General features: G+C 66.2%; 51 protein-coding genes (1 of these 51 cut by a window edge). 34 read left to right on the top strand and 17 right to left on the bottom strand.

Translation table 11 applies throughout. The features are described 5' to 3' along the window. The 15 genes from dnaA (at position 1) to ACZK4H_RS00075 (ending at position 16,932) form a co-directional block, all read left to right on the top strand. On the top strand, positions 1–1,332 hold the full coding sequence (gene dnaA, locus ACZK4H_RS00005; protein ID WP_005411730.1) for a chromosomal replication initiator protein DnaA: 1,332 nt from the start codon (positions 1–3) through the stop codon (positions 1,330–1,332). Positions 1,333–1,607: 275 nt separating this feature from the next. Further along, positions 1,608–2,708: a DNA polymerase III subunit beta gene (gene dnaN / locus ACZK4H_RS00010; RefSeq protein WP_005411731.1), complete on the top strand. Its 1,101-nt coding sequence runs from the start codon at positions 1,608–1,610 to the stop codon at positions 2,706–2,708. A gap of 992 nt (positions 2,709–3,700) precedes the next feature. After that, a complete protein-coding gene (gene recF, locus ACZK4H_RS00015) occupies positions 3,701–4,795 on the top strand; it encodes a DNA replication/repair protein RecF (protein ID WP_099554148.1) in 1,095 nt (364 codons plus the stop codon). Between the two features lie 112 nt (positions 4,796–4,907). Further along, complete coding sequence (gene gyrB, locus ACZK4H_RS00020; protein ID WP_099554146.1) at positions 4,908–7,367, top strand: DNA topoisomerase (ATP-hydrolyzing) subunit B; 2,460 nt, start codon at positions 4,908–4,910, stop codon at positions 7,365–7,367. Between the two features lie 67 nt (positions 7,368–7,434). After that, positions 7,435–8,280: a CPBP family intramembrane glutamic endopeptidase gene (locus ACZK4H_RS00025; protein ID WP_099554144.1), complete on the top strand. Its 846-nt coding sequence runs from the start codon at positions 7,435–7,437 to the stop codon at positions 8,278–8,280. A gap of 71 nt (positions 8,281–8,351) precedes the next feature. Beyond that, complete coding sequence (locus ACZK4H_RS00030; RefSeq protein ID WP_010487422.1) at positions 8,352–9,158, top strand: M48 family metallopeptidase; 807 nt, start codon at positions 8,352–8,354, stop codon at positions 9,156–9,158. A gap of 132 nt (positions 9,159–9,290) precedes the next feature. Next, positions 9,291–10,478 carry a tetratricopeptide repeat protein gene (locus tag ACZK4H_RS00035; protein ID WP_099554142.1) on the top strand — a complete coding sequence of 396 codons (1,188 nt, stop codon included), beginning with the start codon at positions 9,291–9,293 and terminating at the stop codon, positions 10,476–10,478. Positions 10,479–10,621: 143 nt separating this feature from the next. Continuing rightward, positions 10,622–11,290 (top strand): energy transducer TonB, encoded by a 669-nt coding sequence (locus tag ACZK4H_RS00040; protein WP_049429181.1) that lies wholly within the window; start codon positions 10,622–10,624, stop codon positions 11,288–11,290. A gap of 94 nt (positions 11,291–11,384) precedes the next feature. Further along, positions 11,385–12,146 (top strand): TonB-system energizer ExbB, encoded by a 762-nt coding sequence (gene exbB, locus ACZK4H_RS00045; RefSeq protein ID WP_004132614.1) that lies wholly within the window; start codon positions 11,385–11,387, stop codon positions 12,144–12,146. Positions 12,147–12,203: 57 nt separating this feature from the next. After that, the gene (locus ACZK4H_RS00050; RefSeq protein ID WP_012509603.1) at positions 12,204–12,629 is read left to right on the top strand and encodes an ExbD/TolR family protein; all 426 of its coding nucleotides are present in this window, start codon (positions 12,204–12,206) and stop codon (positions 12,627–12,629) included. A gap of 3 nt (positions 12,630–12,632) precedes the next feature. Then, on the top strand, positions 12,633–13,046 hold the full coding sequence (locus tag ACZK4H_RS00055; protein ID WP_004132666.1) for an ExbD/TolR family protein: 414 nt from the start codon (positions 12,633–12,635) through the stop codon (positions 13,044–13,046). A gap of 158 nt (positions 13,047–13,204) precedes the next feature. Next, on the top strand, positions 13,205–14,665 hold the full coding sequence (gene cls, locus ACZK4H_RS00060) for a cardiolipin synthase (protein WP_099554202.1): 1,461 nt from the start codon (positions 13,205–13,207) through the stop codon (positions 14,663–14,665). Between the two features lie 40 nt (positions 14,666–14,705). Next, a complete protein-coding gene (locus ACZK4H_RS00065; RefSeq protein ID WP_099554138.1) occupies positions 14,706–14,975 on the top strand; it encodes a hypothetical protein in 270 nt (89 codons plus the stop codon). A 9-nt stretch (positions 14,976–14,984) separates the two neighbouring features. Then, on the top strand, positions 14,985–15,728 hold the full coding sequence (locus ACZK4H_RS00070; protein ID WP_142808014.1) for a pyridoxine 5'-phosphate synthase: 744 nt from the start codon (positions 14,985–14,987) through the stop codon (positions 15,726–15,728). A gap of 112 nt (positions 15,729–15,840) precedes the next feature. Continuing rightward, entirely contained in the window at positions 15,841–16,932 is a 1,092-nt protein-coding gene (locus ACZK4H_RS00075) for a PA0069 family radical SAM protein (RefSeq protein WP_099603970.1), read from the top strand. A 57-nt stretch (positions 16,933–16,989) separates the two neighbouring features. On the opposite strand, the gene ACZK4H_RS00080 is transcribed toward ACZK4H_RS00075, so the two are convergent. The 3 genes from ACZK4H_RS00080 to ACZK4H_RS00090 form a co-directional block, all read right to left on the bottom strand. Then, entirely contained in the window at positions 16,990–17,697 is a 708-nt protein-coding gene (locus tag ACZK4H_RS00080) for a 2OG-Fe(II) oxygenase (RefSeq protein WP_099554132.1), read from the bottom strand. A gap of 108 nt (positions 17,698–17,805) precedes the next feature. Beyond that, positions 17,806–18,822 (bottom strand): class 1 fructose-bisphosphatase, encoded by a 1,017-nt coding sequence (locus tag ACZK4H_RS00085; protein WP_014035428.1) that lies wholly within the window; start codon positions 18,820–18,822, stop codon positions 17,806–17,808. Between the two features lie 345 nt (positions 18,823–19,167). Further along, positions 19,168–20,370 (bottom strand): amino acid aminotransferase, encoded by a 1,203-nt coding sequence (locus tag ACZK4H_RS00090; RefSeq protein ID WP_099554130.1) that lies wholly within the window; start codon positions 20,368–20,370, stop codon positions 19,168–19,170. Positions 20,371–20,541: 171 nt separating this feature from the next. Here ACZK4H_RS00090 and ACZK4H_RS00095 point away from each other — a divergent pair, with 171 nt between their 5' ends. Next, positions 20,542–22,632, top strand: coding sequence for a TonB-dependent receptor family protein (locus tag ACZK4H_RS00095; protein ID WP_099554128.1), 2,091 nt, complete (start codon positions 20,542–20,544; stop codon positions 22,630–22,632). Positions 22,633–22,674: 42 nt separating this feature from the next. On the opposite strand, the gene ACZK4H_RS00100 is transcribed toward ACZK4H_RS00095, so the two are convergent. Continuing rightward, positions 22,675–23,019: a hypothetical protein gene (locus tag ACZK4H_RS00100; RefSeq protein WP_099554126.1), complete on the bottom strand. Its 345-nt coding sequence runs from the start codon at positions 23,017–23,019 to the stop codon at positions 22,675–22,677. Positions 23,020–23,164: 145 nt separating this feature from the next. Here ACZK4H_RS00100 and ACZK4H_RS00105 point away from each other — a divergent pair, with 145 nt between their 5' ends. From ACZK4H_RS00105 to ligD, 3 genes are all read left to right on the top strand, one after another. Further along, positions 23,165–23,563, top strand: coding sequence for a hypothetical protein (locus ACZK4H_RS00105; protein WP_004132921.1), 399 nt, complete (start codon positions 23,165–23,167; stop codon positions 23,561–23,563). Between the two features lie 164 nt (positions 23,564–23,727). Then, positions 23,728–24,648 carry a non-homologous end joining protein Ku gene (ku, locus tag ACZK4H_RS00110; RefSeq protein ID WP_099554124.1) on the top strand — a complete coding sequence of 307 codons (921 nt, stop codon included), beginning with the start codon at positions 23,728–23,730 and terminating at the stop codon, positions 24,646–24,648. A gap of 3 nt (positions 24,649–24,651) precedes the next feature. Next, a complete protein-coding gene (gene ligD / locus ACZK4H_RS00115; RefSeq protein WP_099554122.1) occupies positions 24,652–27,138 on the top strand; it encodes a DNA ligase D in 2,487 nt (828 codons plus the stop codon). Between the two features lie 71 nt (positions 27,139–27,209). Here the strand turns inward: ligD and ACZK4H_RS00120 are convergent, their stop codons facing one another. The 4 genes from ACZK4H_RS00120 to ACZK4H_RS00135 all read right to left on the bottom strand — a co-directional run bounded on the left by ACZK4H_RS00120 (position 27,210) and on the right by ACZK4H_RS00135 (position 30,197). Further along, positions 27,210–27,602 (bottom strand): hypothetical protein, encoded by a 393-nt coding sequence (locus tag ACZK4H_RS00120; RefSeq protein ID WP_099554120.1) that lies wholly within the window; start codon positions 27,600–27,602, stop codon positions 27,210–27,212. A 127-nt stretch (positions 27,603–27,729) separates the two neighbouring features. After that, a complete protein-coding gene (gene adhP, locus ACZK4H_RS00125) occupies positions 27,730–28,758 on the bottom strand; it encodes an alcohol dehydrogenase AdhP (protein ID WP_099554118.1) in 1,029 nt (342 codons plus the stop codon). Between the two features lie 96 nt (positions 28,759–28,854). Next, positions 28,855–29,493, bottom strand: a complete 639-nt coding sequence (gene eda, locus ACZK4H_RS00130; RefSeq protein ID WP_099554117.1) for a bifunctional 4-hydroxy-2-oxoglutarate aldolase/2-dehydro-3-deoxy-phosphogluconate aldolase — start codon at positions 29,491–29,493, stop codon at positions 28,855–28,857. A 113-nt stretch (positions 29,494–29,606) separates the two neighbouring features. After that, entirely contained in the window at positions 29,607–30,197 is a 591-nt protein-coding gene (locus ACZK4H_RS00135; protein WP_099554114.1) for a cysteine dioxygenase family protein, read from the bottom strand. Positions 30,198–30,435: 238 nt separating this feature from the next. Here ACZK4H_RS00135 and ACZK4H_RS00140 point away from each other — a divergent pair, with 238 nt between their 5' ends. Continuing rightward, positions 30,436–31,491 carry a LacI family DNA-binding transcriptional regulator gene (locus ACZK4H_RS00140; protein ID WP_099554112.1) on the top strand — a complete coding sequence of 352 codons (1,056 nt, stop codon included), beginning with the start codon at positions 30,436–30,438 and terminating at the stop codon, positions 31,489–31,491. Between the two features lie 103 nt (positions 31,492–31,594). On the opposite strand, the gene phhA is transcribed toward ACZK4H_RS00140, so the two are convergent. Next, positions 31,595–32,488: a phenylalanine 4-monooxygenase gene (phhA, locus tag ACZK4H_RS00145; protein WP_099554110.1), complete on the bottom strand. Its 894-nt coding sequence runs from the start codon at positions 32,486–32,488 to the stop codon at positions 31,595–31,597. Between the two features lie 125 nt (positions 32,489–32,613). Here phhA and ACZK4H_RS00150 point away from each other — a divergent pair, with 125 nt between their 5' ends. Both ACZK4H_RS00150 and ACZK4H_RS00155 read left to right on the top strand, forming a co-directional pair. Continuing rightward, entirely contained in the window at positions 32,614–33,099 is a 486-nt protein-coding gene (locus ACZK4H_RS00150; protein ID WP_046985032.1) for an Lrp/AsnC family transcriptional regulator, read from the top strand. A 147-nt stretch (positions 33,100–33,246) separates the two neighbouring features. Beyond that, the gene (locus tag ACZK4H_RS00155) at positions 33,247–33,990 is read left to right on the top strand and encodes a hypothetical protein (protein ID WP_099554107.1); all 744 of its coding nucleotides are present in this window, start codon (positions 33,247–33,249) and stop codon (positions 33,988–33,990) included. Positions 33,991–34,036: 46 nt separating this feature from the next. Here ACZK4H_RS00155 and ACZK4H_RS00160 read toward each other — a convergent pair whose 3' ends face one another. Both ACZK4H_RS00160 and ACZK4H_RS00165 read right to left on the bottom strand, forming a co-directional pair. Beyond that, on the bottom strand, positions 34,037–35,029 hold the full coding sequence (locus ACZK4H_RS00160; protein ID WP_099604037.1) for a patatin-like phospholipase family protein: 993 nt from the start codon (positions 35,027–35,029) through the stop codon (positions 34,037–34,039). Positions 35,030–35,208: 179 nt separating this feature from the next. Further along, complete coding sequence (locus ACZK4H_RS00165) at positions 35,209–36,222, bottom strand: TIGR00266 family protein (protein WP_099552629.1); 1,014 nt, start codon at positions 36,220–36,222, stop codon at positions 35,209–35,211. Positions 36,223–36,380: 158 nt separating this feature from the next. On the opposite strand from ACZK4H_RS00165, the gene ACZK4H_RS00170 reads away from it, so the two are divergent. Next, positions 36,381–38,651 carry a TonB-dependent receptor gene (locus tag ACZK4H_RS00170; protein WP_099552628.1) on the top strand — a complete coding sequence of 757 codons (2,271 nt, stop codon included), beginning with the start codon at positions 36,381–36,383 and terminating at the stop codon, positions 38,649–38,651. A gap of 128 nt (positions 38,652–38,779) precedes the next feature. On the opposite strand, the gene ACZK4H_RS00175 is transcribed toward ACZK4H_RS00170, so the two are convergent. Beyond that, positions 38,780–39,619, bottom strand: a complete 840-nt coding sequence (locus ACZK4H_RS00175; RefSeq protein WP_099552627.1) for an acid phosphatase — start codon at positions 39,617–39,619, stop codon at positions 38,780–38,782. Between the two features lie 261 nt (positions 39,620–39,880). Between ACZK4H_RS00175 and ACZK4H_RS00180 the strand changes: the two genes are divergently transcribed. Together ACZK4H_RS00180 and ACZK4H_RS00185 are read left to right on the top strand one after the other, a co-directional pair. After that, positions 39,881–40,759 carry a lipase family protein gene (locus ACZK4H_RS00180; RefSeq protein WP_099552626.1) on the top strand — a complete coding sequence of 293 codons (879 nt, stop codon included), beginning with the start codon at positions 39,881–39,883 and terminating at the stop codon, positions 40,757–40,759. 11 nt (positions 40,760–40,770) lie between these two features. Beyond that, the gene (locus ACZK4H_RS00185) at positions 40,771–41,973 is read left to right on the top strand and encodes a DUF4785 domain-containing protein (RefSeq protein WP_099552625.1); all 1,203 of its coding nucleotides are present in this window, start codon (positions 40,771–40,773) and stop codon (positions 41,971–41,973) included. Between the two features lie 128 nt (positions 41,974–42,101). Here ACZK4H_RS00185 and ACZK4H_RS00190 read toward each other — a convergent pair whose 3' ends face one another. Beyond that, entirely contained in the window at positions 42,102–42,923 is an 822-nt protein-coding gene (locus tag ACZK4H_RS00190) for an ABC transporter ATP-binding protein (RefSeq protein WP_099552624.1), read from the bottom strand. Positions 42,924–43,074: 151 nt separating this feature from the next. On the opposite strand from ACZK4H_RS00190, the gene ACZK4H_RS00195 reads away from it, so the two are divergent. From ACZK4H_RS00195 to ACZK4H_RS00210, 4 genes are all read left to right on the top strand, one after another. After that, positions 43,075–44,277 carry a DesA family fatty acid desaturase gene (locus ACZK4H_RS00195; protein WP_099552623.1) on the top strand — a complete coding sequence of 401 codons (1,203 nt, stop codon included), beginning with the start codon at positions 43,075–43,077 and terminating at the stop codon, positions 44,275–44,277. Next, entirely contained in the window at positions 44,274–44,606 is a 333-nt protein-coding gene (locus ACZK4H_RS00200; protein WP_099552622.1) for an EF-hand domain-containing protein, read from the top strand. Before ACZK4H_RS00195 ends, ACZK4H_RS00200 begins: the two co-directional genes overlap by 4 nt. A 42-nt stretch (positions 44,607–44,648) precedes the next feature. Continuing rightward, positions 44,649–45,461: a bifunctional DNA-formamidopyrimidine glycosylase/DNA-(apurinic or apyrimidinic site) lyase gene (gene mutM, locus ACZK4H_RS00205; protein ID WP_099552621.1), complete on the top strand. Its 813-nt coding sequence runs from the start codon at positions 44,649–44,651 to the stop codon at positions 45,459–45,461. A 105-nt stretch (positions 45,462–45,566) separates the two neighbouring features. Beyond that, positions 45,567–47,171 (top strand): OpgD/OpgG family glucan biosynthesis protein, encoded by a 1,605-nt coding sequence (locus tag ACZK4H_RS00210; protein WP_099552620.1) that lies wholly within the window; start codon positions 45,567–45,569, stop codon positions 47,169–47,171. A 546-nt stretch (positions 47,172–47,717) separates the two neighbouring features. On the opposite strand, the gene ACZK4H_RS00215 is transcribed toward ACZK4H_RS00210, so the two are convergent. Genes ACZK4H_RS00215 through ACZK4H_RS00225 form a run of 3 tightly spaced genes read right to left on the bottom strand, consistent with a single transcriptional unit; the run spans position 47,718 to position 49,844 of the window. Beyond that, positions 47,718–48,338 carry a thymidine kinase gene (locus ACZK4H_RS00215; protein WP_099552801.1) on the bottom strand — a complete coding sequence of 207 codons (621 nt, stop codon included), beginning with the start codon at positions 48,336–48,338 and terminating at the stop codon, positions 47,718–47,720. A 9-nt stretch (positions 48,339–48,347) separates the two neighbouring features. After that, positions 48,348–49,076 (bottom strand): SEL1-like repeat protein, encoded by a 729-nt coding sequence (locus tag ACZK4H_RS00220; RefSeq protein ID WP_099552800.1) that lies wholly within the window; start codon positions 49,074–49,076, stop codon positions 48,348–48,350. A gap of 39 nt (positions 49,077–49,115) precedes the next feature. Then, positions 49,116–49,844, bottom strand: coding sequence for an SEL1-like repeat protein (locus ACZK4H_RS00225; RefSeq protein ID WP_099552799.1), 729 nt, complete (start codon positions 49,842–49,844; stop codon positions 49,116–49,118). Between the two features lie 99 nt (positions 49,845–49,943). On the opposite strand from ACZK4H_RS00225, the gene ACZK4H_RS00230 reads away from it, so the two are divergent. After that, on the top strand, positions 49,944–51,920 hold the full coding sequence (locus tag ACZK4H_RS00230) for a UvrD-helicase domain-containing protein (protein WP_099552798.1): 1,977 nt from the start codon (positions 49,944–49,946) through the stop codon (positions 51,918–51,920). 268 nt (positions 51,921–52,188) lie between these two features. Continuing rightward, a complete protein-coding gene (locus tag ACZK4H_RS00235) occupies positions 52,189–52,713 on the top strand; it encodes a GNAT family N-acetyltransferase (RefSeq protein WP_099552797.1) in 525 nt (174 codons plus the stop codon). 88 nt (positions 52,714–52,801) lie between these two features. Here the strand turns inward: ACZK4H_RS00235 and ACZK4H_RS00240 are convergent, their stop codons facing one another. Beyond that, positions 52,802–53,455: a YceH family protein gene (locus ACZK4H_RS00240; RefSeq protein WP_099552796.1), complete on the bottom strand. Its 654-nt coding sequence runs from the start codon at positions 53,453–53,455 to the stop codon at positions 52,802–52,804. 101 nt (positions 53,456–53,556) lie between these two features. On the opposite strand from ACZK4H_RS00240, the gene ACZK4H_RS00245 reads away from it, so the two are divergent. The 3 genes from ACZK4H_RS00245 to ACZK4H_RS00255 form a co-directional block, all read left to right on the top strand. Further along, complete coding sequence (locus tag ACZK4H_RS00245) at positions 53,557–54,480, top strand: 5'-nucleotidase, lipoprotein e(P4) family (protein ID WP_071228640.1); 924 nt, start codon at positions 53,557–53,559, stop codon at positions 54,478–54,480. Then, on the top strand, positions 54,477–55,202 hold the full coding sequence (pyrF, locus tag ACZK4H_RS00250) for an orotidine-5'-phosphate decarboxylase (RefSeq protein WP_099552795.1): 726 nt from the start codon (positions 54,477–54,479) through the stop codon (positions 55,200–55,202). Before ACZK4H_RS00245 ends, pyrF begins: the two co-directional genes overlap by 4 nt. 425 nt (positions 55,203–55,627) lie before the next feature. After that, positions 55,628–56,449, top strand: partial view of a hypothetical protein gene (locus ACZK4H_RS00255; protein WP_099552794.1) — the 5' portion only. 132 nt of this gene lie beyond the right edge of the window; 822 of the gene's 954 nt are visible here — the first part of the coding sequence; its start codon is at positions 55,628–55,630; the stop codon falls past the right edge of the window.

The raw sequence follows: 56,449 nt of genomic DNA on the forward strand, positions 1-56,449 counted from the left end.
ATGGATGCTTGGTCCCGTAGTCTCGAGCGCCTCGAAGCGGAGTTCCCGCCGGAAGACGTTCATACCTGGTTGAAGCCGCTGCAGGCCGATCTGCGCGTGGACAGCCTGGTGCTGTATGCACCGAATGCCTTCATCGTCGACCAGGTCCGCGAGCTGTATCTGGCCCGGATCCGCGAACTGCTGGCGCATTTCGCCGGTTTCAGCGACGTTTTCCTTGAAATCGGCTCGCGCCCGCGCCCTGTGGAGGCGCAGAACGCGCCGGTTTCCACGCCATCGGCGCATGTGTCCAGCGAACCGCAGGTGCCGTTTGCCGGCAACCTGGACAATCACTACACGTTCGCCAACTTCGTTGAAGGCCGCAGCAATCAGCTGGGCCTGGCCGCCGCGTTCCAGGCGGCGCAGAAGCCGGGCGACCGCGCGCACAACCCGCTGCTGCTGTACGGAGGCACCGGCCTGGGCAAGACCCACCTGATGTTCGCCGCCGGCAACGCCATGCGCCAGGCCAATCCGGGCGCGAAGGTGCTGTACCTGCGTTCGGAACAGTTCTTCAGCGCGATGATCCGGGCCCTGCAGGAAAAGACCATGGATCAGTTCAAGCGCCAGTTCCAGCAGGTGGACGCGCTGTTGATCGATGACATCCAGTTCTTCGCCGGCAAGGACCGCACCCAGGAAGAGTTCTTCCACACCTTCAACGCGTTGTTCGATGGCAAGCAGCAGATCATCCTGACCTGTGACCGCTATCCGCGCGAAGTCGAGGGCCTGGAAGCGCGCCTGAAGTCGCGGCTTGCCTGGGGCCTGTCGGTCGCGATCGAACCGCCGGACTTCGAGACCCGCGCCGCGATCGTGCTGGCCAAGGCGCGCGAGCGCGGTGCCGAGATTCCCGATGATGTTGCGTTCCTGATCGCCAAGAAGATGCGCTCCAACGTGCGCGACCTCGAGGGCGCGCTCAATACGCTGACCGCCCGCGCCAATTTCACCGGCCGCGCGATCACCACCGAATTCGCCCAGGAAACCCTGCGCGATCTGCTGCGCGCCCAGCAGCAGGCGATCAGCATTCCCAACATCCAGAAAACCGTTGCCGACTACTACGGCCTGCAGATAAAGGATCTGCTGTCGAAGCGTCGGACCCGCTCGCTGGCCCGCCCCCGCCAGGTCGCCATGGCCCTGACCAAGGAACTGACCGAGCACAGCCTGCCCGAGATCGGCGACGCCTTTGCCGGTCGCGATCACACCACGGTGCTGCATGCCTGCCGCCAGATCCGCACCCTGATGGAAACCGACGGCAAGCTCCGCGAGGACTGGGACAAGCTGATCCGGAAGCTGAGCGAATGATGCACGGATGCCGATGAGGCGTCATCGCACAAAACGGTGCAGAATCCGGTAGCAAGCGCGGGACACGCTGTGGATAAAAATGGCGTTTGAAATCGCGCTGAATTTATCCACAGCTTTCCCCACCCCCTGGGGGTCGGTAATACAGAGGGTTTCGAGGTCTGAAATTCTTTTATTTACAAAGACTTAGCGTTGTTTTCCAGCGATTCTGTCTCTACCAGCACCACCAAGCTTTTGATTTATTCCACATTTTTTAAAGCATAGGGGCACGGAACCACATGCGTTTCACACTGCAGCGCGAAGCCTTTCTCAAGCCGTTGGCACAGGTCGTCAACGTGGTCGAACGCCGCCAGACCCTTCCGGTTCTGGCCAATTTCCTGGTCCAGGTGCAGAACGGCCAGCTGTCGCTGACCGGTACCGACCTGGAAGTGGAGATGGTGTCGCGGATCGCGGTTGAAGACGCCCAGGACGGCGAAACCACCATTCCCGCCCGCAAGCTGTTCGAGATCATCCGCGCCCTGCCCGACGGCAGCCGGATCACCGTCTCGCAGACCGGTGACAAGATCACCGTGCAGGCCGGCCGCAGCCGCTTCACCCTGGCCACCCTGCCTTCCAACGACTTCCCGTCGGTGGACGAAGTGGAAGCCACCGAGCGCGTGGCCATCGGCGAAGCGACCCTGAAGGAACTGATCGAACGCACCGCGTTCGCGATGGCCCAGCAGGACGTGCGCTACTACCTCAACGGCCTGCTGTTCGATCTGCGCGGCGATGCCCTGCGCACTGTTGCCACCGACGGCCATCGCCTGGCCCTGTGCGAAACCGACCTGGCCAAGCCCAGCGGTTCCAAGCGCCAGATCATCGTGCCGCGCAAGGGCGTGACCGAGCTGCAGCGCCTGCTGGAAAGCGGCGATCGCGAGATCGAGCTGGAAGTCGGCCGCAGCCATGTCCGCGTGAAGCGCGACGATGTCACCTTCACCTCGAAGCTGATCGACGGTCGCTTCCCGGATTACGAAGCAGTGATTCCGATCGGTGCCGACCGTGAAGTGAAGGTGGATCGCGAAGCCCTGCGTGCCTCGCTGCAGCGTGCCGCGATCCTGTCCAACGAGAAGTACCGCGGCATCCGCGTGGAAGTCTCGCCGGGCAACCTGAAGATCAGTGCGCATAACCCGGAGCAGGAAGAAGCCCAGGAAGAGATCGAGGCCGACACCACGGTCAGCGATCTGGCCATTGGCTTCAATGTGAACTACCTGCTGGATGCGCTGTCTGCGCTGCGCGACGAGGAAGTCATCATCCAGCTGCGCGACTCCAACTCCTCCGCGCTGGTGCGTGAATCCAGCAGCGAGAAGTCGCGTCACGTGGTCATGCCGCTGCGCCTCTGACAGCAGCGCTGTTCCACGTGGAACCGAACGACGCCCGGGATCTTCCCGGGCGTTTTTTTTGTTCCACGTGGAGCATTGGGTCGGGGTGTTGAGCAGCATCCGTTTGCAGGGACGTCACCCTCATCGCTGGTCCCCTTCTATCGCTCTGCCTTCAGTACGATTCACGGCGGGTGTTGGGACCAGCGCGATTGCGGCCAATGCTCGCTGACGCATCACGTTCGATCGGAAGCGCCAGCACCTGGATTCTCAACGTGAGTGTATTCGGCCAGATCTGACTGGATTGGCGAAGCGAGGCACCACTGATGCCGCGATCTCCGCTGATGCTGCAAACGCCTCTGTCCACAGGGCTGATTCGGGGCAGAACGGGCCGAGCCTAGCTTCTAAATCTGGGTATAAATCTAAAGCATGGTGGTGATGGTAGGGCCAGATCTCGTGGGAAAACCAGCTATCTGTATGATTTAAAACAAATTTATACGGCTGAAACCCCCTGTATAGAGGCCCCTCAGGCTGGGGGGGAACCTGTGGATAGTTTTAAGCGGCAGGGAAAAGGCCTTTTTTACCCACAGATTGCCCATACCTTGTGTATAAGTCATACAGACCCGCTGTGGACAGCGTGAAACGAAGGGGCTGAATTCTTTGAAATCTGTGGAACCCTCCAGGACACTGGATCGCAGATTTGAAGGAATCCGCCGGGTCATCCGAACGCCCCCCGCCGAAGCGCGCACTCATGGCTGTACAAAGGCCCTTAAATCGTTGAAATCTGAGGGTCGATGCCCTGCCGCCCTCAGCAGAATTGAAGGGATTCTGGCCAGGTCCAGGCCTGTAAGCGGTCAAGCGGATGCCGTGGTGCCACGTGGAACGTGCGATTGCCTGGCGCGCAGAGCTCTCTGCTCCGCGTTGCAGCTGGCGCAGCGCGTCCTGCTTGACCGATGCAGTAAGCTGATGGATTCCCTGCCCCGGTACCGCCTCGTGCGGATGGTCTTTCGCGCCCCATGCTTATCCGCCGCCTCGCCCTGCACCAACTGCGTCGCTTCAGTGCGGTGGACCTGTCGCCCCAGCCGGGATTGAACCTGCTGACCGGCGACAACGGTGCCGGCAAGACCAGCGTGCTGGAAGCCCTGCATCTGATGGCCTATGGACGCAGCTTCCGTGGCCGGGTGCGCGATGGATTGGTGCGCCAGGGCCAGGAAGCGTTGGAAATCTTCGTGGAATGGGACGAACAGCGTGCCGATCACCCGCCCCACCGCCGAAAGGCTGGCCTGCGCCACAGTGGCCAGGACTGGAAGGGGCGATTGGACGGCGAAGATGTCGCGCAACTGGGCAATCTCTGCGCAGCGCTGGCCGTGGTGACGTTCGAGCCTGGGAGCCATGCATTGGTCAGTGGTGGTGGGGAACCCCGCCGCCGCTTCCTCGATTGGGGCTTGTTCCACGTGGAACCGGACTTTCTGTCCTTGTGGCGCCGCTACTCCCGGGCGCTGAAGCAGCGCAATGCCCTGCTCAAGCAGGGCGGGCCGTCGCGGATGCTCGATACCTGGGATCACGAGCTGGCCGAGGCTGGAGAACCACTGACCAGCCGCCGCCAGCACTACCTGGAGCGTCTGCAGCAACGCACTGTGGCCTTGGCCGCCAGCCTGGCACCGCAACTCGGCATCCAGGGACTGGAACTGAGTCCTGGATGGAGGCGGCATGAACTTCCGCTGGCCGATGCCCTGCTTTTGGCTCGCGAGCGCGACCGTCAGGCCGGCTACACCTCGGTCGGCCCGCACCGGGCGGACTGGAGTGTGGATTTCCAGAGCATTCCTGGTCGCGATGCGCTGTCCCGGGGCCAGGCCAAGCTGACGGCATTGGCCTGCCTGCTCGCGCAGGCCGAAGACTATGCCGAACAGCGTGGCGAATGGCCGGTGATCGCGCTGGATGATCTGGCTTCGGAGCTGGATCGCACCCACCAGGCGCGGGTACTGGAGCGCCTGCTCAATGGCCCGGCACAGATCTTCATCACCGCCACCGAAACTCCGGCGGCGCTGCAGGAATTGACCCAGATCGCCCGGTTCCACGTGGAACATGCACAGATCGTGGCTGTGCCATAGTGGGCACACCAGGGCCGCTCGACCCCGGCTGGTATAATTCGGGTTGGAATCCTTTCATTCTCGGCGCATCGCTCCAAGCGGTGGCCGACCTGCGGAGCCTACGGCAAGCGCAATGAGCGACGAACAGAACACCCCGGCAAACAACGGCAATTACGACGCCAACAGCATTACCGCCCTGGAAGGCCTGGAGGCTGTCCGCAAGCGTCCCGGTATGTACATCGGTGATGTGCATGACGGCACCGGTCTGCACCACATGGTGTTCGAGGTCGTCGACAACTCGATCGACGAAGCGCTGGCCGGCCACGCCGACCATGTCGCGGTGACGATCCACGCTGACGGTTCGGTCTCGGTGTCCGACAACGGCCGTGGTATCCCGACCGGCAAGCACGAACAGATGAGTGCCAAGCTCGGTCGCGAAGTGTCTGCGGCCGAAGTCGTCATGACCGTCCTGCACGCAGGCGGCAAGTTCGACGACAACAGCTACAAGGTTTCGGGCGGCCTGCATGGCGTCGGCGTCAGCGTGGTCAACGCGCTGTCGCAGAAGCTGCTGGTGGACGTGTTCCAGAACGGCTTCCACTACCAGCAGGAATTCAGCGACGGCGCCGCCGTGACCGCACTGGCCACGCTGGAAACCACCACCAAGCGCGGCACCACCGTGCGCTTCTGGCCGTCCACCGTTGCCTTCCACGACAACGTGGAATTCCACTACGACATCCTGGCCCGCCGCCTGCGCGAACTGTCGTTCCTGAACTCCGGCGTCAAGATCGTCCTTGCTGACGAGCGTGGCGACGGCCGCCGCGATGACTTCCACTACGAAGGCGGCATCCGCAGCTTCGTGGAGCACCTGGCCCAGCTGAAGACCCCGCTGCACCCGAATGTCATCTCGGTTACCGGCGAGCACAATGGCATCGTGGTGGATGTGGCGCTGCAGTGGACCGACTCCTACCAGGAGACGATGTACTGCTTCACCAACAACATCCCGCAGAAGGACGGCGGTACCCACCTGGCCGGTTTCCGCGGTGCGCTGACCCGCGTGCTCAACAACTACATCGAGCAGAACGGCATCGCCAAGCAGGCCAAGATCAACCTGACCGGCGACGACATGCGCGAAGGCATGATCGCCGTGCTGTCGGTGAAGGTGCCGGACCCGAGCTTCTCCAGCCAGACCAAGGAAAAGCTGGTCAGCTCGGACGTGCGCCCGGCGGTGGAAAACGCCTTCGGTGCGCGCCTGGAAGAGTTCCTGCAGGAAAACCCGAACGAAGCCAAGGCGATCGCCGGCAAGATCGTCGACGCCGCGCGTGCACGTGAAGCCGCGCGCAAGGCCCGCGACCTGACCCGCCGCAAGGGGGCGCTGGATATCGCCGGCCTGCCGGGCAAGCTGGCCGACTGCCAGGAAAAGGATCCGGCGCTGTCCGAACTGTTCATCGTCGAGGGTGACTCGGCAGGTGGTTCGGCCAAGCAGGGCCGCAACCGCAAGAACCAGGCGGTGCTGCCGCTGCGCGGCAAGATCCTCAACGTGGAACGCGCACGCTTCGACCGCATGCTGTCCTCCGACCAGGTCGGTACGCTGATCACCGCGCTGGGCACCGGCATCGGCCGTGACGAGTACAACCCGGACAAGCTGCGTTACCACAAGATCATCATCATGACCGACGCCGACGTCGACGGCGCCCACATCCGCACCCTGCTGCTGACGTTCTTCTACCGTCAGATGCCGGAGCTGATCGAGCGCGGTTACGTCTACATCGGCCTGCCGCCGCTGTACAAGATCAAGCAGGGCAAGCAGGAGTTGTACCTGAAGGACGACCCAGCGCTGGACAGCTACCTGGCCAGCAGCGCAGTGGAAAACGCTGCGCTGGTGCCGGCCACCGGCGAGCCGGGCATCGAAGGCCTGGCGCTGGAGAAGCTGCTGCTGGCCTACGCTGCTGCCCTCGATTCCATCGAGCGCAACGCGCACCGCTATGACCGCAACCTGCTCGAAGCGCTGGTCGATTTCGTGCCGATGGATCTGGAGAGCCTGCGCAATGCCGGTGAAAGCGAAGGCCTGGATGCATTGGCCAAGCGCCTCAACCAGGGCAGCCTGGGCAGCCCGCGCTTCAGCCTGGAGTTGCAGGAAGCCAACGATGAGCGCCCGGCCGCCGTGCTGGTGACCCGTCGCCACATGGGCGAACAGCACCTCCAGGTGCTGCCGATGTCGGCGTTCGAAAGCGGCGAACTGCGCGCGATCCACCAGGCGTCCAAGCTGCTGCATGGCTTGGTCCGCGAAGGTGCGACCATCTCCCGGGGCGCCAAGTCGATCGAAGTGGACAGCTTTGCCAAGGCGCAGAACTGGTTGCTCGAAGAGGCCAAGCGCGGCCGCCAGATCCAGCGATTCAAGGGTCTGGGTGAAATGAATCCGGAGCAGTTGTGGGACACCACCGTGAACCCGGAAACCCGCCGACTGCTGCAGGTGCGCATCGAAGACGCTGTCGCAGCCGACCAGATCTTCAGCACCCTGATGGGCGATGTCGTCGAACCGCGTCGCGATTTCATCGAGGACAACGCACTGAAGGTCGCCAACCTGGATATCTGACACAATCCGGTGATGGCCGGTGCGCGGGGAGGCGCGCCGGCCTTCGATCCTTGAACGCAGGTACCTGATGTCCGCATCCGCCCCGGTTTCCGCCCCGCCCCCGATTCCGCCGGCCTCGGCCGCGCCGCGTGTCGTTTCACCGCTGGCGGGGTTTTTCATCGACCTGGGCATCGCCGCTGTCACCCTGTTTGGCCTGAGCCTGATCAGCGGCCTGCTGTGGGGCCTTTACCGTGGCGTGGTGGTTGGCTACGCCAATGCGCAGGCCAGCGGTGGAACGCCCGACGCCGGTTCGGTCGCGGCGACACTGGGCCAGCCCGGCGCGCTTGCGCAGATTCTCATGGCGCTGTTTGCCACCGGTGGTGCCGCGTTGCTGCTGTACTTCTGGCGACGGCCAGCCAACGCCGCCGAACGTCAGGCGTCGCGCCAGGCGCTGCGCCGCCCCTCCACCTGGGGCTGGACCCTGCTGGTGGCGACCCTGATCGTGCTCGGCAGCAACGGCATTGCCTTCCTGGCCAAGCAGTTCGGCATCGAGCCGGTCCCCACCAATCTGGCGCTGATGCAGAGCGCGATCGCACGTTTCCCGTTGTTCCTGTTGCTGTTCGCGGTGGTACTGGCGCCAGCCTACGAAGAACTGCTGTTCCGCCGCGTGCTGTTTGGCCGCCTGTGGAAGGCGGGGCGCCCGTGGTTGGGCGTGGTGCTGAGCAGCCTCGCATTCGCCCTGATCCATGAGATCCCCGGCACCAGCGCCAATGGCCCGGCCGAAATCGCACAGCTGTGGCTGGTCTATGGTGGCATGGGGGCTGCGTTCTGCTGGCTCTACCAGCGTACCGGCACGTTGTGGGCGGCGATCACCGCGCATGCGTTGAACAATGCGGTTGCCCTTGCCGCGATGGTGTTCCTGGGGTCAACGTAACGCCGCGTCCGCTTGACGAAAGATTAAGCCGCTACGCTACACACTGCGCATATGAACACGGGGGAGCTTCCATGAAACAACTGCTGCTGGCCCTTGTCATCACCACCCTGGTCAGCGCCTGCGCGACCACCACCTCCCCTACCGGCCGCCGGCAGATGGTGGGCGGCGTCTCGCAGGCACAGCTGGACCAGCTCGGCGCACAGGCGTTCGCCGAAACAAAGCAGAAGGAAAAGATCAGCACCGACGGCCGCCAGAACGGTTACGTGCAGTGCGTGGTCAATGCCCTGGTCGCGCAGTTGCCGCCTCAATACCGTGGCGTACGGTGGGAGACGGCGGTGTTCGTCGACAAGGAGCCCAACGCATTCGCCCTGCCCGGCGGCAAGGTCGGTGTGAACACCGGCATCTTCACCGTCGCCAAGAACCAGGACCAGCTGGCTGCCGTGATCGGCCATGAAATCGGCCACGTCATCGCCCGCCACCATGAAGAGCGCATCACCCGCCAGATGGGCGCGCAGACCGGCTTGGCCGTGCTCGGTGCGCTGGCCGGTGCGGCCTACGGCGAAGGCGCTGCCAGCACCGTCAACCAGCTCGGCGGCATGGGCGCGCAGACCGCCTTCCTGCTGCCCGGCTCGCGCACCCAGGAAAGCGAGGCTGACGTGATCGGCCAACGGCTGATGGCCCAGGCCGGCTTCAATCCGGCGCAGGCAGTCGATCTGTGGCAGAACATGATGGCCGCCAGCGGCGGCCGCAGCCCGCAATGGCTGTCCACCCACCCTGATCCGGCCAACCGGATCCAGGAACTGCGACGCGATGCCCCGGCCCTGACGCCGGTCTATCAGCAGGCGCAGGCGGCCGGGCTACGGCCAAAGTGCGGATGAGTGCGCAGTTCTATGCTGTATTGCAGCACATAAAACGATTTCTCACGCCATCTGTTTCTGATACGTTTGGCGGCTCAGATTTTTCTGACAGTCCGACTTTGCCGCTAACCGGCGGTTCGATCGAGGTGAACGATGATTTTCCGTAACCACAAAGCTGTGCTTTCCGTCCTCGTCGCGACCGCCCTGACCGGCGCCGTGGTCACCGATGCCTTCGCGCAGTCCTCGCGTTCCTCCGAGCGCGGCAACCGCGGCGGCAAGCAGGCCAAGGCCGAGGCGCTGTACCCGAACGCGACCCGCCAGGAGCCGACGGTCAAGGCCTCGGCCAAGATGGGCAGCAAGCTGCAGAAAATGATCGACAGCTACAACAAGGAAAAGTTCCCGGAGACCCGCACCCAGGCCGACGCCATCCTGGCTGACAGCGCCGCGAACGAGTACGACAAGTCGCTGGCCGCGCAGCTGGCCTCGCAGGCGGCCTACCAGACCGACGACGCCCCGGCGGCGATCGCCTATCTGAAGCAGGTCCTGCAGTTCAACGGGCTGGACAACAACGGCCACTTCCAGTCGATGCTGATGCTGGGCCAGCTGGAACTGCAGGAAGACAAGACCGCCGAAGGCCTGGCAACCCTCGACAAGTACTTTGCCGAGAGCAAGTCGACCAAGCCGGAAGAACTGATCGCCAAGGGCCAGGCGCTGTACCAGCTGGAGCGCTACCAGGAAGCGATCCCGGTGCTGAAGCAGGCCATCGCCGGTTCCGCCGAACCGAAGGACAACTGGAACCAGCTGCTGATGGCGGCCCTGTCCGAAGCTGGCCAGTCCGGTGAAGCGGTCAAGGAAGCCGAGGCGCTGGCCGCCAAGAACCCGAACGACAAGAAAGCCCAGCTGAATCTGGCCAGCATGTACATGCAGGCCGACCAGATGGACAAGGCGGCCGCGGTGATGGACAAGCTGCGCAGCAGCGGCCAGCTCACCGAAGAGCGCGAGTACAAGCAGCTGTACTCCATCTATGCCAACACCGACAAAAAGGAAAAGGACGTCATCGCGGTCATCAACGAAGGGTTGCAGAAGGGCATCCTGAAGCCGGACTACCAGGTTTACCTGGCGCTGGCCCAGTCCTACTACTACTCCGACCAGGTGCCGCAGGCGATCGAGGCGTGGCAGAAGGCTGCCCCGCTGTCCAAGGACGGTGAGACCTACCTGAACCTGGCACGCGTCCTGCATGCCGAAGGTCGCATCCCGGAGGCCAAGCAGGCCGCCCAGCAGGCGCTGGCGAAGGGTGTGAAGAACCAGGCTGATGCCAAGAAAATCATCAACCTGAAGTAAGTAGGAATAACGCCTGAATGCCTGCTCAGTTGATGCGCAGGCGCTCAGGATTGGTATAAGCTTGGAGGTTCCTGCGGTGTCATGCACCGCTGATCAGGGATTCCGCCCCCGGCATCCCGGCCCCACTATTGAGCTCTTGGCGCATGACGGAACAACTAGTCGTTCACCGGTACGAACAACCCGATGACAAGGGGCTGAGCTGGCCTCGCATCGTCGGCATCGCGTTTGTAATTGCCCTGCATCTGGCCGCCTTCATGATGCTCCTCATTCCCGCCGTGGCTCCCAAGGCCGTGGCTGAGAAGGAGCGCAACGTCATGGTGACCATCGTCGATGCGCCGCCGCCGCCGCCCCCGCCGCCGCCGCCGCCGCCGCCGACCGATACTCCGCCGCCGCCGGTGAAGAATCTGTCGCCGCCGAAGCCGTCGCCGGTCCCGCCGCCGCCGCAGGCGCCGGTCGTGGACGTGCCGGAGCCGCGCCCGAGCGATATCGTCACCCCGCCGTCGCCCCCCGCGCCGCCGGCACCTGCGACCTCGATCGAGGCCAGCGTGGACATCTCGTCGAAGGCCATGAATCCGCCGCGCTACCCGCCGGCAGCCTTCCGCGCTGGTATCCAGGGCGAAGTGATCCTGATCATTGATGTCGATGCCAGCGGCAACGTCACCAATGTCACGGTGGAAAAGTCCAGCCGTAACCGCGACCTGGACCGTGCCGCGATGGAAGCGGCTCGCAAGTGGCGCTTCAACGCCGCTGAATCTGGCGGTAAGAAGGCGGCAGGTCGCGTTCGCGTCCCGGTCAACTTTGCGCTGAACTGATGCGCCCGGGTGGCCGACTGGCCACCCCCGCTCCCGGTTCGATTGTTTAGCTTAGCTACACCCTTTATCACCACACACAACAAAGGTAAGCGTCATGCTGCAGGAAATTTTCATCGCCGCTGCTGCCGGGGGCAATCCGTCCAACGCCCTGTCGCAGATGGGCTTCGAGCACCTGATCCACGAAATGACCACCAAGCCGGGTGATTTCGCGGTTTCCTGGGTCGTGCTGCTGACCCTGGTCGTCATGTCGGCCATGTCCTGGTACTGGACCGTCATCAACATCTTCCGCGCCACCCGCCTGAAGAGCGCCGCTGATCGCGTCGTCAGCCTGTTCTGGGACACCCCGAACGCGCAGGACGCCATCCGTGCGATGGAAGAACAGCCGGCTTCCGAGCCGTTCTCCAAGATCGCCCTGGATGCTGCCCAGGCTGCTGCCCACCACCAGCGCGCTGAAGGCGGCGCCACCGGCGGCGTGGGTGAGAACCTGAGCCGTTCGGAGTTCGTCGACCGCGCTCTGCGTCAGGCCGTGACCCGCGAAAGCAACAAGCTGCAGTCGGGCATGACCCTGCTGGCCACCGTCGGCGCGACCGCTCCGTTCGTCGGTCTGCTGGGTACCGTGTGGGGCATCTACGGCGCGCTGATCAAGATCGGTGCCACCGGCTCCGCTTCGATCGACGCCGTTGCAGGCCCGGTGGGTGAAGCGCTGATCATGACCGCGATCGGTCTGTTCGTCGCGATCCCGGCCGTGTTCGCCTTCAACTTCTTCAGCAAGATCAACAGCGCGACCATCAGCAAGTTCGATACCTTCGCGCACGACCTGCACGACTTCTTCGCCACCGGTTCGCGCGTCCGCTAATTGCGACGCGCTGTACCCAGCGAGAACGTAGTCAACACGATCTAGACGGAGCCCGTTATGGCTTTCAGTAGTGGTAACAGCGGCGGCCCCATGGCCGACATCAACGTTACGCCCCTCGTGGACGTGATGCTGGTGCTGCTGATCATCTTCATCATCACGGCGCCCCTGATGTCCCACAAGGTCAAGGTGGATCTGCCGGAGGCCAACCTGGTCCAGAAGCCGGACGACACCAACGACCGAAAGGGTCCCATCACCCTGGCAGTCAAGGAAGATGGCTCGATCTACTGGAACGACGAAGAAATCAACAAGCAGACTCTCGAGTCGCGCTTGGCGACCGCCGCCCAGCAGACCCCGCAGCCGCCGCTGAACCTGCGTGGTGACCGCACCACCAAGATGCGGGTCATCAACGAGATGACCAAGATCGCGCAGGAACAGGGCATGCTGGACGTGGGCTTCGTCGCGACCAAAGAGAAGGGGCAGTAAGCCATGGCATTCAGTAGTGGTGGTGGCAAGGGCCCCATGGCAGACATCAACGTCACGCCCCTCGTGGACGTGATGCTGGTTCTGCTGATCATCTTCATCGTGACCGCGCCGATCATGACGTACCCGATCGCCGTGGACCTGCCGCAGCGCGTGCTCAACCCACCGCCGCAGCTGGTCGAACCGCCGCCGCCGATCGAACTGAAGATCGACGCCAGCAACCAGGTCTCGTGGAACAACAGCCCGATCAATGCGAGCGAGCTGCAGCAGCGGATGGAGCAGGAGGTCCAGCGTGACCCGACCAACCAGCCGGAACTGCGCATCGACGCCAGCCCGGATTCCGAGTACGACGTGATGGCCAAGGTTCTGGCCGCCGCGAAGAATGCTCAGATGAAAAAGATCGGTTTTGTGCAGCAGTAATCGCTACACCGCAACACAACAGTCATGACGCGACTGCAGACGCCCCTGGAAACAGGGGCGTCTTTTTTGTGCCTGTGGTGCCTCGATGGGGTCAGATCCCTTTTCCGCAGGAAAGGGATCTGACCCCATCAAGTTGCGTGCGCCGCTATGATCGCTGGATGCTCGCCCTCTTCGACTCCCTGCGTCACTGGCTTGATGGCATCGCCCACCTCGGCACGATCCTGGCGGTGGCCTATCTGCTGTACCTGTTCGCGCTGGCGGGCTGGATCATGCTGCAGAAGCGCGAGCCGGTCGCCACGCTGAGCTGGATCCTGTCACTGGCGCTGCTGCCCTACCTGGGTCTCTTCATCTACTACCTGCTGGGCCCGCAGAAGGTGAAGCGGCAGCGCCTGCGTCGTGGCCGCGCGCGTTCGGGCATGGAGCATTACAGTGATGTCTGCCCACCGGATGCCGACTGCACCGAGCTGGCCAAGATCGCCCAGGCCACGACAGGACTGGCGCCGAGCAGCGCCACCGAAGTGACCTGGCTGGTGGACGGCGCCGCGACCTACGCGGCCTTGCTGGAAGCCGTCGCGCAGGCGCGCGACCACGTGCATCTGGAGTACTACATCTTCAATCCCGACCACGCCGGAACCGCTCTGCGCGACGCCCTGGTCGAGCGCGCGCGGGCCGGCGTGCAGGTGCGCCTGCTGCTCGATGCAGTGGGTTCTTCCGCTCTGCCCCGCCGCTTCCTGCAGCCTCTGGTCGATGCCGGCGGCGAGGCGGTCTGGTTCCATCCGCGGCAGCTGCTGAAGCCCTTCAAGCGCCCCTGGTTGAACCTGCGCACCCACCGCAAGCTGGTGATCGTCGATGGCCGCCTGGCGTTCACCGGTGGCATCAACATCACCGACGACGAAGACGAGAGCCGCAGGCCGGACGCCTACCGCGACCTGCACATGCGCATCCGCGGCCACGTGGTGCGCAGCCTGCAGCTGGTGTTCGCCGAGGACTGGCTCTATGCCAGCGGCCAGGATCATTCGCGCTTCGACATTGCCCGCCTCTGGCCGGCCGACATGCCACTGCGCGCGGATGGCCCGATCAACGCCCAGGTGCTGGTTTCCGGCCCGGACTCGGGCTGGGAAACCATCCACCGCCTGCACGTGGCGGCGATCCAGGAAGCACACGAGCGGGTGTGGCTGGTGACGCCCTACTTCGTGCCCGGCGAAGCGGCGCGGATGGCCCTGACTTCGGCCGCGCTGGGTGGGCTGGACGTCCGCCTGCTGGTGCCGAAGATGAGCGATTCCTGGTTCGTCACCCAGGCCGCCCGCTCCTACTTCGACGAGCTGCTGCATGCCGGGGTGAAGATCTACGAGTACGGCCCGCGCATGCTGCATACCAAGGCCTTCATCGCCGATGACGACGTCTGCATCGTTGGCAGTGCCAACTTCGACCACCGCAGCTTCCGGCTGAACTTCGAGCTGTCGATGATGATCAGCGACCGTGACCGGGTGTCTGCGCTGGCCGAACTGCTGCAGGGCGAATTCGACCGTTCCACGCGGGTGCACGACCAGGCCGGCCGCTCGCTGTGGCTGCACCGCCTGCCCGAGGCCTTCGCCCGGCTGGCCTCGCCGCTGCTCTGACGCAGCGCTACACTGCGGCGATCATCCGGGGAGCCCGACTATGTACTGGTTTTACCTGCTGCTGGCGCTGGGCTGCTTTGCCTTCGCCCTGAAGACGCCCAGCGCCGCATTGATGACCCTGTGCCTGCTGGCCGCCCTCGCCTTCCTGCTGGCCTGGGTGCGCGGCCGCTACGTCGCCCGCTTCGGCGACCTTCAGCGCGACCCCGCCACCCTGGTCGACGCCGAGGAACTGCGCCGCCTGCGCGAGCAGGCCCAGGCCCGGCGCAATGACGACCGCAACGACCACGATCCGTCCCCTCTTTCCAAGTAGTTCCGTTCCATGACCCAGCTCAGCGTCAACGTCAACAAGATCGCCGTCCTGCGCAATTCGCGCGGCGGTGCCGAACCGGACGTGGTGCGTGCCGCCCAGGCCTGCCTGGATGCCGGCGCACATGGCATCACCGTGCACCCGCGACCGGACCGCCGCCACATCACCGCCGAGGACGTGCTGGCCCTGTCCACGCTGACCCGTGCCCGTGGCGTGGAGTTCAACATCGAAGGCAACCCGTTCGCGCCGCCGCGCGAGGGTTACCCCGGCCTGTTGCCGCTGTGCGCGCAGACCCGCCCGGCGCAGGCCACCCTGGTGCCTGACAGCGACGGCCAGATCACCTCCGATCATGGTTTCGATTTCGAGCGGGATGCCGCGCGACTGCGCCCGCTGATTGCCGAACTGAAAGCGATGGGCTGCCGGGTCAGCCTGTTTGTCGACGCCGGCAACCCGCTGCTGGAGCAGGCGGCCGAAGTGGGTGCGGACCGCATCGAGCTGTATACCGGGCCCTATGCGGAGGCGCATGCGGCTGGTGATGCTGACGCGATGCTGGCGCTGTTCGCCACTGCCGCACGCCGTGCACAGGCCGTTGGCCTGGGCGTGAACGCCGGCCACGATCTGTCGCAGGACAACCTGCGCGATTTTCTGGCCAACGTGCCGGACGTGCTGGAGGTGTCGATCGGCCACGCGCTGATCGGTGAGGCGCTGTACGAGGGGCTGGACGCCACGGTGCGGGGCTACCTGGCGCTGCTGTGAGGTAGCGCCGGGCCATGCCCGGCGGTGCCCGGATTTCGACCGCCGGGCATGGCCCGGCGCTACCGGAACAGTTGTCGCAGCCATTGAGACGGCTGCGGCGTAACCTGCCGCAATGGGTATTGCGATCAAGGGCCGAGGTTCCACGTCCCACCTTGCCGGGCGCTTTGAAAGCACCGTCAGCGAGGCGGTGGACGATGGCTGGGCGGTCGACGAGAGCGAGGAGTTCCTCGCCCCGCGCCTGCGTACCGAAGTACGCGCCGAGACCGCGCGCAGCATCATCACCCGCAACACTTCGCCGGACGTCGGCTTCAGCCAGTCGGTGAATCCGTACCGCGGTTGTGAGCATGGCTGCTCCTACTGCTTCGCACGCCCCTCGCACGCCTATCTGAACCTGTCGCCGGGCCTGGATTTCGAGACCAAGCTGTTCGCCAAGACCAATGCGCCGCAGCTGCTGCGCAAGGAGCTGTCGAAGCCGGGTTACGTGCCGCAGCCGATCGCGCTGGGCATCAACACCGACGCGTACCAGCCGATCGAGCGCAAGTTCAAACTCACCCGCCAGCTGATCGAAGTGATGCTGGAAACCAAGCATCCGTTTTCGTTGATCACCAAGAACGCGCTGGTCGAGCGCGATATCGATCTGCTTGCACCGTTGGCGGCGGAAAATCTGGTCAGCGTGCATTTCTCGGTGACCTCGCTGGACCCGCACCTCTCCGCGAAGCTGGAACCGCGCGCGTCGGCACCGCATGCACGGCTGCGCGCGATGAAGCGCCTGCATGACGCCGGCATTCCGGTGGGTGTGATGGTGGCACCGGTGATCCCGTGGATCAACGACAGCGAACTGGAAGCCGTGCTGGAGGCCGCACACGACGCAGGTGCGAGCACCGCCGGTTATGTGCTGCTGCGCCTGCCGCTGGAAGTGGCACCGCTGTTCCGCGATTGGCTGGATACCCATCATCCCGATCGCGCTGCACACGTGATGAGCACCATCCAGCAGCTGCGCGGCGGCAAGGACTACGACAGCCAGTTCGGCACGCGCATGCGTGGCCAGGGCGTGTATGCGGAGCTGTTGAACAACCGCTTCAAGCTGGCGCGAAAGCGTCTCGGGTTCAATGCACAGAACAGCCATTGGCCGAAGCTGGATTGCAGCCGGTTCCTGAAGCCGTTGCCGCCGAAGAAGGATTCGCCGCAGGGAAGCCTGTTCTGAGTCGACCAGTCGAGCATGGCTCGACGCTGCATCCGAGGCTGTCGAGCAGGCTCGGGGTCACCCCCCGAACAACTTCTGCGCACTCTGGAACAAGATCCAGCTGGTCGCGATGAACTTGTCGCCGCCCTGCGGCCGGTTGCCACGATGGGTGTGGGTAAACGCCGTCGGCGCAATCAGCAGACTGCCGGTGCGTGGTGCGATCTTCCGCCCCTGGAACAGGAACTCGGTTTCCCCCTCTTCGAACTCGTCGTTGAGGTACAGCGTCCACAGCACGTGCCGATGCAGGGTCTCGGCCTGCGCATCCTTGGGGTACAGCTCACAGTGCCAGTACGGATAGCCGCCCTCGCCTGCCGCATACCACTGCAGGTTGATGGCGCCGGGACGCAGGCAGGTCCGCGCAAGATCCGCCAGTTGTTGTGGCGGCATGTCGGGGAAGTCCTCGGCAGACAGGCGTCGCGGTTGGCCGTTGCTGTCCTGGATCTGCAACATCAGTGGTGCAATCAACGCCTGTGGATAACGGCGTAGATAAGTCAGCAGGCCATTGAACACCGCATGCTGCAGCTGATGGTCCACATCCTGCCAGCCGTCCAGGCCGCTGATGCGCAGATCCTTGCTGTGCTTGAGTTCCGGGAACACGCCACTGCCTACCGCGCCTGGCCGCAGGCCCTGTGCAGCGCGCATGCGCTCGACGATCGCCGTGCAGACCTCGCTGGGGACCGCGTTGTGGATGACTTCGATGAAATCGACCGGGCCCTGCTCGTGCATGCGTGCATTCCTTAGGCGGCAACAGCTTGATGGTGCCGTTTGCCGCCCTCGGTGTCACCCCACGGTCATGTCATCGATCTGCCATGGCCGTTGTCGGAGGACCGGCCGTCAGCCCTGTGCGTCGTCGTGCGCGTGGTGGTAGCGCACGGCCTCAGCCACTTCCTCGCGCGAGCCGAGGAACACCGGCACGCGCTGGTGCAGCTGGTCGGGCTGGATGTCGAGGATGCGCTCGCGGCCGGTCCAGGCGGCGCCGCCGGCCTGTTCCACCAGCAGGCCCATCGGGTTGGCTTCGTACATCAGGCGCAGCTTGCCGGCCTTGGACGGGTCCTTCTTGTCCCACGGGTAGATGAAGATGCCGCCGCGGGTCAGGATGCGATGCACGTCGGCGACCATGCTGGCGATCCAGCGCATGTTGAAGTTCTTCCCGCGCGCGCCTTCCTTGCCGGCCAGCAGATCGCCCACGTAGGCCTGCATCGGGGCTTCCCAGTGGCGCTGGTTGGACATGTTGATGGCGAACTCCTGGGTGGCCGCCGGAATCTGCATGTTCTCGGTGGTCAGCACGAACTCGCCCTTCTCGCGGTCCAGGGTGAAAGCGTGGGTACCGTGGCCGACGGTCAGCACCAGCTGGGTGCTGGGCCCGTAGATGCAGTAACCGGCGGCAATCTGCTTGCTGCCCGGCTGCAGGAACGCGTCATCGCCCGGCAGTTCCACGTTGGTCGGGCAGCGCAGCACCGAGAAGATGGTGCCGACGGAGACGTTGACGTCGATGTTGGAGCTGCCATCGAGGGGATCGAACAGCAGCAGGAAATCACCGCGCGGGTAGATGTCCGGCACCGGCTGGCTGTGGTCCATTTCCTCCGAGGCGCAGGCGGCGAGGTGGCCGCCCCAGGCATTGGCTTCAAGCAGGATCTCGTTGCTGATCACGTCCAGCTTTTTCTGCGCTTCGCCCTGCACGTTGCCGGTACCGGCATCGCCCAGCACGCCACCGAGGGCGCCCTTGCTGACGGCGATGGAGATGCTGGTGCAGGCGCGGGCGACGACCGCGATCAGCTGGCGCAGGTCGGCATTGATGCGGCCGGCGTGCTGTTCCTGGATCAGGAAGCGGGTCAACGAAGTACGGGACATGAGCGGGCAGGTCTCGGCAGCGGGAAAACGCCTATTGTCGCCGGTCCGGCCAGCGCGTGCGTGAGCGCGGGGAGGCGTAATCGTTTCCAGATGCGTTGCGCTCGTGGCGCCTACCTTCATGGAGGCACAGGGCGAGGTACACCGTGGCCAGGACAGTAAGGCGCATGGATGCGCCGACCGAGCCCCCATGGATGGGTTTACGGCGTGTCCTGGCCACGGTGTACCTCGCCCTGCGCTTCAGGGTTCGCCGCGAGCGCGGAGGGTGTGGCAAAGGCACAGGCAAAGCAGAAGCAAAAACAAAGGCGCCTTTCGGCGCCTTTGTCTTCAAACCAGTGCAGTGTTGCTTCAGCCCTTGGCGACGGTGGCCACGGCCTTGGCGACGTATTCCAGGTTGTTCTGGTTCAGCGCGGCCACGCAGATGCGGCCGGTGCCGACGGCGTAGATGCCGAACTCGTCGCGCAGGCGTTCGACCTGCTCACGGCTCAGGCCGGAGTAGGAGAACATGCCGGCCTGTTCATTGATGAAGCCGAACTGCGGTGCACCTGCAGCGGCCAGCTTCTCGACCAGGCCCTGGCGCAGTGCGTGGATGCGCTCGCGCATCTCGGTCAGCTCCTGCTCCCACATCGCGCGCAGTTCCGGGTTGGTCAGCACGCCGGCAACCAGCGCAGCACCGTGGGTGGACGGGCTGGAGTAGATGGTGCGGATCACACGCTTGACCTGCGACTGCACGGCCTTGGCGTCAGCGGCGGTCGGCGCCACCATCGACAGCGCACCCACGCGCTCGCCATACAGCGAGAACGACTTGGAGTAAGAGTTGGCCACGATGAAGCTGTCAATGCCGGCTTCGGCGATGATGCGCACCGCTGCGCCGTCCTGCTCGATGCCCTTGTCGAAGCCCTGGTAGGCCATGTCGATGAAGGGGAACAGCTGCTTGTCCTTCAGCAGCTGGGCGACCTGCTTCCACTGGGTGACGGTAAGGTCGGCACCGGTGGGGTTGTGACAGCAGGCATGCAGCAGCACCACGGTGCCGGCTTCCAGCTTGCCCAGGTCGGCCAGCAGGCCGTCGAAGTTGACACCGTGGGTGGTCGGGTCGAAGTAGGTGTACTCCACCACCTCGAAGCCGGCCGCGCTGAACACGGCGCGGTGGTTTTCCCAGCTCGGATTGCTCAGCGCAACGGTGGCGTGCGGCAGCAGCTTCTTCAGCACGTCGGCGCCGACGCGCAGCGCACCGCTGCCACCGACGGTCTGTGCGGTGGTGACGCGGCCGGCGGCCAGCAGCGGCGAATCCTTGCCGAACACCAGCTCACGCGTGGCCTGCGTGTACGCCGGCAGGCCATCGATCGGCAGGTAGCCGCGCGGTTTGGCTTCAGCGGCGAGCTGCTGCTCGATCTGCTTGACGGCGCGCAGCAGCGGAATGCGGCCGCTCTCGTCGTAGTAGATGCCCACACCCAGGTTGACCTTGGTCGGGCGGCTGTCGGCGTTGTACGCCTCGGTCAGGCCCAGGATCGGGTCGCCTGGGACCAGTTCCACGTTTGCAAAGAAGGACACGGCGGTACTCGTTCGGTAGACGGAAAGGGGGAGGAATTGCGCCACGCGGTCTGCGGCTTTTCAGCCGGAAACAGCCCATCGTAACAAAGCCTGCCGGGGCTGGCCGCCGCCATCGTCATCCGCGGCCCCGTACCATGGCGTGCGTTGCCGCCCGATCCATCAACCTGAATCATGAATCCCGCCGCACGACGCCGTTGCCTGCCGCTGTCCGCCCTGCTGCTGTCGCCCTGGGCGGCGGTGGCCGAGCCTGCGCCCACCGCCCTGCCTGCGGTGCAGGTACAGGCCGCACGGGTGCCGGGTATCGACCCGTTCGCGCTGCCGGCCAGCCAGGATACGGTCTGGATCGATGCCAGCCGCGCTGGCACCGGCGCGCAGCTGTCCGAGGCGCTGGCCGGGGTACCAGGGCTGCTGGCGCGCGACCGGCAGAACTTCGCCCAGGACACGCAGCTGTCGATCCGTGGCTTCGGCGCGCGCTCGACCTTCGGGGTGCGCGGGGTGCGGGTGTTGATCGATGGGGTGCCCGCGACCATGCCCGATGGCCAGGGCCAGCTGTCGCATGCCAGCCTGTTGGGCGCCGAACGCATCGAGGTGCTGCGCGGGCCGTTCTCGGCGCTGTACGGCAATTCCTCCGGCGGCGTGCTGCAGGTCTGGAGCGCGCAGGGCCAGGCCGGCGACCCGTGGCGGTTGCGCGTGAATGCCGGCGCCGACAGCACACTCAGTGTCGGTGCGCAGCTGAAGGGTGCCGGCCAAGTGCTGGACTACAACATCGCCGCCAATCACTTCCGCACCGATGGCTGGCGGGACCACAGCCGCGCGCGCCGTGAATCGCTCAACGCACGCATCGGTGGAGAGCTGGGCGGTGGGCGGCTGGAGCTGCTGCTCAACGCACTGGAAGCACCAGATGCGCAGGATCCGCTGGGCCTGACCCGTGCCCAGGTGGCGGCTGATCCGCGCCAGGCCACGGCGGTGGCGCACCAGTACAACACCCGCAAATCGGTGCGCCAGCAGCAGGCCGGCCTGCGCTGGACCCGTGAAACGGGAGCGCAGCGCTGGCAGTTGATGGGCTATGCCGGACAGCGCGCGGTGCGCCAGTACCTGCCGATTCCGCCGACTGCGCAGGCCAATCCGCTGCATGCCGGCGGGGTGATCGATCTGGAGGGCGGCTACGGCGGACTGGACGCGCGCTGGGGGTGGCATGGTGACCTTGCTGGCCGCCCCCTGGATCTGGTGGCCGGGCTCAGCGCCGATCGCCAGCGCCAGCATCGCACCGGCTACGAGAACTTCATCGGCACCGCCCTGGGCGTGCGTGGGCGGCTGCGTCGTGACCAGATCGACGTCGTGCAGAACGTGGACCAGTTCGCCCAGGCCTGGTGGCAATGGAGCCCGCGCTGGTCGCTGCTGGCCGGCCTGCGCCACAGCACCGTGCGCTTCGACTCGGACGACCGCTACATCACCGGGCGCAACCCGGATGACAGCGGCCGCCGGCGCTACCAGGCCACCACGCCGGCGGCCGGGATCAGCTTCGAGGCCAGCCCGCAGTGGCGGCTGCACGCGGCGGTGGGACGTGGTTTCGAGACCCCCACCTTCAACGAACTGGGCTATCGCGCCGACGGTCAGGCGGGATTGGCGCTGGATCTGGCGGCGGCGCACAGCCGCAGCCTGGAAGTGGGCAGCAAATGGCACGCACAGGATGGAACCCAGCTCGATATCAGCCTGTTCCGCGCAGATACTGACGATGAGCTGGCAGTTGCCAGCAACATCGGTGGGCGCAGCACCTATCGCAACATTGGCCGCACCCGCCGCCAGGGCGTGGAACTGCAGTACCGACAACCGCTGGCCGAACAGCTGGAACTGCAGCTGGCGTGGACCTGGCTGCAGGCGCAGGTGCGCTCGCCGTACCTGACCTCGAACAACGTGGTCGCGGCGGGCAGCCGCCTGCCCGGTGTGCCACGCCAGCAGGCCTTCGCCCGCCTGCAATGGACACCGGCTGACTGGCAATGGGCACTGGAGGCCACGGCCAGCAGCGATACCGTGGTCAATGACGTGGCTACGGCGCGCGCACCCGGGTTCGCCCTGCTGCATCTGGAAGGCGGGCGCCGCTGGACCTTGCCGGGTGGCGAGCTGCACGCCTTCGCGCGGCTGGAGAACGTGTTGGACCAGGCCTACATCGGCTCGGTGATCGTCAACGATGGCAATGGCCGCTTCTACGAGCCCGGGCCGGGGCGGCGGGCCAGCGTGGGTGTGCAGTGGTCGTGGCGTTAGCGCGGGACCGCTGCGCTCGCCGGGCATGGCCCGGCGCTACCGTCAATCGGGGGCCTTGGCCGGCACGAACGGCGAGGTCGGGTCGCTGGCCGGGAAGGTTTCCTCCAGTGCCTCGTCCTGGTTGTCGCTGGCGCGCTGCTTGCGTTCGCGGCGCTTGAGCGGGCTTTCCTGACCGCCGCGATGACGGTCGCCACCGTCCTTGCGATCCTGGGCCGCCTGTTCAGCCTCGTGCTTCACCGGCAGATGCTCTCCGGCGTGCTCGGCATCGAAGAACGGCGCACCGGTACCGCGGTAGTCGGCGTTGTCGGCATCGCGCTTGCCGCGTTGCTCACCGGGAATGGGCGGGTGGTTTTCCCGCAAGGGGTCTCGGGAGGTCTCTCGGCTCATGGTCTGGCTACCTCGGCTGGGGCGTCCACTACACCCCCACGCAGGTAAAGCCGCTGCGAACCTGGCGTCATGAACATCTCGCTCACCCCCCGGTAACGGCACCGCGCGTATTCCTGCCCACCCGCCCCCGCTGCAGGAGCCGGCCATGCCCCGTCTTGAACGACCCGCACCGTCCGTGTTCAACGCCCTGCTCGATCCGCTCGGCCAGCGCACCGCGCAGCGCCGTACGCGTCGCCACGAAGACCCCCAGGCGGTGGCGCAGGACTACCTGCAGTACATGCTCAGCGACTACGAGGAACGCCGCGGGCAGAGCCATCGCAACTGGCGTGACCTTTGCCCGGTGTATGCCTTCGCGTTGACCACCCATGCTGCCGATTGGCCACGCGGTGATGCCGCCGATACCTGCGAGGAACTGGCGGAGCATTGGGAACAGATGCGCGGCCACTCTCGACTGAGCTGGTCGCAGGCGCGGCCGGTGGTGGAAGACGCCTGGCGCGCGCTGGACCATATTCCGGCGGCAGCGGTGAGGCCGTTGCTGCAGTAGTGCCGGCCGCTGGCCGGCAACCCCAGGAAACTTCAGGCCGCGAGCCTCAGCCGGCCAGCGGTCGGCACTGCCGTTTTCCGTAGAACCCACGTGCACGGCACGCACACGGATGGTTTACGCGCTTCGGCCCACGCTGGGCACCCTGCCCCATCAAAGGTGTGCTCATGGCCCGCCCGATCTGGACTGGCACGCTGTCGTTCGGACTGCTCAATGTGCCGGTGTCGCTGATGTCCGGCGAGCGCAAAGTCGATCTCCAGTTCCGCATGCTCGACTCCCGCGATCGCAAACCGATCCGCTTCGAGCGGGTCAATGCCGATACCGGCGAGGAAGTGCCCTGGAAGGACATCGTCAAAGCCTACGAGTATGACAAGGGCAGCTATGTCGTGCTGGAGGAAGGTGATATCCGGTCTGCGGCACCGGAAAGCCACGAAGCGGTGGAAGTGGAATCGTTCGTGGATGCGTCGCAGATCGACCCGCGCTATTACGAGAAACCGTATCTGCTGGTGCCCGGCAAGAAGGCTGAAAAGGGCTATGTACTGCTCCGCGAGACGTTGCGCAGCACCGGTAAGGTGGGCATTGCGAGGGTAGTAGTGCGCACGCGCGAGTATCTATGCGCGGTGATGCCGCAGCAGGATGCGCTGGTGCTGATCATCCTGCGCTATCCGCAGGAACTGGTGGATCCCGAGGACTACAAGCTGCCCGCCGGCAAGTTGAGCGACTACCGTATCACCGGCAAGGAAACGGCGATGGCCGAGCAATTGATCGAGTCAATGTCCGGTGAGTGGGATCCGTCGCACTATCACGATGAATTCCGCGAGCGCCTGCAGCAGGTGCTGAACAAGCGCATCAAGTCCAAGGGCGGTACCACGCGGGTGGAAGATGAGCCTGCACCGCGTGAGGATGCCAGTACCAATGTGGTTGATTTCATGGCGCTGCTGCAGAAGAGCCTGGATGCGAACAAGCGCACGCCGGCGAAGAAGGCCACGGCGCGCAAAGCAGCCGCCAAGTCGCCAGTGAAGAAGGCCGTAAAGAAGACAACAAAGAAGGCTGCAAAGAAGACCGCACAGCGACGCAAGGCAGGTTGAACCATGTCGTTGCACCAGTACCGGCGCAAGCGCAGACTTGGCGGTGGCGCCGGGCAGACGCCGGAGCCCGACGATACGCTTGCACGCGCTGATCCCAGGCGGCGGCCGATCTTCGTCATCCAGCTGCACCATGCCAGTTCGCGCCACTACGACTTCCGCCTTGAAATGGACGGCGTGCTGAAGAGCTGGGCCGTGCCGAAGGGGCCTTCGCTGCGGGTTGGTGAGAAGCGACTGGCCGTGGAAGTGGAAGACCATCCACTGTCCTACGCCGGCTTCGAAGGAGATATTCCGGAAGGCCACTATGGTGCTGGCCATGTCGATGTCTTCGATCACGGCACCTGGGCCTGTGAAGGTGATCCACTACAGGCGTTGGCGTCCGGAAAGATCGACTTCGTTCTGCACGGGCAACGCCTGGCCGGTGGCTGGAAGCTGGTGCGGACGGCGATGAAAGGACGCCAGGTGCAGTGGCTGCTGATCAAGCGTGATGACAGCGAAGCGCGCGACGCCGAGGCGGATGATCTGCTGACGGCACCCATACCGCCACGGGCGCCTGCAGCGAAGAAGCGTTCCGCAGAGAAGGCGGCGCGCGCCGCGCCCGCCGCACGCACGGTCACACGCAAGGCCGATGCACGCTGGCATGCACGCGCGCTGAAACTGCACGGCGCACGTGACACGCCTTACCCACCCGCCTTCAAGCCGCAGTTGACCGATCATCGCGAAAGCGCGCCGGACGGCGACCGCTGGCTTCACGAGATCAAGTGGGATGGCTATCGCCTGCTGGCTGACCTGCACGATGGCGAAGTCAAGCTGCGCTCCCGCAATGGTCTGGATTGGACCGATGATTTTCCCGAAGTGGTGCAGGCCGTGCAGGCGCTGCCGGTGCTTGATGCGCGCCTGGACGGCGAGCTGGTGGTGCTGGACAAGGAGGGCCGCAGTGACTTCGCAGCGCTGCAGCGCGTGATCGACGGTAGCTCGAAACAACCGCTGCGCTACATCGTTTTCGATCTTCCGGGTGTGGCCGGCGTGGACATCAGTCGTGCACCGCTGGTGGAGCGCAAGGCGCTGCTGAAGGACCTGATCGGGCCGGCGCCCGGCATCCTGGCGTTCAGCGAACACGTGATCGACCATGGCCCTCAGGTATTCGATGCCAGTGGCGAGGCGGGATTCGAAGGCATCGTCAGCAAGCAGGTGGATGCGCCGTATGTGAACACCCGCGTGCGCAGCTGGGTGAAGGTGAAGCATGAAGACACCGACGAGTTCGTGATTGTCGGCTACACGGCGCCGAAGGGTTCACGGGTGGGCTTCGGTTCGTTGCTGCTGGCAACGCCGGACAAGGGTAGATTGCGCTACGTAGGGCGAGTCGGTACCGGCTTCGATGACGAGAACCTGCGCGCGCTGCTCAAGGCATTGCAGCCACTGGCAGTAAAGATGCCGGTGCTGCAGCTTCCGGCGCATGTGCCGTTCCGCGCTGCCAGCGTGCGCTGGGTAGAACCGCTGGCGGTGGCGGAGGTGGCGTTCCGTGGCTGGGGCAAGGAAGGCCTGCTGCGCCAGGCCAGTTTCAGGCGGTTGCGCAGCGACAAGCAGAAGGAGGACCTGGGAATGAGCACCGCAGATGCCGAAACCGGAGGCGAGGTCCAGATCACGCATCCGGAGCGGGTGGTGTTTCCAAAGCAGGAACTGAGCAAGGGCGACGTGGCCGATTACTACCAGCGCATGGCGCGCTGGATACTGCCCGAAATCGCCGGACGGCCGCTGTCACTGCTGCGCTGCCCCGATGGCGTGGGCAAGGCCTGTTTCTTCCAGAAGCACCATGGCCCCGGCCTGGGGGATGCGGTGCATGCGGTGCCCCTGCAGCAGAAGAGCGGCCGCGAGGACTACGTCCATATCGACGATGCGCGGGGCCTGCTGCAGCTGGTGCAGATGAACACCCTGGAGCTGCATCCGTGGGGGGCGACGGTGGCTGACCCGGAGCATCCGGATCGACTGGTGTTCGATCTCGACCCCGGAGAAGGCGTCAGCTGGGCACAGGTGAAAGCGGGAGCGCGCGACGTGCGTGACCGCCTGCAGCAGATTGGCCTGCAGAGCTTCGTACGCCTGTCCGGTGGCAAGGGCGTGCATGTGGTGGTGCCGCTGCAGCCCAAGGCTGGCTGGGACGAGGCGAAGGCGTTCTGCGAGGCGTTCGCGCAGGCAATGGCGCTGGAGCAGCCTGATCGCTACGTGGCAACGATGAGCAAGGCCAAGCGCAGTGGCGTCATCTTCATCGACTGGCTGCGCAACACACGCGGTGCTACCAGCGTCTGTTCGTGGTCGTTGCGCGCGCGCGATGCTGCCGGCGTGGCGGTGCCGCTGCGCTGGGAAGAACTGGCCCGGGTGAGCGCGGCCGACGCGTTTCCGATGGCCAAGGCACTGGCGCGCGCGAAGCGGCTGAAGGGGGATCCATGGCAGGGCATCACGCGGCTGAAGCAGACGCTGCCGTCGCCGAAGCGGTAGTGCCGGCCGCTGGCCGGCAACTGCAGGATGGCCGAGGTTGCCGGCCAGCGGCCGGCGCTACCTGTGTGCGCTCAGCGCGGATCGCGCGAGGCGCGGCGACCGAACCACCAGCCGGCCAGCAGCTGCAGCGGCAGTGACGCCAGCAGCGAAACGACGAACCACAGGGGAAAATCCGCGCCTGTGGTCCATATCGCATAGCCGCAGCCCAGCGCGATCAGCGACCAGATGGAAAAACCATGCGAACGCGGCCAGCAGGGCGCGTAGTAGGTGGCGAAGGAAATGCCGGCGATGCCGCCAAGTACGCTGAAGACCAGGTCCCATCCCAGCTGCACGCTGTTGCTGTCCGGCGACAGGCCCAGCAACGGCGGCAGCCAGCCGGCGACGCTGCTGACCAGCGCAAGCGACAGCACGCCGCCGATCAGGGCGACGATGGACAGGAACAGGGTCTTGAGCAGGCCGGGCATGCGCGCATTGTACGGCGGCGCGAAGTGCCTGAGGTTGCCGGCCAGCGGCCGGCACTACCGATGGGTCGGCACGGCCGCCGTGCCCGTGGGAGAGGGGTACGGAGCAGCGGCGGCCATGCACAGGCGGTCAGGCGGCGAAGTCGAGCACCACGCGGCCTTCGATGGTGCCCGCGTGCATGCGCGCGAACACATCGTTGATGTTCTCCAGGCGATCAGTACTGACCGTGGCCGCGACCTTGCCTTCGGCGGCGAACTGCAGCGATTCCTGCAGGTCCAGGCGGGTGCCCACGATCGAGCCACGCACGGTGATGCCGTTGAGCACCATGCCGAAGATGTCCAGCGGGAAGTTGCCGGGTGGCAGGCCGTTGAGCGAAACGGTACCGCCACGGCGAACCATGCCCAGCGCCTGCTCGAACGCCTTCGGCGACACCGCCGTGACCAGGGCGCCATGCGCGCCGCCGATCTCCCTTTTCAGGAAGGCGGCCGGATCGGTGGTGCGCGCGTTGACGGTGACCTGTGCACCGAGCTGCCGGGCCAATGCCAGTTTGTTGTCGTCCACGTCCACCGCGGCCACGTTCAGGCCCATCGCGCGGGCGTACTGCACCGCCATGTGGCCCAGGCCGCCGATGCCGGAAATCACCACCCAGTCCCCGGGCTTGGTGTCGGTCACCTTCAGGCCCTTGTAGACGGTCACGCCGGCGCACAGCACCGGCGCGATCTCGACGAAGCCCACTTCCTTCGGAAGCAGGCCGACATAGTTGGCATCGGCCAGTGCGTACTCGGCGAAGCCGCCGTTGACCGAGTAGCCGGTGTTGCGCTGCGTTTCGCACAGCGTTTCCCAGCCGCCCAGGCAGTGTTCGCAATGGCCACACGCCGAGTACAACCAGGGGATGCCGACCCTGTCGCCTTCCTTGACGTGCCCTACCCCGCCTCCCACGGCCACGATGTGCCCCACGCCCTCGTGACCGGGGATGAACGGCGGGTTCGGTTTCACCGGCCAGTCGCCCTCGGCGGCGTGCAGGTCGGTGTGGCAGACGCCACAGGCCTCGATCCTGACCAGTACTTCGCCCGCCCCCGGGCGCGGTACCTGGACTTCCTCGATCACCAGTGGCTTGCCGAACTCACGCACGACGGCAGCCTTCATGGTCGAATTCATGTTCGGATCTCCGTAGTGCGCTTGCCCACAGAATGACGCCGGCTCGAGGCCGGCGCTTTGATCACGATCAAACCCTCGAGGATTCGTGCGGCAGGTTCAGCTGGCCAGCACCGACGCCTCGCGGGCCAGGCGTTCGATGGCGTCCCAGTCACGGGTCTGCAGCAGCGCCGGCGTGGTCAGCCACGAGCCGCCCACGCACAGCACGTTGGACAGGTGCAGGAACTGCGGCGCGGTCTGCGCGCTGATGCCACCGGTCGGGCAGAACCGCACATCGGCGAACGGGCCGTGCCAGGCCGCCAGCAACGCAGCGCCACCGGCCTGCACCGCCGGGAAGAACTTGAAGGTGTCTTGGCCGTGCTCCAGGCCCAGGATCAGGTCCGAGGCGGTGGCGGCACCGGGCAGGTACGGCAGGTCGGCATCGCGAGCGGCGGCATACAGCGCCGGCGTGGCACCGGGGGACACCGCGAAACGCGCACCGGCCTGCTGCGCTGCCTGCATCTGTGCGGCATTGAGCACGGTACCGGCGCCGATCACTGCATCCGGCACGGCCTCGACCATCGCCTTGATGGCGTCCAGCGCCTGCGGCGTGCGCAGGGTCACCTCGATCACCGGCAGGCCGCCGCGGAACAGCGCCTGGGCTACCTCGACGGCTTCATTCACGTCTTCGGGGGTGTACACCGGAATCACCGGTGCCAGCTTCAACAGCGCACGCAGGCGCGGATCAGCGCTGGACATGGTCTTGCTCCTTGCCCGACGGGGCATTGCGGATCGCCGCCGGGTCCGGCAGCGCAGCGGCGCATGATGCCATGCGCGCTGCGAAGGCGCTGGTACCCTGCCCTGCGACGGGTTCAGACCGCGTCGGCCTGCAGTGCCTGGATACGGCGCTGGTACCAGTCACCCCCAAGCGGATCGAACACCGCCGAACGTTCCATCGGCGCTTCGTACACATGCACCGAAATGGCCAGGGCTTCATCGCTGGCATTGCGCAGGGTGTGGTACTCGTGAGGTGGAATCAGGCTGCCGGCACTGCCGCAGCCGCCGCGCAGCACGGCATGGCGGCGGAAGCGCCAGCGCTCGCCGGCGCACTCCAGCAGTTCATAGCGGGTGATCTCCAGTTCGCCCGACCACACGCCCTCCACACACCACATGGCATCGTGGTCGTGCAGCGGCGTGCCCTGCCCTGGGCCCCAGCTCATGGCAATCACGCTGTAGCCGTGTTCGCGGCTGTGGTACAGCGGGCGTCGCGCGTAATGATCACTGACCGGACGGTGCACGCATTCGGGCAACTCGATGCGGCTGTCCGCGATGGCTTCCTGCAGCGCCAGCTGCAGGTCGGCGGTGATGCGCTCGGCATCACCGGAGGTCATCGCCGCGTCGACTGCGGCGATCAACCGGTCACGGCCACGGAACGCCGGAAACGGAGAGGTCTGCAGGTCCATGCCCCGACTGTAGCGGAGCCTGGTTAAGGGAATGTTGGTGTTCGCGCGCGTCGCACCCGCATTCATGGCAAGCACGCGTGAAAAACGGTTCAGATGCAAATGCTGTAGAGCGATCACAATGGAACCTCACGCGGTAGAACGTGTCGAACACGACGTGTTCCGCTCCAGCTGCGACATTCCGCAACTTCGCGCCCGACGGGCGCAAGGCTAGACTTCTCCGACTTACCTGGTTCTATACATGTCAGTGCGAATTATTAGCGATGCCGCGTTGCCGGCATCGAAGGGCAGGGCTGCCACGATCAACGACATCGCACGACTGTCGGGAGTTTCCAAGAAAACGGTTTCAAGAATCATCAACAACTCGCCGCTGGTGCGCAAGGACACCCGCGACAAGGTCGAGGCGTTGATGCGCGAGGTCGGTTACGTGCCCGACCCCCTGGCGCGCGGGCTCGCGTTCCGCCGCTCCTTCCTGATCGGCCTGGTGTATGACGACCCGGGCGCCCAATGCATCGTCGACCTGCAGCATGGCGCGCTGGAAGCGCTGCGCGGCACCGGTTATGAGCTGGTGGTGCATCCCTGCGACAGCCAGGACCCGGAGTGCGCGCAGGGCGTGCGCCGCTTCGTGCAGCAGCAGAAGCTGCATGGGGTGATCCTCGGCCCGCGTGCATCCGAATCGGTTGCACTCGCGCAGATGCTGGACGACATCGACTGCCGCTACGTGCGCATCAATGCACATGCGTCGGAGGATGAAGTGCAGGCGGTGGTCACCCACGATCGCGATGGCGCGGCAGCAGCAGCGGGTTACCTGCTCTCGCTCGGCCATCGTGACATCGCAGTGATCGCCGGGCCGGGAGACCGGCGCGCGGCGCGTGAGCGTACCCATGGCTTCCTTGACCGGTTGGCCCAGGTGGGGCTGACCTTGCCGGGCGAGCGCGTGCTGGAAGCGGGCGATACCTTCGAGTCCGGCGTGCATGCCGCAGAGCGCCTGCTGATGGGCGGACAACGGCCCAGCGCGATCTTCGCCGGCAACGACGAGATGGCGGCCGGTGTCTACCAGGTTGCGCTGCGTGCGGGCATTGCCGTGCCACAGCAGCTGTCGATCGTCAGCTATGACGACAGCCCGCTGGCCTCGCGGTTGTGGCCGCCGCTGACCTCGGTGCGCCGCCATGTGTCCGACATTGGCCGCATGGCTGCGGCGATGCTGGTGCAGACCGGGGTGCCTGAGGCCCCGACTGCGGCCAGCGTTCATCCACAGCTGATGGTGCGCGGTTCCTGCCGGGCCGTGGACGCCTGAGCGCCCTGCCCTTGCCTGCACCGCTGCAACGGCGCAGGCAGGCAACAACGAAAACGGCGCACCCAGATGCGCCGTTTTCACTGCGAAGCGGTGCGCGTTGTGCCTACACGTCGCCGCCGTCGGCCCAGCCTTCCCCCGTGCCCTTCTGGAACACGCGGTCATCGTTCTGCACGTCACCGGCAGGCAGGTGCGCCTGGTCGGCCAGTGCCGCGTAGATCGGGGTGAAGTCCGGCGACGTCGCCTGCATCAGCTGCTCGAAGCTGTCGATGACGAAGTAGGTCTTCTGGAAGGTATCGATGCGGTACTTCGTACGCATGATGCGCTGCAGGTCGAAGCCGATGCGGTTGGGCGCGGCCGATTCCAGCGAGTACAGCGATTCGCCCTTCGACGACACGATGCCGGCACCGTAGATGCGCAGGCCTTCGGGCGTATCGATCAGGCCGAACTCCACCGTGTACCAGTACAGGCGGGTCAGGTTCTGCAGCGCATCCGGGCCGATCGCGTGCGCTTTGACGCCGCCGCGCCCGTACGCCTCCATGTAATCGGCGAACACCGGGTTCATCAGCAGTGGCACGTGGCCGAACAGATCGTGGAACAGGTCCGGTTCGGCGATGTAGTCGATCTGGTCCGGGCGACGGATCCACCAGGTCACCGGAAAACGGCGGTTGGCCAGGTGGTCGAAGAAATCCAGTTCCGGCAGCAGGCCTTCGACGCCGACCAGGGTCCAGCCGGTGGCCGCGCCCAGTACTTCGTTGAGCTGGTCGAAGCGCGGAATCATGTGAGCGCTCATGCCCATCTCGTCCTGTGCATCCAGGAACTCCTGGCAGGCGCGGCCGACCAGCAGCTCGCGCTGGCGCTGGTACAGCGTGCTCCAGGTGGCGTGGTCGTCGGCGGTATAGGTGTCCCACGGCTGCTCGACGAGCGCGGTGGTATACACCGGCACGTAGCCCTTGTCGGTCTGCTGGTGTTCGACGCGGCGGGGCTGGGCGAGGTCCATGGGGCACTCCTGGATGGGATACCCACGATGCTAGGGCAGGGGGCGCGCAACAGGGTTGCAAAAGTTGCGTCGATTGGCCTTGTTGGCGCAATATCCTTGCGTACTCACCATGTTGCGGGGCAACAATGGCCGGAGAAGTCCAGTTCGATCGCACGGATATACGCCTGCTTGCTGAAATCCAGCGTGATGGGCGCGCCACCAACGCCGAGCTGGCGACGCGGGTGAACCTCTCACCCTCGGCCTGCCTGCGGCGGTTGCAGCGGCTGGAAAGCGAGGGCGTGATCGTCGGCTATGGCGCGCGGCTGGAACCACGGCAGCTGCGGCTGGGCCTGCAGGCTTTCGTGCGGGTGCAGCTGGAAAAGCACGACCAGGCCGCCATCGGCCACTTCGTGGACAGCGTGCAAGCGTGGGACGAGGTGGTGGCCTGCCATGCGCTGACCGGCGACATGGACTACCTGCTGCACGTCTACGTACGCGACCTGGAGCACTTCTCGCGCTTCCTGCTGGACCGGCTGCTCAACGCCGGTGGCGTGGCCGATGCCAATTCCAGCTTCGTGCTGCGCACGGTGAAGGGTTTCCAGGCACTGCCGCTTTCGCAGCTGGAGCCGTGATCATCCGGCGGATGTGGGAGAGCGTGACTTGCTTTGCATCCTGGGCGACGCAAGGCATTTTCCTACGGTGAGACGGATGAACCTCTGACAGAGTGACGCAATCAGCCTTCCTAGACTCACTGGACAACCCTGTCCGGAGAGATCGACATGAAAGTCTGCCTTGCTCCAGTCATTGCCCTGCTTGTCGCTGGCCTGATGCCGGCCGCTGCGGGCGCTTCCCCCCAGATCGCCAACGCCCAACCTCTGGCGCTGAGTTGCGGTACCACTGAATTCGTCGGCATGACCAGCAACTCGTCGACGCTGGCCAAGCGCCAGTGCAATGGCAGCTATGTCTATGGAATCGGCGTCTCGGTCAATGAAGCGGTGGAGAACCTCAACGGCTTCATGGCGGTGCTGCAGGCTGGCGTGAGCTGCAGCGCGGATGCCAGCAGCATCGTTAGTGGTGCCTACGGCAAGGGTGTTTTCGCCCAGTTCGTCTGCAATGGCTGGCCGATTGCCGGCGTGGGCAACTCACCCACCACCGCGGCGCGCAACTCGCTGGCCATCGCGACGGAAATGGCGGCCACGGGTACCCATTGCTCAGCGCCCCTGCAGGGTTCGTACTATCCGGAATCCTGGGGGTTCCGTTTCCGCTACGACTGCGGCAACACGCAGACCCTGAAGAGCTGGTCCATCAGTGGGCTCGGTGCCAGCATCGATGACGCCAACGTCATCGCCATGCGACTGATGCGTTATTCCACAGCGGCAGGCCAGAGCTGCAACTTCGAGAAGGCCGAAATCAATGGCGTCATTCTGCACGCCACGCTGGTCTGCAACGGCTCGTACATCCATGGCTACGGCAGCTCGGTGACGGCCGCAGCCAACGACGCACTGGCCCAGATCGGCGCCTGACCCGTCGTGAGGCCCCTGGGGGTGACCCGCATGGAGCGGGTTGCCCTCAGCACTTCTCCTTGCGGCCCATCAGCCTGCCCAGGCGCGATGCTTCCTCGCACTTCGGCGCCGCCACCGGCGCCGGTGCGGCTGCCGCGGCACGCGCGCGCTGCAGCTGCTGGATCTTCGCGCGGATCTGCGGCATCGCTGCCATCGCGGCCTTTTCACCTTCCAGGATTGCCGTGCCGCGCTGGCTGAAATCGGCAGCGCCGATGTCCAGTACCTTCGGGCGGATCACGATGTCGGCGCGCGCCAGTTCCTGCTCTCCCAGGCGCTGGCCCATGATCGAGATGGACTGGTTGACGATGCCCAGCATGTCGGTCGGCGCCTTGCCGCTGGCCTTGCTGGAAATGTCCACGGCGATCACGAAGTCGGCGCCGAGCTGGCGCGCGGCATCCACCGGCACCGGGCTGACGACACCGCCATCGATGTAGTTGCGGCCGCCGATCTTCACCGGCTCGAATACACCGGGAATGCTGCTCGACGCGCGCACCGCCTGGCCGACGTTGCCGCGTACGAAGATCGCGCGCTCGCCGGTTTCCAGCTGCGTGGCGACGGCGGCGAACGGCTTCTTCAGGCGCTCGGCCGGGCGGTTGGCGACCTGTTCGTTGACGTAGTCCTGCAGCTTCTGGCCCTGCACCAGGCCACCGGAAAACAGGCGCACGTCGCGGATGCTGGCTTCGTCCAGCGCCACCGCCTTGCTCTGCATCTGGAACGCGTCCATGCCGCTGGCATACAGGGCCCCGACCACGCTGCCGGCGCTGGTGCCGGACACCACCACCGGCTCGAAGCCGTTGGCTTCCAGCATCTTGATCACGCCGATGTGGGCGAAGCCCTTGGCTGCGCCACCACCGAGCGCGATACCGATCTTCACCGGCTTGGCCTGCGGCACCACGGTGGGAGCCGGTGGCGGCGTGGGGCGGACCGGGTCGCCCCCGCAGCCGGCCAGCAGGCCGATCAGGGCGACGGACAGCAGCATGCGGGGGCGGAACAGGCTCATCGGCAGTGCGCTCGCGGCGCCGGATTCAGGAAAGGGCGCCAGCATACCGAAGCCGTGGCGGGGCGGGCAGGGTGGGGGAGTTGCCTATTCAGCAAAAAACGACCCCGGTAGGTGCCGACCTTGGTCGGCACACGCAGATTCCAGTGCCGAGCAAGGTCGGCACCTGCCAAACGAGTGGGTCAGAACCGGTTGTCACCGTCCAGCATCCGGCCAAGACCCCCCAGCACCGAACCTTCGCCGCGGCTCTGGCCACCGCCCTGCGGTGCGGCCATCCACATGCGCCCGGCCAGGCGCGAGAACGGCAGCGACTGCAGCCAGACCTTGCCTGGCCCGGTCAGCGTCGCCAGGAACACGCCCTCGCCACCGAACAGCATGCTCTTGATGCCGACGACCCGGCGCACGTCCATGTCCACCGTGGGGTGATACGCCACCACGCAGCCGGTATCCACGTCCAGGCGTTCACCGGCAGCCAGCTCGCGCTCGACCACGCAGCCGCCGGCGTGGATGAACACCCAGCCGTCGCCTTCCAGCTTCTGCATGATGAAGCCCTCGCCGCCGAACAGGCCGGTCATGATCTTGCGCTGGAACTGCACGCCGATCTGCACGCCGCGGGCACCGGCCAGGAAGCTGTCCTTCTGGCAGATCAGGCGCCCGCCATGCTGGTCCAGTTTCATCGCCAGCACGGTGCCGGGGTAGGGCGCGGCGAAGGCGACCTTGCCCTTGCCGTGGCCGCTCTGCGTGTAGACGGTAGCGAACAGGCTCTCCCCGGTCAGCACGCGCTTGCCTGCGGCCATCACCTTGCCCATGAATCCACTCTGCTCGCCGTTGGCGGCGCCGAACACCGTGTCCATCTGCACCGTGGCGTCCTTGAACATCAGCGCGCCGGCCTCGGCGATGGCGCTCTCGCCGGGGTCGAGCTCGATCTCCACGAACTGCATTTCATGGCCGACGATGCGGAACTCGATGTCGTCGGCGCGACCACTGGTGCCCGCCGGCACCGGCGGCGGGGTGTTGGGCATGCCCGGCACCGCGGACTGCAGCTCGGCCACCTCGGCGATCGGCGTCCACCCGCTCATGCCCTGGCACCAGGCCAGGGCGCGTGGATTGGCCTGCGCGTAGCGGCGCGCGGCCTCGTCATCAAGCGGGCCGATGCGCTCGGCCTGGGCGGAGGCATGGAAGTACCACTGGGTCATGGCGGCGGGTCCGTCGCGGTGGAAACCCCGAGTCTAGCGAGCGCCCGGGGGCGCCGGCGACGGGGCCATGAACGGCGGGCATTTGCGGCGTAGGTGCTGTATTGCAACAATTATCTGGTAGCGCCGTTTTACCACCCCTCCAAACACAGCCTACCGCCATGTCCCCGACCCGTACTTCCCGTGGCCGCCTCCCGGTCGCGCGCCCCCTCGTTGCCGCTCTTTCCGCCCTGCTGCCGCTGGTAGCAGCCGCCCAGGAAACCCCCGCTGCCAAGGATCCGGTTGCCCTCGATGCCCTGCAGGTGACCGCGCAGCGCCGCGTCGAGAACGCCAAGGACGTACCGGTCGCACTGAGCGCGATCCAGGGCGAGAAGCTGGATGTGCTCGGCTCGGCCGGCGATGACATCCGCTTCCTGGCCGCGCGCGTGCCCAGCCTCAACATCGAGTCGTCCTACGGACGTGCCTTCCCGCGCTTCTACATCCGTGGCCTGGGCAACACCGATTTCGACCTCAATGCCTCTCAGCCGGTGTCGCTGGTGTATGACGACGTGGTACAGGAAAGCCCGCTGCTGAAGGGCTTCCCGCTGTTCGACCTGGCCAACGTGGAAGTGCTGCGTGGCCCGCAGGGCACGCTGTTCGGCCGCAACACCCCGGCCGGCGTGGTCAAGTTCGATTCGGCGCGTCCGTCGCAGGATGCCGACGGCTACGTGCGCGTGGGCTACGGCAGCTACAACAGCTGGAACGTGCAGGGCGCCTACGGCGGCCCGCTGACCGACCGCTGGTCGGCACGTGTCTCGGCGATCTACCAGCGCCGCGATGACTGGGTCGACAACACCCGCGCCGGCGCCCCCAACAGTGGCTTCGAAGGCTATGACGAAGCCGCCGGCCGCGTGCAGTTCCTGTACGAAGGCGACGACTTCGAAGCGCTGTTCAACCTGCACAAGCGCAAGCTCAACGGTACCGCCCGCCTGTTCCGCGCCAACATCATCCAGAAGGGTGGCAATTCGCTGGTCGAGAACTTCGACCGCGACAAGGTGGCCAACGACGGCGTCAACTTCTCCGACCTGGAAACCTGGGGCGGCAGCGCGCGCCTGCAGTGGAACCTCGGCTCGGTGACGCTGCACTCGATCACCGGTTATGAAACCGCCGAATCGCTCAACCGCGGTGATATCGACGGCGGCTACGGCGCGGCCTTCCTCGGTGCCGGCAACTATGGGCCGGGCCTGATTCCGTTCTCGTCGGAGTCGGCCGACGGCCTGCCGCACCACCGCCAGTGGACGCAGGAAGTGCGCATCGAGTCCAACGAATGGGGCCGCTTCGACTGGCAGGCTGGCGTCTTCTACTTCGATGAAGACGTGACCATCAACAACTTCAACTACGACTCGCTGACCCCGGGCAATCCGCAGACCGGCCACGTGGTGCAGAACCAGCGCAACAAGGCGTGGGCGGTGTTCGCTTCGGGCGACTTCGATGTCACCGACCGCTTCAAGCTGCGCGCCGGCGTGCGCTACACCCAGGACAAGAAGGACTTCAGCGCCAGCGTGCTGCAGGCCGTTCCGTTCGGCACCCCGGTCAGCGGCCCGTACCTGGCCAACACCGACGTCAACGACGTCAGCTGGGATGTCAGCGGCGTGTACAAGCTGACCGACGACATCAACGCCTACGCCCGAGTCGCCAAGGGCTTCCGCGCACCGTCGATCCAGGGCCGCCTGGCCTTCGCACCGGGCCTGTCGCAGGCCGATTCGGAGAAGGTCATCTCGTATGAAGCCGGCATCAAGGCCGACCTGTTCGAGCGCCGCGCGCGCCTGGGCCTGAGCGTGTTCCGCTACAACGTCGACGGCCAGCAGCTGATCGCCGTGGGCGGCACCAACAACACCGCCACCCTGCTCAATGCCGACAAGACCATCGGCCAGGGCGTGGAGCTGGACCTGGAGGCCTACCTGGCCGACAACGTGCTGCTGACCTTCGGCAGCAGCTACAACGACACCGAGATCAAGGACAAGAACCTGGCGGTGGCGATCTGCGGCGGTGGCTGCACCATCACCGACCCGACCACGGTGATCAACGGCCAGACCTATGCGCTGGTCAACGGCAACCCGCTGCCGCAGGCACCGAAGTGGATCCACAACGCGACCCTGCGCGTGGGCTTCCCGCTCAGCGATGGCAGCGAGCTGTACGCCTACACCGACTGGGCCTACCGCAGTGCGGTCAACTTCTTCATCTACGAGTCGCCGGAATTCCGCGGCCGTAGTTCGCTGGAAGGCGGCCTGCGCCTGGGCTACAACTGGGATTACGGCCAGTACGACGTGGCCGTGTTCGGCCGCAACCTGACCAACCAGACCCGCGTGGTCGGTGCGATCGACTTCAACAACCTGACCGGCTTCCTCAACGAGCCGCGTACCTGGGGCGTGGAGTTCACCGCGAAGTTCTGATGCGGTTGCTGCGTTGATGCAATGAAGAAGGGCCGGCGCAATGCCGGCCCTTCTGCCTTATGCCCACCGGTTGCCGAATGGGGTCAGAGCCCTTCCCTTCGGAAAGGGCTCTGACCCCGGATCGCTGCTTACAGCGCGCTCTGCGGGCGCACCTTCAGCACCGCATTCTCGGTGGTGCAGTCGCGGCTGGAATGCAGGCCGGCCTTGCGTGCGGCGGCGATTTCCTTGCGCGCGGCCAGCAGGTCCTTGTTGAACGCGGCGTTGTCGTGCAGGCGGGCCACGGCGGCGGCGCCCATGAAGCGGCCTTCCAGGATGTCGCTCTGCCAGTGCACGTTGCACACCAGGCGGCTCTCACCGTAGTTTCGGCCGCGGGCCTGGATGGCATCGGCGCGGTCCGGCGCGATCTCCGACAGGATCAGGGCCCAGGCCCAGCCGATCGAGGTGTGGCCGGACGGGTAGGAGCCGTTCTTGCGCAGGCCGTCCTCGTCCTTCGGCGCGCAGGTCGGCTCACCGTTGACCATGAACGGACGCGGGCGCTGGTAGTGGTTCTTGGCCGCCTTGGTGGCGGCGCTGGCGTCGATCCGGCTGCGCTCCAGCAGGCGGTACAGCGCCGGCGTCTTCACTGCGTCGACGTCGATGTCGGCGGCGCAGGAGAAGTGGTTGGCGCCTTCCGGGAAGCCGAGCTCCGCATCGACGCCGGCCTGGGCGAAGCGCGGGCTTCCACGCAGTGCACGCGCTTCACGGCTGACCTGTTCGTCCAGGGCCATGGCGGCCGAACCGGCCACCGGCGGTGCTGGTACCAGGTCGAGGCTGGCCGGGACCGCATCCTTGTCCAGATAGCCCACCGCCTTGGTGGTGATGCTGGCTTCGACAGCGGTCGGCTTGGCGGCGGTGGCGGCGCAACCGGCCAGGCCCACGGCAATGGCGAGGCCGAGCAGCGGGCGGGCAGGGCGGGAAATCAACGACATGGACGGGCTCCGGAGAAAAAACACCGCGCCATGATCGCAGTCCGTATACGACACCGCAGTGGCCATCGGTCATACGGCCAGACCCGGCATGGTCATCAGAACAATATGAAAAGCGTCATGGAGTGGCGTCAGTCTCCTGAATCCGGGCGCAGCGCACGGACTTTCACGCCGCTGCACCGCGAGCATCGGCACTACGGCAGGCGCCAGCGCCGTCCAGTTCCAGCCGGGTCGGGGGGATCCGCAGACAGAGGGAGAGAAGCGATGCGCAGCACCGCAACAGGAAGTACCGTCCTGGCCCTGCTCCTCGGGCTGGCAACCGCCCAAGCGCAGGCCGCCGACGTGGTCGGCGTGGCCTTCGTGCATGGCACCGGCGCACAGACCAACGCCACCCAGGACTACTGGCAGCCGGCCATCATCGACACCGTGCGCCAGGGCCTGCCGAACAGCAGCAACTACGTGGTCATCAACTGTGACTTCACCCAGTACATGTGGAAGCCGGAAGCCGCCGGCTGCCTGGCCAACCAGCTGACCAGCTTCATCGACAGCCGAGGCATCACCCAGCTGGTGGTGATCACTCATTCCAATGGCGGCAACGTGGTGCGCTGGATCCTGTCCAACCCGACCTACGACAGCCGCTATCCGAAGATCATCCGCACGGTGCGCAAGGTCACCGCGCTGGCACCGTCTTCGGCGGGCACACCGCTGGCCGATGCGGTGCTCAACGGCAACACCTTTGAAACCTCGCTGGGCTGGCTGCTGGGCTACAAGAACGATGCCGTGCGGCAGCAGCAGGTGGCGAGCATGGCCACCTACAACGCGCAGAACCTGTACGGCACCGCAGGCCGCCCGGCATTGCCCAAACCGTTCCGCGCGGTGGTGGGCAGTGACGTGGAATCGGCGGTGTGGGACAGCAACAGCTACTGCGGTGGCTATGCTGCCAATGTCGGCCTGGAGTTCACCCAGAACTGGCTGTCGTCCTGCTCGGATGGCTTCCTGGAGTGCAGCAGCCAGAAGGCCGCCGGCACCACTTGGTTCACCGACAAGCAGCGCACCAAGGATGCCGAGCCGCTCAGCCACAACCAGAGCCGCCGCGAGTGCTTCGGCCTTGGCACGATCCTGCGCAACGACCTGACCCAGTGAGGGAGACGACCATGACGATCCATTCCACCTTGCTGGCCAGCGCGGTGCTGGCGGTGCTGGCCCTCTCCACAGCGCAGGCGGCGCAGCCGTTGAATGCCGCACGTGCCGGCGATCAGGTACCCGCTGCACTGGTCGCTGCGCCGTTGCCGGCCGATGACAGCGAACATGCACCGCTGTCCTTCGCCTGGGCGTTGGACCCGGCGCAACCGCTGCAGGCCGCGACGCCGTATGCCTCGGTCAGCCGCAGCTACTGGCAGCAGGTCGATGGCGCGCAGCTGCAGCGTGGTCTGGACCTGCCCCTGACGGCCGCCGATGCGGTGATCCAGCTGAGCCCGGCCGAAGGCGCGCGTGCAGTGCCGGCCAACTCGCTGCAGGTACGCGACCCGGCCGGCCGCAGCAGTGTCGCCCGCAGTGTCGATGCGCGCGCGCTGCAGGACGCCGGCATGCCGGTGAGGGATGGCAGCAGCATGCTGCGTACCGGCGCAACCAGCGCGGCCGGTGCGTACACGCTGCAGAGCGCGCGGGCACAGGGCCGCTACGTGGTGCAGGTGCTGGAGCCGAACAGTCCGCTGCGGCTGGAGGTGCAGGCCAACCAGGCGCAGGTGCTGGCCGGTGGCAACCTGCAGCTGCAGGCGCGCCTGCTGGAAGACGGCGCCACTCCCGCAACGCTGGCCTCCCGTCGCAGCAGTCTGGGCGGTGAAGCGTTGCTGGTTGCACCGGACGGCCGCAGCTGGCCGCAGCGCCTGCTGCGCACCACCGATGGCGCCCTGCGTGCGCAGGTACGGATTCCGGCTGATGTCGGCAACGTGCAGGGGCTGTGGGAGCTGCAGGTGTTCGCCCAGGCCGATGGTGTGCTGCGCGATGGCAAGGTGGCGTTCGCGGTGGCGCGGCCGACCGCGCGCTTCACCGGCCAGGCGGCACCGGACCCGGCCAGCCGCCAGGTGGCGTTGCCGCTGCAGGTGGCCGCCGCTGGCCGCTACGAAGCACGCGGCACGCTGTATGCCACCGGCCGCGATGGCCAGCTGCAGCCGGTCGCGCAGGCGCATGCGGCCGCGTGGTTCGATGGTCCGGGTGCCGGCCAGCTGGTGCTGCCGTTCGACCAGGCCGCGTTGCCGGCGGGCTTCGGTGCACCGTACGAACTGCGCGACCTGCAGCTGCAGGACCAGAGCCGGATGGCACCGATCGAATCGCGTGCGCTGGCGTTGAAGTTCTGAGGTTGCGTGCGGCGGGCCGCGTTCCGGCCCGCTGCACCGTTTTCTGTAGAGCCGAGCCTATGCTCGGCTGCCGTTCCCCGCGGCCAGGAGCAGCCGAGCATAGGCTCGGCTCTACAGTGGCATGTCGATTATCCCGCGTACGCGGTCAGCCGGCCTTCCTGCTCACACACGGTGATCGCGCCGCCGAACACCGCCGACAGCGGTTCGTTGCGCAGCAGCTCGGCGCGGGTGCCGTCGGCCAGTATCCGGCCATCGCGCAGCAGCACCACCCGCTCGATCTCGGGAATGATCTCTTCGATGTGGTGGGTTACCAGCACCAGGGTGATGCCCTGCTGCGCCAGCACCCGCATGGTCGCCACCAGCTGTTCGCGGGCGACCAGGTCCAGACCGGTGGAGGGCTCGTCCAACAGCAGCGCCTGCGGCCGGTTGACCAGCGCGCGGGCGATCAGCACCCGGCGGGTCTCGCCGGCCGACAGCTCGGCGTAGGCGCGTTCACGCAGCGACAGCGCGCCGGTCATCGCCAGCGTCTCGCCGACGCGTGCACGCATGTCGGCGGTCACCTCGCGGAAGGCCGGCACCACGTAGCTGGCAAAGAAGCCGGACAGCACGGCCTGCTCCACGGTCAGCCCCGGCATGTCGGCCAGGTTGCTGCTGAGGTCGCCGGTGACGATGCCCAGCTGCGAGCGCAGCCGGTCCACCTGCCAGCGGTTCTGGCCCAGCACCTTCACGGCCACCGAGCCGTCGACCTGCGCCAGCGGATACAGCTCGCGGGTGATCAGCTTGATGAAGGTCGATTTGCCACAGCCGTTGGGGCCGAGCAGGGCGGTATGCTGGCCCTGCGCGATGCGCAGGCTGAGCCCGTGCAGCACCTTCACCTGGCCGCGCACCACGGTGGCGCGGTCCAGTTCGATCAAGGGGGGCAGCTCCGCGACGGGCGGGGCGGCGGTCATGGTGCTGGCGCGTGGATCAAGGCTCGACAACTCAGGTCCCCAACTGTGAACGGTGCCACGGATGACGGTGGCAATCACCGCCGCAGGGATGCAGTTTGCAACGCAAGCGCCCATGATGTCTGCCATCCCCGCGTCGATACGGAGAGCCGCCATGCCCGATGCCCTGATGTCCCTGTTGACCGGTGGTGTGCTGGGCCTGGGCTGGTGGGCCATGTTGGCAGTGCTGCTGGTCTTCACCCAGATCACCATCTTCTCGGTGACCCTGTACCTGCACCGCAGCCAGGCCCATCGCGGGGTCGACTTCCACCCGGCGCTGGCCCACGTGTTCCGGTTCTGGCTCTGGCTGACCACCTCGATGATCACCCGTGAGTGGGTGGCCATCCATCGCAAGCACCACGCCAAGGTGGAAACCGAGGACGATCCGCACAGCCCGGTCACCCGTGGCATCGGCACGGTGTTCTGGCATGGCGTGGAGCTGTACCGCGAAGCGCGCGGCATGCGCGCGGACATCGAGCAGTACGGGCGTGGCACCCCGGATGATGCGATCGAGCGCCACCTGTATACCCCGCATGCCACGTTGGGGCCGGTGCTGCTGCTGGCGATCAACGGCGTGTTGTTCGGCCTGCCTGGCGTGGCCCTGTGGGCGATCCAGATGGCGTGGATCCCGTTCTGGGCCGCCGGTGTGGTCAATGGCCTGGGCCACTGGTGGGGCTACCGCAACTACGAGTCGGCCGATACCTCCACCAACCTCACACCGTGGGGGGTCTGGATCGGTGGCGAGGAGCTGCACAACAACCATCATGCCTTCCCCAGTTCGGCGCGCTTCGCGATGCGGCGCTGGGAGTTCGACATCGGCTGGAGTGCGATCCGTCTGCTGCAGGCGCTGCGCCTGGCCAAGGTGCTGCGCGTTGCACCGGCCATGGACGTACGCCCGAACATCGCCGTGCCCGATGCCGAAACCCTGAAGGCGCTGCTCTCGCACCGCTTCCAGGCGATGACCGACTACCAGCGCAATGTGTTCATGCCGGCCCTGCGCGAGGAAGCCGCCCATGCGGGGGCCAAGCTGCGCCGTCTGCTGCCGCGCCGTCTGCGCCGTGGCCTGGTCAATGATGGCCGCTGGTTGAAGCCGGACAGCCGCGCCCAGCTCAGCGAATGGGTGGCACAGCGACCACGCATCCGTACCCTGGTCGAGTACCGCGGGCGTTTGGCCGCGTTGCTGGAAGCGCGCGGCCACGACGCGGCCGAGCGCCTGCACCAGCTGCAGGCCTGGTGCCGCGAGGCGGAGGAGAGCGGTATCGCCGCCTTGCAGGCCTACGCCGCACGGTTGAAGGGCTACAGCCTGGTGGGCGCGTGAGGGCAGGGTGCGGGGTTCTGCTGGCGGTGCTGCTGCCGGGTGCGGCGCTGGCCCAGGTCACCGACACCGCCAGCTACCTGCAGCGGATGGACAGCGATGGCGACGGCCGGGTGAGCGAGGCCGAGTACGTGCAGTGGATGCTGTACGCCTTCGACCGCATGGACCGCAATGGTGACGGTGTGCTGAGCGCCGACGAACTGCCCGGCGGCAAGGGCAAGGCGATCAGCCGCGAGCGGCAGCGGCAGGTGATCGTGCAGCGCTTCCACATGCAGGACGCCAACGGTGATGGCTTTCTGGATGCGCGTGAACTGGCGGCACCGCCGCGCTGACGCTGCACCATCGCCGGGCATGGCCCGGCGTAGAATCACCCCATGCCTGAACTGCCCGAAGTCGAAACCACCCGCCGCGGCCTGGCGCCGCACCTGCAGGGCCGCCGCGTGCATGGCGTGATCCTGCGCCGGGCCGATCTGCGCTGGCCGATTCCACCGGAAGTGGCCGAGCTGCTGCCGGGACAGCGCATCGAGGAGATCCGTCGCCGCGCCAAGTACCTGCTGCTGGATACCGTCATCGGCAGCGCGGTGCTGCACCTGGGCATGTCCGGCAGCCTGCGCGTGCTGCCCGGTGATACGCCGGTGCGTACCCACGACCACGTCGACATCAGCCTGGACAACGGCCGCCTGCTGCGCTTCAACGACCCGCGCCGCTTCGGCAGCCTGCTGTGGCAGCCGGCCGGCGAGATCCATCCGCTGCTGCAGGGGCTGGGCCCGGAGCCGCTGGACGATGCCTTCGACGGCGATTACCTGTTCGCCCGCAGCCGTGGCCGCAGCGCGCCGGTGAAGACCTTCCTGATGGACCAGGCGGTGGTGGTGGGCGTGGGCAACATCTACGCTGCCGAGAGCCTGTTCAAGGCCGGCATCAGCCCGCTGCGCGAGGCCGGGAAGATCTCGCGCGGGCGCTACCAGCGGCTGGCTGATGCGGTGAAGGAGATCCTCGGCTACGCCATCACCCGGGGTGGCACCACCCTGCGCGACTTCATCAGCCCCGATGGCGCGCCGGGCTACTTCGAGCAGGAACTGCTGGTGTACGGCCGCGATGGCCTGCCGTGCCCGAACTGTGGCCGCGCGCTGAAGCACGCCACCATCGGCCAGCGTGCCAGCGTCTGGTGCAGCCACTGCCAGCGCTGAACCGGGCGGCCAGCGGCAGCTGAACGGGCAGGGCACGTCTCCGCTGCCCGTTAACGTTTGTCTGCCTATGATGGCCGACCTTCCTTCTGTGCCTGACGCGCCTGCATGCAACGACGCGACTTCATCCGCAATGCCTCCCTCGCCCTGGCTGCATTCGGCCTGCCGTCCCTGCCCGCGTGCGCGGCCAGCAAGAGTGGCCAGATGGGCCTGCGCCGCCTCGGCCAGCCGCAGCCGTTCGACTTCGCCACCCTGAAGGGCCAGGCGCGCGCGCTGGCACAGGCGCCCTACAAGAGCCACAAGCGGGTGCTGCCGGGCCGCCTGGAAGGCCTGGACTGGGACCAGTACCAGTCGATCGGTTACCGCCAGGACCATGCGCTGTGGGCTGACCAGCCGGGCAAGTTCCAGGCCAAGTTCTTCCACCTGGGCCTGTACTTCCACTCGCCGGTACGCATGTTCGACGTGGTCGACGGCAAGGCGCAGGAGCTGGCCTACGACGGCGCCGCATTCAACTACGGCAAGAGCGGCATCAAGGACGGCGAGCTACCGGCCGATCTGGGCTTCGCCGGGTTCCGCCTGAACACCCGCAAGGACACCGACCGCGACTTCGCCGCGTTCCTTGGCGCCAGTTACTTCCGCGCGGTCGGCAAGGAAGGCCAGTACGGCCAGTCCGCGCGTGGCCTGGCGATCGACACCGGCATGGGCAAGCCGGAGGAATTCCCGGACTTCATCGCCTATTACCTGGAACAGCCGTCGGCCGATTCGGAAACGATCGTGGTGTATGGCTTGCTGGATTCGCCCAGCGTGGCCGGCGCCTACCGCTTCGCGATCACCAATGGCGACGTGCTGCTGATGGACATCGACAGCGCGCTGTACCCGCGCAAGGCGATCGAGCGGTTGGGCATCGCCCCGTGCACCAGCATGTACCAGGTGGGCGAGAACGACCGCCGCATGGCATGGGACTGGCGCCCGGAAATCCACGATACCGATGGCCTGTCGCTGTGGACCGGCGCCGGCGAGTGGATCTGGCGGCCGCTGCTGAACCCGCGCAACCTGCGCTTCAACATGTTCGTGGACCGCAATCCGCGTGGCTTCGGCCTGCTGCAGCGTGACCGCAACTTCGATCATTACCAGGACGATGGCGTGTTCTACGAGAAGCGCCCGTGCCTGTGGGTAGAGCCCAAGGGTGAGTGGGGCGAAGGTTCGGTGCAGCTGGTGGAGATTCCCACCGTGGACGAGACTTTCGACAACATCGTCGCCTTCTGGAACCCGAAGGACAAGCCGCAGCCGGGCCAGGAGCTGCTGGTCGGCTACCGCCTGTACTGGGGCGCCGAACCGCCGGCGCGCCCGCCGCTGGCGCACTGCGTGGCCAGCCGTACCGGCCTGGGCGGCGTGGTCGGCAAGAAGCGCGAGTACTTCAGCTGGCGCTTCGCGGTGGACTTCGAAGGCGGCGAGCTGGCTAGGCTGATCGACAAGGGCGAGGTCGAGGCGGTGGTGGAAGCCAGCCGTGGCCGGGTCGAGATCGTGTCGGCGCGCCCGCTGCGCGAGATCAACGGCTACCGCGCGATGTTCGACCTGGTGCCGCCGGAAGGCAGTACCGAGCAGATCGACATCCGCCTGTTCCTGCGCAGTGGTGGCAAGACCCTCACCGAAACCTGGCTGTACCAGTACACCCCACCGCCGGCCGGTGCGCCGGAGCGCACGCTTTACTAAGAGGGGTGCGGGTTTGCAGGGCTTGCAGCCCTGCACCTGCCGAGGCCAAAGCAACAGCAACAGCCGAAGCAGAAGCTGGTTTCCTGAGGGTGGGCGGGGTGGGTCCGGTGGCGGGAGACGCCGTAAACCCGTCCATGGGGGCTTGGCCGCGGCATCCATGCCGCGGACACTCCCGCAACCGGACCCATCCCGCCTTCGACAGATCGTCGCGATCTGTTGGAATTGCTCATGGGGTCAGATCCGTTTTCCGAAGGAAAACGGATCTGACCCCGGAACTTGATTCGATATCTGACGATTTCATCCACGCATGGCGTGGATCTACTGGCCGCCGGCCAACTGTCGAAGGCGGGGCACTGTGGGTTTGCGGGGTGTGAGCCGCATGGATGCGGCGACCAAGGCTACATGGACGTACTTGCGCCGTCCCCGCACACCCACAGTGCCCCGCCATCCCACGGAATGCCAGCTGTTGCTGTTGCTGTTGCCGTTGCTGTTGCTGTTGCTGTTGCCCCTGCAGGTGCAGGGCGCAGCCCTGCAAAAGAACACCCCTTACAGCGGCAGGGGCGCCTGCGCCGGGTCGATCCGTCCTTCACCGCGGGTGATCTTCTTGAACTCCGCGCGGCTGACCGACACGTAGCGGTCGTTGCCACCGATCTCCACCTGCGGGCCATCCTTTACCGCGTGGCCATGTTCGTCCACGCGTACCGTCATCGTTGCCTTCTTGCCGCTGTGGCAGATGGTCTTGATCTCCTGCATCTCGTCGGCCCAGGCCAGCAGGTACTGGCTGCCCTCGAACAGCTCGCCGCGGAAATCGGTGCGCAGGCCGTAGCACAGCACCGGAATGCGCAGCTGGTCGACCACCTCGCTGAGTTGCCAGACCTGGGCGCGGGTGAGGAACTGTGCTTCATCCACCAGCACGCAGCCCATCGGGCCATTGGTGGCCAGGTCCTGTTCGACCCAATGCTGCAGGTCGGTGTCACGGTCGAAGGCCATGCCGTCGGCACGCAGGCCGATCCGCGAGGCCACCACGCCAGCGCCGGCACGATCATCCAGGCGCGGGGTCAGGATCGCCACCCGCATGCCGCGTTCGCGGTAGTTGTGCGCGCTCTGCAGCAGGGTCGTGGTCTTGCCGGCGTTCATCGCCGAATAGTAGAAATAGAGCTTGGCCATCGGCCAATTCTAGTCGCCCACCGCCTTGTCGTCGCGGACCGTGTCCGGCCGTCCTATCTCGACGCTGGGGGTCCGCGCGGGGCGCCAGTAGTTGTCCTGCAGGCACCAGTAGTCGGCGGCGCGCCAGTAGTCGTTGTCGTAGACGATGCTGCCCGGGGTCGCGATGCCCTGCTCGTTGCCGCGGCGGGGGACGACGATCAGTCCGGAGCTTACGTACCCGAGGCGGCTGCCGGTGATCTGCTGGCGACCGTCCCTGAGGGCGCGTTCCATGCGAGGCTTGGCTACGCGGTCGCCGTAGTCGGCATAGACCTGCTGGCCGCGCTCGACCGCCTGCGCCTGCTGGAGTGCGTCCAGGCGTGCCCAATAATGCTCCCGCAGCACCAGGAAGTCGTGGTACATGCGCTCGGCGGCCAGGTCCATCCAGATGTAGGCCATCACCGGATCGGCCCGGGTACCGAGGCCCTCCTGGTACAGCCGCGCCACCATGGCCTGGGAAAACTTGTCGGCGTAGCGCGCCGAACGCTTGTAGTAGTCCAGCGCCCTGGCGGGCTGTTTGTCCCGTTCGGCCTGCTGGGCCATGCTGCGCCAGAACAGGTCCGGATGGGCATCGAAGAAGCCTCCGGTCAGGACGGTTGGCGGGATCTGCCGCGGGGCCTCCACCGGACATTCCCTGGCGGTCACGGCAGCGGCCATCGACAGGCCCAGCAGCAGGCAGAGTGGAGCGTGCTTCGCTTTCATATGATCGCCCTCCTGGCAATGGCTATGGAAATACGAACGTCAGCGCCCCGCGCCTTCAACGGGACTGAGCGGGCCGACCTCGACGCTGCGGCCGCGGAATTCCTGTTCCCAGATGCGGTCCTGCATGCACCAGTACGCCGCAGGGTCCCAGTAGGCATCGCGATAGTAGTCATCGCCACGGGTGGGCCAGCCGGCTTCCGGGCCGTCGGACAGTTCCACCTGCAGCATCGAGCTGACCCAGCCGGTACGGCTGCCGGTCATGCGGCTGCGGTCCACGCGCATGGCTGCCTCCATGCGCGGCTTGGCCGCGGCATCGCCGTAGGCCGCATACAGCGCCGGCCCTTCGCTGAGCACCCGTTGCCGCTGCGCGGCATCCAGGCGGTTCCAGTAGCGCTCGCGCTCCAGCAGCAGGTCGCGGTAGCCGCGTTCGGCGGCCAGGTCCATCCAGATGTAGGCCAGCACGGGATCAGGGGCAGTACCCGTGCCCTCCTGGTACATGCGCGCGACCAGCGACTGCGACAGCTTGTCTGCGTGCGCGGCCGCCCGCTTGAAGCGCACCAGCGCATGATCGGGCCGGCCCTGGCGCCACGACTGCAGGCCCAGCTCGCGCCAGTGCAGGTCAGGATGAGCCTGCAGGAAGCCCGGAGTCATCAGCGCCGACCGCAACGATGCGCCAGGATCGGGCGCGCAGTCCGCGCTGCGGGCGGCCAACGGCGCCAGCAGCAACAGCAGGGTGCCCAGCAGGGCGGCAGAGGCGGTCGGACGCATGCACCTGGCTCCAGTGCTCCGGTGGCGAATCAATAGCTTAGGAACGGTGTGCATGCAAGTCAGGTCCGCCCGCTGCGGCCCCGCTACAATCCCGTTCCCATGCACGGTCTCAATCCCCCCCAAGCCGCCGCCGTCCTGCACATCGAAGGTCCTTTGCTGGTGCTCGCCGGCGCGGGCAGCGGCAAGACGCGCGTGATCGTGGAGAAGATCGCCCATCTGATCGGCAGCGGCCGCTATCCGGCACGCCGCATCGCCGCGATCACCTTCACCAACAAGTCGGCCAAGGAAATGCGCGAGCGTGTGGCCAAGCGCCTGCGCGAGCAGGACGCCGACGAGGTGACGATCTGCACCTTCCATGCGCTGGGCCTGAAGTTCCTGCAGATCGAACATGCCGCCGTGGGCCTGAAGCGGGGCTTCTCGATCTTCGATGCCGATGATGCCGCCGCGCAGATCAAGGACCTGATGTACGGGGCCAAGCCCGATGACATCGAGGACATGAAGAACCTGGTGTCGCGCGCCAAGAACGCCGGCCTGTCGCCCGAACAGGCGATGGCTGCCGCACGCAGCAACCGCGAGAAGGAAGCGGCCAGCGTCTACGAGCGTTACCAGCTGCGGTTGACCGCGTTCAATGCGGTCGACTTCGACGACCTGATCCGTCTGCCGGTGCAGATCCTGGAAGAGAACCCGGAGATCGCCCTGGCCTGGCGCGAGCGCATCGGCTACCTGCTGGTGGACGAATGCCAGGACACCAACGACGCGCAGTACCGCCTGCTCAAGCAGCTGGCCGGTGACAAGGGCAACTTCACCTGCGTGGGCGACGATGACCAGTCGATCTACGCCTGGCGCGGCGCCAACCCGGAAAACCTGCAGCAGATGGGGCGCGACTACCCGACGCTGGAGATCATCAAGCTGGAGCAGAATTACCGCTGCTCCAACCGCGTGCTGCGCGCGGCCAACGCGCTGATCGCCAACAACCCGCATGAGCACCTGAAGAAGCTGTGGAGCGACCAGGCCGACGGCGAACGCATCCGCGTATGGGAATGCCGCAACAGCGAACACGAAGCGGAAAAGGTCGCGGCCGAGATCGCCTTCGTGGCCCAGTCGCGCAACGTGCCGTGGAGTGACTTCTGCATCCTGTTCCGCGGCAACTTCCAGTCACGGCCGCTTGAAAAGGCAATGCAGCTGCTGCGCATCCCCTACCACCTGACCGGCGGCACCATGTTCCTGGAACGCCAGGAAGTGAAGGACACGCTGGCCTGGCTGCGCCTGCTGGTGAACCCGGATGACGACACCGCGTTCATGCGCGCGGTGCAGTCGCCCAAGCGCGATGTCGGTGCCGGCACGCTGGCCAAGCTGGCCGAGCTGGCGCAGGAAAAGGACATGCCGATGGCGCAGGCCGCCGAGGCGATCGGCGCCCTGCAGCAGTTGCCGCCGCGTGCGGCCAACAGCCTGGCGCGCTTCACCGATATCCTGCGCGACCTGCGCGCGCAGACCCGGCAGGTCACTTCCGGTGACATGATCCGCAAGGTGGCCAAGGAGTCCGGCCTGCTCAGCGAGCTGCGCCAGCAGGCCAAGGAAGAGGCCAGCTACCAGCGCCGCGCCAACAACATCGAGGAACTGGCGCAGTGGTTCGAGGGCGGCCCGCGCGGTGCCACTGCCGCTGACCTGGCCGGCCAGCTGGCGCTGCTGTCGCGCAGCGACAAGGACGAGGGTGGCAACCAGGTGCGCATGATGACCATGCACGCCTCCAAGGGCCTGGAGTTCCCGTACGTGTTCATCGTGGGCTGCGAGGACGGCGTGCTGCCGCACCAGGTCAGCCTGGACGAGGGCAACCTGCAGGAAGAGCGGCGCCTGCTGTACGTGGGTATCACCCGTGCCAAGATCCAGCTGTGGATGAGTTACAGCAAGCTGACGCGCAAGTTCGGTGAGCATGTGCGGCTGAAACCGAGCCGGTTCTTCGAGGAGATTCCGGCCGAGGAGATCCAGCGCGACGGTGCTGATCCGGTGGCCGATGCGGCGCGCAAGAAGGAACGGGCGAGTGCGGGGTTGGCGGCGATCGAGGCGCTGTTCGACTAGGGCGCTCCAACGGCGCCGCCCCTCCGTGGTGGAGCACGCGTTGGTTCCGCAGTGTGGCCGATCGGGGTGGGTTCGCGGGGGACGCCGTGAACCCGTCCCTGGGGGCTTAGCCGCGCCATCCATGGCGCGGATACCCCCGCGAACCCACCCCGACCGGCCCCTGACAGATGCCGGGCGCTTCCTTCCACGGCAATGCAAAGAAAATCAAAAGCAACAGCAGCAGCCGGGGGGTTGAGGCAGAATCGGGGTTTCGGCTGGAGGTCTGCCTGTGCAACCGATCGAGAGTGAACGCCTGCGCCTGCGTGCGATTGAACCGGATCGCGATGCGGTGCCGATGCTGGCGCTGTTGAACGATCCGGGCTTCGTGCGCTTCATCGGTGACCGCAATGTGCGCAGTGAGGAGCAGGCGCGGGAATACATCGCGCTGCGTGTGCTGCACAGCTATGCGTTGAATGGCTTTGGCATGTATGCCATCGAGCGGTTGTCCGATGGTGCCTGGCTGGGCAATGCCGGGCTGGTGCGGCGCGATGGCCTGCCGGGGCCGGATATCGGTTATGCGGTGCTGTCGGAATTCGCAGGGCAGGGCTATGCCGGGGAGGCAGCGCGGGCGGTGTTCGCGCATGCACGCGGAGCGCTGGGCCTGCACGATCTGTATGGCATCACCGACCTGGACAATGTGGTGTCCGGAAAGATCCTGCTGGGCCTGGGCATGCAGGAACGCGGGGTGGTCCAGCTGCCGGGCGTGGACAGCCCGAGCCGGTTGTATGCCACGCCGGGTGCGGCGCAGGTCTGATCCCTGATGTTGGTAGGTGCCGGCCGCTGGCCGGCATCCAGGCATCACCGGGTTGCCGGCCAGCGGCCGGCACTACCGGATGTGGACTTCAGCCGCGCAGTTCGGCCAGCTGCGCCTGCAGTACGGCCACCGCGGCTTCCAGCTGGGCCACGCGTTCGGCCAGGCCCGGGTCGGCCGCATCGCTGCTGCCACCGCCGCTGCTGGCGTACTTCGCCGCCAGCGCCGCGCCATCCACTTCCCCGCACAGCAGGTGCATGTAGCGGTCTTCGCGCTGGCCGTTGGCGCGCGGCAGCACCACCAGCAGCGCGCGCTGCTGCAGGCGATCGATGGCGTGGCGGGCTTCGTCGGCGTCGGCGAAGCGGTGCAGGCGCTCGCTGCGCGTGATCAGCTCACCCAGGGTCTGCGGCCCACGCAGCAGCAACAGCGCCAGCAGCACGGTCTGCTGCCGGGTCAGGTCCAGCGCGGCCTGCAGGCGGTGCTCGTAGCGGTCCGCGCGCGAGGAGAAGTGCTGGCGGGCCAGTCCCAACGCCTCCAGCTGGCGCAGCGCGTGCTGCACGCTGCCGGCATCGACGTTCATCACCGGCTCGCGCGCGGTCTTCTGGTTGGCGGCCGATTGGGCGGCATTGACCGTCAGCGGGTAGGTGTCCGGGGTGGTTGCCTCCTTTTCCACCAGGCAGCCCAGCAGGCGGGCCTGCACGGCGTCGAGCAGGGGGACGTCGGGGGTCTGGGTGGAATCGGTCATGGCGGCCTCCGGAAGGGCAACGGGTCGACCGCCAAGCATAGCCGTCCCGGGGCCGGCTTTGCCGGTAAAATGCGCCGGTATATCTGATTGCCGGTGAATCCATGCGTCGTCCTGTTTCCTTGTCCCTGACCCTGCTCGCCACTGCGGCGCTGGGCCTGTCCGCCTGCAAGCGCGTGGATGCGCCTGCTGCCGAAGCCGCTGCACCGGAGGCCCCGGCCGCCGCTGCCAAGGCCGATGGCGCGCTCGATGCCACTGCCAACGACAACCTCAATGCAGTGCTGTGGATGCAGCGCGCACAGGAGTACAAGGCGATCACCGAGCAGACCTACCGTGCCGCCGCCGACCACCTGGATGCCGCGCTGAAGGAAGCCCACTGGGATGCGCTGGTGCCGGAAGAACGCGGCAACGAGGCCAAGGGCCTGAAGCCGGCCGTGGTGCTGGACGTGGATGAGACCGTGCTGGACAACTCGCCCTACCAGGCGCGCCTGGTGCGCGACGGCAAGGAATACGACGAGCTGACCTGGGACCAGTGGGTGGCCGAAAAGAAGGCCAAGGCCATTCCGGGCGTGGTTGATTTCGCCAAGGCCGCCAACGCCAAGGGCGTGACGCTGCTGTACATCTCCAACCGCGCCGTGCACCTGAAGGACGCGACCCTGGCCAACCTGCGCGAGCAGGGCCTGCCGGTGGCCGATGACAGCGTGTTCCTGGGTCTGGGCACCGTGGTGGAAGGCTGCGAGCAGGCCGGCAGCGAGAAGAACTGCCGCCGTCGCCTGGCCGGGCAGAAGTACCGCGTGCTGATGCAATTCGGCGACCAGCTGGGCGACTTCGTGGAAGTGACCGCCAACACCAACGAAGGCCGTGACGCGCTGCTGCAGCAGTACCACGACTGGTTCGGCGAGCGCTGGTGGATGCTGCCGAACCCGACCTACGGCGGCTTCGAGCCGGCGCAGTTCAACAATGACTACAGCCAGTCGCGCCAGGCTCGTCACGACGCCAAGCGCGCTGCCCTGGACTACGCACCGTGAGCCGCGCGCCGCTGCCGCTGCGCGATGACGAACGCCTGATCTTCGCGCTGGACGTGCCTGATCGCGTGCAGGCGCTGGAGTGGGTCGATCGTCTCGGCGACAGCGTGGCGTTCTACAAGATCGGCATGGAACTGCTGGCGTCGGGCGAGTACTTCCAGGTGCTGGACGAGCTGGCCCGCCGCGACAAGCGCGTGTTCGTCGACCTGAAGTTCTTCGACATCCCGGCCACCGCCGCGGCCGTGATCAAGCGCCTGTCGCAGTGGCCGGTCAGCTACGCCACCATCCACGGCTGGCACCCGGCGATGATGGAAGCCTGCGCCGCCGCCAACAGCAGCGACATGCGCCTGCTGGCGGTGACCGTGCTGACCTCGATGGGCCGCCCGGACCTGGCGCAGATGGGCATCGACCGCGAACCAGTGGACGTGGTGGTCGAGCGCGCGCTGGCTGCCCAGGCCGCCGGCATCGATGGCGTGATCGCCTCGGGGCAGGAAGCTGGCCCCATCCGCGTCGCCACCGGCGCAGGGTTCTCGATCGTCTGCCCGGGCATCCGCCCCGGCGGCCCGGTCGGCGATGACCAGAAGCGTACCGTTGGCGTAGCCCAGGCCTTTGCCGATGGCGCCGATGCCATCGTGGTCGGCCGTCCGATCCGCCTGGCCGCCGATCCGCAGGCAGCGGCCCGGGCCATCCAGCAGGAAATCGCGTCGGCGCTGGCTGCGCGCTGAGATTCCGCTGCGCAGGCTGCAGGCTCGAACGCCATCCCGACCCGTGCGGGATGGCGTTTTTGCATCCGTCCCGCAAGCGGTTGTGCCCGAATCGCCGCAAAACCTGCCGTAGATTTCATGGGCATCACCACTCGATGTCATTAAAATCAATAAAATCAATTATTTATATAACACTACGTAAAGTGTTGCCTTAACTTGAAGGGCAGCGTAGGATCGCGGCCATCCGGTCCTCGGACCGGACATGTGCCACAACACTGTCCTCCGGCCTCGTGCCGGCTTGAAGAGCCTGAGATCCCCGTGATCCCGGCTCTTTTTTTATGCCTTTCAACCACTTGGGCCAGCAATGGCGGAAACCGTGACGTCCCGGCTTGCCGCTGTCACGTCACAGGCCGCAAGATGCGGACCGGTCCGGGGAGTCCGAGTGCATGAGCGTGGCAGTGCGAGGAAGGTCTGCGCGTGGATGGGGGCTGGCAGCCATGCTGCTGCTGGCCGTGGCGGCGTGTCGTGAATCGGCCCAGGACCCGACCAAGCCGGCGGCCGAGCCGGTCGCGGCGGTGCAGGCGATGGCGCTGCGCCTGGCCGAGGACGATCTGGTCGGCTACGCAAAGCTGTCTGTGCCGCCCAGCCAGTACCAGCGCCTGCAACAGGCCTGGACCGAAGGCCACAGCCAGTGGCCGCTGACCGAACTGCCACTGGGCGACCAGCTGCTGCCGATGCTGGCCGCACTGCGCAAGCCCAATGCCAGCGCCGAACTGCAGCGCAGCTTCGATCGCCAGCTGGCCGGACAGGCCGGCGCCGTTCGCCAGGCTGCACAATCGATGGGCAACTTCGGTGTGCAGTACCTGCGCCACCAGAAAGGCTATACACCGGGCCAGCAGGCGCACTACATCGCCCTGGTCGAAACCCTGGCCAGCTGGGCGCAGGGTGCCCCGATCAGTGACCGGGCCCGCGCACGCAGCACCATCGCCGCGCTGGTCGGCGCCGCCAACAAGGTCGGCTTCGACGACGAAGCCGGCCTGCAGGCCGCGGGCATGGAAGGCAGCCTGCAGCAGCTGGCGCCGTTCATCCACACCCTCAAGGCGGTGCTGGGCAGCTACGGGCTGGGCGTGGACGACGCGCTGCGCAGCCTGCGCGGCGAACTGCTGTCGGTGGAAGGTGACAACGCGCTGGTACGCCTGCACTACGACCTGGCTGGCCGCGAAATGACCCTGCAGCTGCCGCTGAGCCGGCGCGAGGGCCACTGGTAC

Source organism: Stenotrophomonas sp. 78350_Sma (assembly GCF_056482105.1).

What these genes read in the sequence shown, in the direction of transcription:
- dnaA (WP_005411730.1), top strand. Translation starts at nt 1, where the DNA reads ATGGATGCTTGGTCCCGTAGTCTCGAGCGCCTCGAAGCGGAGTTCCCG.
- dnaN (WP_005411731.1), top strand. Translation starts at nt 1,608, where the DNA reads ATGCGTTTCACACTGCAGCGCGAAGCCTTTCTCAAGCCGTTGGCACAG.
- recF (WP_099554148.1), top strand. Translation starts at nt 3,701, where the DNA reads ATGCTTATCCGCCGCCTCGCCCTGCACCAACTGCGTCGCTTCAGTGCG.
- gyrB (WP_099554146.1), top strand. Translation starts at nt 4,908, where the DNA reads ATGAGCGACGAACAGAACACCCCGGCAAACAACGGCAATTACGACGCC.
- ACZK4H_RS00025 (WP_099554144.1), top strand. Translation starts at nt 7,435, where the DNA reads ATGTCCGCATCCGCCCCGGTTTCCGCCCCGCCCCCGATTCCGCCGGCC.
- ACZK4H_RS00030 (WP_010487422.1), top strand. Translation starts at nt 8,352, where the DNA reads ATGAAACAACTGCTGCTGGCCCTTGTCATCACCACCCTGGTCAGCGCC.
- ACZK4H_RS00035 (WP_099554142.1), top strand. Translation starts at nt 9,291, where the DNA reads ATGATTTTCCGTAACCACAAAGCTGTGCTTTCCGTCCTCGTCGCGACC.
- ACZK4H_RS00040 (WP_049429181.1), top strand. Translation starts at nt 10,622, where the DNA reads ATGACGGAACAACTAGTCGTTCACCGGTACGAACAACCCGATGACAAG.
- exbB (WP_004132614.1), top strand. Translation starts at nt 11,385, where the DNA reads ATGCTGCAGGAAATTTTCATCGCCGCTGCTGCCGGGGGCAATCCGTCC.
- ACZK4H_RS00050 (WP_012509603.1), top strand. Translation starts at nt 12,204, where the DNA reads ATGGCTTTCAGTAGTGGTAACAGCGGCGGCCCCATGGCCGACATCAAC.
- ACZK4H_RS00055 (WP_004132666.1), top strand. Translation starts at nt 12,633, where the DNA reads ATGGCATTCAGTAGTGGTGGTGGCAAGGGCCCCATGGCAGACATCAAC.
- cls (WP_099554202.1), top strand. Translation starts at nt 13,205, where the DNA reads ATGCTCGCCCTCTTCGACTCCCTGCGTCACTGGCTTGATGGCATCGCC.
- ACZK4H_RS00065 (WP_099554138.1), top strand. Translation starts at nt 14,706, where the DNA reads ATGTACTGGTTTTACCTGCTGCTGGCGCTGGGCTGCTTTGCCTTCGCC.
- ACZK4H_RS00070 (WP_142808014.1), top strand. Translation starts at nt 14,985, where the DNA reads ATGACCCAGCTCAGCGTCAACGTCAACAAGATCGCCGTCCTGCGCAAT.
- ACZK4H_RS00075 (WP_099603970.1), top strand. Translation starts at nt 15,841, where the DNA reads ATGGGTATTGCGATCAAGGGCCGAGGTTCCACGTCCCACCTTGCCGGG.
- ACZK4H_RS00080 (WP_099554132.1), bottom strand. Translation starts at nt 17,697, where the DNA reads ATGCACGAGCAGGGCCCGGTCGATTTCATCGAAGTCATCCACAACGCG.
- ACZK4H_RS00085 (WP_014035428.1), bottom strand. Translation starts at nt 18,822, where the DNA reads ATGTCCCGTACTTCGTTGACCCGCTTCCTGATCCAGGAACAGCACGCC.
- ACZK4H_RS00095 (WP_099554128.1), top strand. Translation starts at nt 20,542, where the DNA reads ATGAATCCCGCCGCACGACGCCGTTGCCTGCCGCTGTCCGCCCTGCTG.
- ACZK4H_RS00100 (WP_099554126.1), bottom strand. Translation starts at nt 23,019, where the DNA reads ATGAGCCGAGAGACCTCCCGAGACCCCTTGCGGGAAAACCACCCGCCC.
- ACZK4H_RS00105 (WP_004132921.1), top strand. Translation starts at nt 23,165, where the DNA reads ATGCCCCGTCTTGAACGACCCGCACCGTCCGTGTTCAACGCCCTGCTC.
- ku (WP_099554124.1), top strand. Translation starts at nt 23,728, where the DNA reads ATGGCCCGCCCGATCTGGACTGGCACGCTGTCGTTCGGACTGCTCAAT.
- ligD (WP_099554122.1), top strand. Translation starts at nt 24,652, where the DNA reads ATGTCGTTGCACCAGTACCGGCGCAAGCGCAGACTTGGCGGTGGCGCC.
- ACZK4H_RS00120 (WP_099554120.1), bottom strand. Translation starts at nt 27,602, where the DNA reads ATGCCCGGCCTGCTCAAGACCCTGTTCCTGTCCATCGTCGCCCTGATC.
- adhP (WP_099554118.1), bottom strand. Translation starts at nt 28,758, where the DNA reads ATGAATTCGACCATGAAGGCTGCCGTCGTGCGTGAGTTCGGCAAGCCA.
- eda (WP_099554117.1), bottom strand. Translation starts at nt 29,493, where the DNA reads ATGTCCAGCGCTGATCCGCGCCTGCGTGCGCTGTTGAAGCTGGCACCG.
- ACZK4H_RS00135 (WP_099554114.1), bottom strand. Translation starts at nt 30,197, where the DNA reads ATGGACCTGCAGACCTCTCCGTTTCCGGCGTTCCGTGGCCGTGACCGG.
- ACZK4H_RS00140 (WP_099554112.1), top strand. Translation starts at nt 30,436, where the DNA reads ATGTCAGTGCGAATTATTAGCGATGCCGCGTTGCCGGCATCGAAGGGC.
- phhA (WP_099554110.1), bottom strand. Translation starts at nt 32,488, where the DNA reads ATGGACCTCGCCCAGCCCCGCCGCGTCGAACACCAGCAGACCGACAAG.
- ACZK4H_RS00150 (WP_046985032.1), top strand. Translation starts at nt 32,614, where the DNA reads ATGGCCGGAGAAGTCCAGTTCGATCGCACGGATATACGCCTGCTTGCT.
- ACZK4H_RS00155 (WP_099554107.1), top strand. Translation starts at nt 33,247, where the DNA reads ATGAAAGTCTGCCTTGCTCCAGTCATTGCCCTGCTTGTCGCTGGCCTG.
- ACZK4H_RS00160 (WP_099604037.1), bottom strand. Translation starts at nt 35,029, where the DNA reads ATGAGCCTGTTCCGCCCCCGCATGCTGCTGTCCGTCGCCCTGATCGGC.
- ACZK4H_RS00165 (WP_099552629.1), bottom strand. Translation starts at nt 36,222, where the DNA reads ATGACCCAGTGGTACTTCCATGCCTCCGCCCAGGCCGAGCGCATCGGC.
- ACZK4H_RS00170 (WP_099552628.1), top strand. Translation starts at nt 36,381, where the DNA reads ATGTCCCCGACCCGTACTTCCCGTGGCCGCCTCCCGGTCGCGCGCCCC.
- ACZK4H_RS00175 (WP_099552627.1), bottom strand. Translation starts at nt 39,619, where the DNA reads ATGTCGTTGATTTCCCGCCCTGCCCGCCCGCTGCTCGGCCTCGCCATT.
- ACZK4H_RS00180 (WP_099552626.1), top strand. Translation starts at nt 39,881, where the DNA reads ATGCGCAGCACCGCAACAGGAAGTACCGTCCTGGCCCTGCTCCTCGGG.
- ACZK4H_RS00185 (WP_099552625.1), top strand. Translation starts at nt 40,771, where the DNA reads ATGACGATCCATTCCACCTTGCTGGCCAGCGCGGTGCTGGCGGTGCTG.
- ACZK4H_RS00190 (WP_099552624.1), bottom strand. Translation starts at nt 42,923, where the DNA reads ATGACCGCCGCCCCGCCCGTCGCGGAGCTGCCCCCCTTGATCGAACTG.
- ACZK4H_RS00195 (WP_099552623.1), top strand. Translation starts at nt 43,075, where the DNA reads ATGCCCGATGCCCTGATGTCCCTGTTGACCGGTGGTGTGCTGGGCCTG.
- mutM (WP_099552621.1), top strand. Translation starts at nt 44,649, where the DNA reads ATGCCTGAACTGCCCGAAGTCGAAACCACCCGCCGCGGCCTGGCGCCG.
- ACZK4H_RS00210 (WP_099552620.1), top strand. Translation starts at nt 45,567, where the DNA reads ATGCAACGACGCGACTTCATCCGCAATGCCTCCCTCGCCCTGGCTGCA.
- ACZK4H_RS00215 (WP_099552801.1), bottom strand. Translation starts at nt 48,338, where the DNA reads ATGGCCAAGCTCTATTTCTACTATTCGGCGATGAACGCCGGCAAGACC.
- ACZK4H_RS00220 (WP_099552800.1), bottom strand. Translation starts at nt 49,076, where the DNA reads ATGAAAGCGAAGCACGCTCCACTCTGCCTGCTGCTGGGCCTGTCGATG.
- ACZK4H_RS00225 (WP_099552799.1), bottom strand. Translation starts at nt 49,844, where the DNA reads ATGCGTCCGACCGCCTCTGCCGCCCTGCTGGGCACCCTGCTGTTGCTG.
- ACZK4H_RS00230 (WP_099552798.1), top strand. Translation starts at nt 49,944, where the DNA reads ATGCACGGTCTCAATCCCCCCCAAGCCGCCGCCGTCCTGCACATCGAA.
- ACZK4H_RS00240 (WP_099552796.1), bottom strand. Translation starts at nt 53,455, where the DNA reads ATGACCGATTCCACCCAGACCCCCGACGTCCCCCTGCTCGACGCCGTG.
- ACZK4H_RS00245 (WP_071228640.1), top strand. Translation starts at nt 53,557, where the DNA reads ATGCGTCGTCCTGTTTCCTTGTCCCTGACCCTGCTCGCCACTGCGGCG.